The organism is Microcoleus sp. B9-D4 (assembly GCF_036705105.1).
In the GTDB taxonomy this organism is placed as follows: domain Bacteria; phylum Cyanobacteriota; class Cyanobacteriia; order Cyanobacteriales; family Microcoleaceae; genus Microcoleus.
Genome location: NZ_JAUBTS010000004.1, coordinates 57,672 through 115,342, shown reverse-complemented (window position 1 = coordinate 115,342; position 57,671 = coordinate 57,672). Strand labels below are relative to the sequence as shown.

Annotated in this window: 46 protein-coding genes (2 of these 46 cut by a window edge); 19 read left to right on the top strand and 27 right to left on the bottom strand. The window is 45.0% G+C overall.

Annotated elements, in window-relative coordinates:
* Together QUB24_RS03720 and QUB24_RS03715 are read right to left on the bottom strand one after the other, a co-directional pair.
* Positions 1-35, bottom strand: partial view of a hypothetical protein gene (locus tag QUB24_RS03720; RefSeq protein ID WP_333150765.1) — the 5' end (the start) only. Its footprint begins 565 nt before the window's first position; the window shows 35 of its 600 coding nt (coding positions 1-35); the start codon lies at positions 33-35; its stop codon lies off the left edge, out of view.
* Positions 36-145: 110 nt separating this feature from the next.
* Positions 146-820, bottom strand: coding sequence for a HEAT repeat domain-containing protein (locus tag QUB24_RS03715; RefSeq protein ID WP_333150763.1), 675 nt, complete (start codon positions 818-820; stop codon positions 146-148).
* A gap of 288 nt (positions 821-1,108) precedes the next feature.
* Between QUB24_RS03715 and QUB24_RS03710 the strand changes: the two genes are divergently transcribed.
* Entirely contained in the window at positions 1,109-2,362 is a 1,254-nt protein-coding gene (locus QUB24_RS03710; RefSeq protein WP_333150761.1) for a transposase, read from the top strand.
* Between the two features lie 94 nt (positions 2,363-2,456).
* Positions 2,457-4,916: a CBS domain-containing protein gene (locus QUB24_RS03705; RefSeq protein WP_333150759.1), complete on the top strand. Its 2,460-nt coding sequence runs from the start codon at positions 2,457-2,459 to the stop codon at positions 4,914-4,916.
* A 584-nt stretch (positions 4,917-5,500) separates the two neighbouring features.
* Here QUB24_RS03705 and QUB24_RS03700 read toward each other — a convergent pair.
* The 5 genes from QUB24_RS03700 to QUB24_RS03680 all read right to left on the bottom strand — a co-directional run bounded on the left by QUB24_RS03700 (position 5,501) and on the right by QUB24_RS03680 (position 12,962).
* A complete protein-coding gene (locus tag QUB24_RS03700) occupies positions 5,501-7,861 on the bottom strand; it encodes a polysaccharide biosynthesis tyrosine autokinase (RefSeq protein ID WP_333150756.1) in 2,361 nt (786 codons plus the stop codon).
* Between the two features lie 1,038 nt (positions 7,862-8,899).
* Positions 8,900-10,330 (bottom strand): MFS transporter, encoded by a 1,431-nt coding sequence (locus QUB24_RS03695; RefSeq protein ID WP_333150753.1) that lies wholly within the window; start codon positions 10,328-10,330, stop codon positions 8,900-8,902.
* A 447-nt stretch (positions 10,331-10,777) separates the two neighbouring features.
* The gene (locus QUB24_RS03690) at positions 10,778-11,335 is read right to left on the bottom strand and encodes a Uma2 family endonuclease (protein WP_333150751.1); all 558 of its coding nucleotides are present in this window, start codon (positions 11,333-11,335) and stop codon (positions 10,778-10,780) included.
* Between the two features lie 59 nt (positions 11,336-11,394).
* The gene (locus tag QUB24_RS03685; protein ID WP_333150749.1) at positions 11,395-11,949 is read right to left on the bottom strand and encodes a hypothetical protein; all 555 of its coding nucleotides are present in this window, start codon (positions 11,947-11,949) and stop codon (positions 11,395-11,397) included.
* A gap of 335 nt (positions 11,950-12,284) precedes the next feature.
* Positions 12,285-12,962: an ATP-dependent Zn protease gene (locus QUB24_RS03680; protein ID WP_333150747.1), complete on the bottom strand. Its 678-nt coding sequence runs from the start codon at positions 12,960-12,962 to the stop codon at positions 12,285-12,287.
* A gap of 57 nt (positions 12,963-13,019) precedes the next feature.
* On the opposite strand from QUB24_RS03680, the gene QUB24_RS03675 reads away from it, so the two are divergent.
* From QUB24_RS03675 to rpsN, 4 genes are all read left to right on the top strand, one after another.
* Complete coding sequence (locus QUB24_RS03675; protein ID WP_333096380.1) at positions 13,020-13,181, top strand: hypothetical protein; 162 nt, start codon at positions 13,020-13,022, stop codon at positions 13,179-13,181.
* Between the two features lie 35 nt (positions 13,182-13,216).
* Positions 13,217-14,311 carry an RIP metalloprotease RseP gene (rseP, locus tag QUB24_RS03670; RefSeq protein ID WP_333150745.1) on the top strand — a complete coding sequence of 365 codons (1,095 nt, stop codon included), beginning with the start codon at positions 13,217-13,219 and terminating at the stop codon, positions 14,309-14,311.
* 189 nt (positions 14,312-14,500) lie between these two features.
* Entirely contained in the window at positions 14,501-15,145 is a 645-nt protein-coding gene (gene nth / locus QUB24_RS03665) for an endonuclease III (protein WP_333150742.1), read from the top strand.
* A gap of 364 nt (positions 15,146-15,509) precedes the next feature.
* The gene (gene rpsN / locus QUB24_RS03660) at positions 15,510-15,812 is read left to right on the top strand and encodes a 30S ribosomal protein S14 (protein ID WP_333148712.1); all 303 of its coding nucleotides are present in this window, start codon (positions 15,510-15,512) and stop codon (positions 15,810-15,812) included.
* Between the two features lie 131 nt (positions 15,813-15,943).
* Here rpsN and QUB24_RS03655 read toward each other — a convergent pair whose 3' ends face one another.
* On the bottom strand, positions 15,944-16,273 hold the full coding sequence (locus tag QUB24_RS03655) for a hypothetical protein (protein ID WP_190740107.1): 330 nt from the start codon (positions 16,271-16,273) through the stop codon (positions 15,944-15,946).
* Between the two features lie 46 nt (positions 16,274-16,319).
* Here QUB24_RS03655 and aat point away from each other — a divergent pair, with 46 nt between their 5' ends.
* The 3 genes from aat to leuS all read left to right on the top strand — a co-directional run bounded on the left by aat (position 16,320) and on the right by leuS (position 20,563).
* Positions 16,320-16,916 (top strand): leucyl/phenylalanyl-tRNA--protein transferase, encoded by a 597-nt coding sequence (gene aat, locus QUB24_RS03650; protein WP_445300381.1) that lies wholly within the window; start codon positions 16,320-16,322, stop codon positions 16,914-16,916.
* A 98-nt stretch (positions 16,917-17,014) separates the two neighbouring features.
* Complete coding sequence (locus tag QUB24_RS03645; RefSeq protein ID WP_333150740.1) at positions 17,015-17,758, top strand: Uma2 family endonuclease; 744 nt, start codon at positions 17,015-17,017, stop codon at positions 17,756-17,758.
* Between the two features lie 249 nt (positions 17,759-18,007).
* Positions 18,008-20,563, top strand: coding sequence for a leucine--tRNA ligase (gene leuS / locus QUB24_RS03640; RefSeq protein ID WP_333150737.1), 2,556 nt, complete (start codon positions 18,008-18,010; stop codon positions 20,561-20,563).
* Positions 20,564-20,645: 82 nt separating this feature from the next.
* Here the strand turns inward: leuS and QUB24_RS03635 are convergent, their stop codons facing one another.
* Entirely contained in the window at positions 20,646-21,449 is an 804-nt protein-coding gene (locus tag QUB24_RS03635; RefSeq protein WP_333150735.1) for a helix-turn-helix domain-containing protein, read from the bottom strand.
* A 279-nt stretch (positions 21,450-21,728) separates the two neighbouring features.
* Here QUB24_RS03635 and QUB24_RS03630 point away from each other — a divergent pair, with 279 nt between their 5' ends.
* On the top strand, positions 21,729-22,625 hold the full coding sequence (locus QUB24_RS03630; protein WP_333150940.1) for a site-specific DNA-methyltransferase: 897 nt from the start codon (positions 21,729-21,731) through the stop codon (positions 22,623-22,625).
* Positions 22,626-22,727: 102 nt separating this feature from the next.
* Here QUB24_RS03630 and QUB24_RS03625 read toward each other — a convergent pair whose 3' ends face one another.
* Positions 22,728-23,537, bottom strand: coding sequence for an SAM-dependent chlorinase/fluorinase (locus tag QUB24_RS03625; protein WP_333150733.1), 810 nt, complete (start codon positions 23,535-23,537; stop codon positions 22,728-22,730).
* An 18-nt stretch (positions 23,538-23,555) separates the two neighbouring features.
* On the opposite strand from QUB24_RS03625, the gene QUB24_RS03620 reads away from it, so the two are divergent.
* Positions 23,556-24,404 (top strand): DUF3598 family protein, encoded by an 849-nt coding sequence (locus QUB24_RS03620; protein ID WP_333150732.1) that lies wholly within the window; start codon positions 23,556-23,558, stop codon positions 24,402-24,404.
* A 153-nt stretch (positions 24,405-24,557) separates the two neighbouring features.
* Here QUB24_RS03620 and QUB24_RS03615 read toward each other — a convergent pair whose 3' ends face one another.
* From QUB24_RS03615 to QUB24_RS03605, 3 genes are all read right to left on the bottom strand, one after another.
* On the bottom strand, positions 24,558-25,235 hold the full coding sequence (locus QUB24_RS03615; RefSeq protein ID WP_333150730.1) for a GIY-YIG nuclease family protein: 678 nt from the start codon (positions 25,233-25,235) through the stop codon (positions 24,558-24,560).
* Positions 25,236-25,387: 152 nt separating this feature from the next.
* Positions 25,388-26,251 (bottom strand): aldo/keto reductase, encoded by an 864-nt coding sequence (locus QUB24_RS03610; RefSeq protein WP_333150728.1) that lies wholly within the window; start codon positions 26,249-26,251, stop codon positions 25,388-25,390.
* 225 nt (positions 26,252-26,476) lie between these two features.
* Positions 26,477-27,271, bottom strand: a complete 795-nt coding sequence (locus tag QUB24_RS03605) for an ABC transporter permease (RefSeq protein ID WP_333150726.1) — start codon at positions 27,269-27,271, stop codon at positions 26,477-26,479.
* 447 nt (positions 27,272-27,718) lie between these two features.
* Here QUB24_RS03605 and QUB24_RS03600 point away from each other — a divergent pair, with 447 nt between their 5' ends.
* Positions 27,719-28,792 carry a radical SAM protein gene (locus QUB24_RS03600; RefSeq protein WP_333150725.1) on the top strand — a complete coding sequence of 358 codons (1,074 nt, stop codon included), beginning with the start codon at positions 27,719-27,721 and terminating at the stop codon, positions 28,790-28,792.
* 9 nt (positions 28,793-28,801) lie between these two features.
* Positions 28,802-28,945 (top strand): hypothetical protein, encoded by a 144-nt coding sequence (locus QUB24_RS03595; RefSeq protein ID WP_333150723.1) that lies wholly within the window; start codon positions 28,802-28,804, stop codon positions 28,943-28,945.
* 292 nt (positions 28,946-29,237) lie between these two features.
* Here the strand turns inward: QUB24_RS03595 and QUB24_RS03590 are convergent, their stop codons facing one another.
* From QUB24_RS03590 to QUB24_RS03580, 3 genes are read right to left on the bottom strand one after another with little or no spacing between them, the layout of a single operon-like run.
* Complete coding sequence (locus QUB24_RS03590; protein ID WP_333150721.1) at positions 29,238-29,450, bottom strand: hypothetical protein; 213 nt, start codon at positions 29,448-29,450, stop codon at positions 29,238-29,240.
* Between the two features lie 9 nt (positions 29,451-29,459).
* A complete protein-coding gene (locus QUB24_RS03585) occupies positions 29,460-29,756 on the bottom strand; it encodes a type II toxin-antitoxin system RelE/ParE family toxin (protein WP_333150719.1) in 297 nt (98 codons plus the stop codon).
* Positions 29,753-30,043: a hypothetical protein gene (locus QUB24_RS03580; protein WP_333150717.1), complete on the bottom strand. Its 291-nt coding sequence runs from the start codon at positions 30,041-30,043 to the stop codon at positions 29,753-29,755. The genes QUB24_RS03585 and QUB24_RS03580 overlap by 4 nt, the downstream gene beginning before the upstream one ends.
* Before the next feature lie 648 nt (positions 30,044-30,691).
* Between QUB24_RS03580 and QUB24_RS03575 the strand changes: the two genes are divergently transcribed.
* Entirely contained in the window at positions 30,692-30,886 is a 195-nt protein-coding gene (locus QUB24_RS03575) for a hypothetical protein (protein WP_333150715.1), read from the top strand.
* 530 nt (positions 30,887-31,416) lie between these two features.
* Here the strand turns inward: QUB24_RS03575 and iscB are convergent.
* From iscB to QUB24_RS03555, 4 genes are all read right to left on the bottom strand, one after another.
* On the bottom strand, positions 31,417-32,691 hold the full coding sequence (gene iscB / locus QUB24_RS03570) for an RNA-guided endonuclease IscB (protein ID WP_333150713.1): 1,275 nt from the start codon (positions 32,689-32,691) through the stop codon (positions 31,417-31,419).
* Between the two features lie 387 nt (positions 32,692-33,078).
* Positions 33,079-34,668: a glycoside hydrolase family 57 protein gene (locus QUB24_RS03565; RefSeq protein WP_333150938.1), complete on the bottom strand. Its 1,590-nt coding sequence runs from the start codon at positions 34,666-34,668 to the stop codon at positions 33,079-33,081.
* 103 nt (positions 34,669-34,771) lie between these two features.
* The gene (locus QUB24_RS03560; protein WP_333150711.1) at positions 34,772-37,948 is read right to left on the bottom strand and encodes an EAL domain-containing protein; all 3,177 of its coding nucleotides are present in this window, start codon (positions 37,946-37,948) and stop codon (positions 34,772-34,774) included.
* 407 nt (positions 37,949-38,355) lie between these two features.
* Positions 38,356-41,631, bottom strand: a complete 3,276-nt coding sequence (locus tag QUB24_RS03555) for a PAS domain S-box protein (protein WP_333150709.1) — start codon at positions 41,629-41,631, stop codon at positions 38,356-38,358.
* Between the two features lie 544 nt (positions 41,632-42,175).
* Here QUB24_RS03555 and gatB point away from each other — a divergent pair.
* The 5 genes from gatB (at position 42,176) to QUB24_RS03530 (ending at position 48,237) form a co-directional block, all read left to right on the top strand.
* Positions 42,176-43,678, top strand: coding sequence for an Asp-tRNA(Asn)/Glu-tRNA(Gln) amidotransferase subunit GatB (gatB, locus tag QUB24_RS03550; RefSeq protein ID WP_333150707.1), 1,503 nt, complete (start codon positions 42,176-42,178; stop codon positions 43,676-43,678).
* A gap of 520 nt (positions 43,679-44,198) precedes the next feature.
* Positions 44,199-45,365 carry a pentapeptide repeat-containing protein gene (locus tag QUB24_RS03545; RefSeq protein WP_333150705.1) on the top strand — a complete coding sequence of 389 codons (1,167 nt, stop codon included), beginning with the start codon at positions 44,199-44,201 and terminating at the stop codon, positions 45,363-45,365.
* A gap of 39 nt (positions 45,366-45,404) precedes the next feature.
* A complete protein-coding gene (locus QUB24_RS03540; RefSeq protein ID WP_333150701.1) occupies positions 45,405-45,992 on the top strand; it encodes a Uma2 family endonuclease in 588 nt (195 codons plus the stop codon).
* 266 nt (positions 45,993-46,258) lie between these two features.
* Positions 46,259-46,897 carry a Uma2 family endonuclease gene (locus tag QUB24_RS03535; protein WP_333150699.1) on the top strand — a complete coding sequence of 213 codons (639 nt, stop codon included), beginning with the start codon at positions 46,259-46,261 and terminating at the stop codon, positions 46,895-46,897.
* Positions 46,898-47,004: 107 nt separating this feature from the next.
* Positions 47,005-48,237 carry a pentapeptide repeat-containing protein gene (locus QUB24_RS03530; RefSeq protein ID WP_333150697.1) on the top strand — a complete coding sequence of 411 codons (1,233 nt, stop codon included), beginning with the start codon at positions 47,005-47,007 and terminating at the stop codon, positions 48,235-48,237.
* A 94-nt stretch (positions 48,238-48,331) separates the two neighbouring features.
* On the opposite strand, the gene QUB24_RS03525 is transcribed toward QUB24_RS03530, so the two are convergent.
* The 7 genes from QUB24_RS03525 to dpdE all read right to left on the bottom strand — a co-directional run.
* The gene (locus QUB24_RS03525) at positions 48,332-48,508 is read right to left on the bottom strand and encodes a hypothetical protein (RefSeq protein WP_333150696.1); all 177 of its coding nucleotides are present in this window, start codon (positions 48,506-48,508) and stop codon (positions 48,332-48,334) included.
* Between the two features lie 132 nt (positions 48,509-48,640).
* Positions 48,641-49,021: a response regulator gene (locus QUB24_RS03520; protein WP_333150936.1), complete on the bottom strand. Its 381-nt coding sequence runs from the start codon at positions 49,019-49,021 to the stop codon at positions 48,641-48,643.
* 550 nt (positions 49,022-49,571) lie between these two features.
* Positions 49,572-49,712 carry a hypothetical protein gene (locus QUB24_RS03515; RefSeq protein WP_333150694.1) on the bottom strand — a complete coding sequence of 47 codons (141 nt, stop codon included), beginning with the start codon at positions 49,710-49,712 and terminating at the stop codon, positions 49,572-49,574.
* A 116-nt stretch (positions 49,713-49,828) separates the two neighbouring features.
* Entirely contained in the window at positions 49,829-50,209 is a 381-nt protein-coding gene (locus QUB24_RS03510; RefSeq protein ID WP_333150691.1) for a response regulator, read from the bottom strand.
* A gap of 57 nt (positions 50,210-50,266) precedes the next feature.
* Entirely contained in the window at positions 50,267-53,701 is a 3,435-nt protein-coding gene (locus QUB24_RS03505) for a PAS domain S-box protein (RefSeq protein ID WP_333150689.1), read from the bottom strand.
* Positions 53,702-53,849: 148 nt separating this feature from the next.
* Complete coding sequence (locus tag QUB24_RS03500) at positions 53,850-55,778, bottom strand: response regulator (RefSeq protein WP_333150687.1); 1,929 nt, start codon at positions 55,776-55,778, stop codon at positions 53,850-53,852.
* Between the two features lie 481 nt (positions 55,779-56,259).
* Positions 56,260-57,671, bottom strand: the end of a protein-coding gene (dpdE, locus tag QUB24_RS03495) for a protein DpdE (protein ID WP_333150685.1). It continues 1,927 nt past the right edge of the window; only the last 1,412 of its 3,339 coding nucleotides appear in the window; the start codon falls outside the window, past its right edge — the gene reads right to left on this strand; the stop codon is at positions 56,260-56,262.

Here is a 57,671-nt window from a genome sequence, read left to right as displayed (position 1 = left end):
TTAATTTGTTCTATGCTAAATTGGCTGTAGGGCATTTCACTGCCTCTCTCAAAACAATAATTTTTTCAAACATCGCAGCCGGGGCGGGTTGCTCTGATTTTACTACTTAAATTACAGATTTTAGTGAACCCGCCTCTACAAATTTTTACACTTCTGCTTTTGACAGGCGATCGAGAGAAATTGTTGCCGCCTTAGATACTTGAGAATTACTATCTTTTTCTAAGTATTTCAAAGCCGAAACGCTCTTAACACTCGGCAAATTGCCCAAAGCTTCAGCCAGCCTCTGGCGGATCAGCCAATCTTCCGACTGAGCAAAGTTGAGGATGCGATCGATCGCCCCAATATCTTTAATTTCCCCCAAAGCCGAAATTGCCGCCTGTTGGATCACCACTTGATCGCTGTCGAGAGCTTTCAGCAGCACATCGCGGGCCCGGGGATCTTTGAGATTCCCCAGAGAAACAGCAGCGCTGAAGCGCACCAGCCATTGAGTATCTTCGTAAAAAGCGCGCACCAAAGCATCAAAAGCTCTGATATCTTCGAGATAGCCCAAAGCACCCGCAGCGTCAGCGCGAATGCCGTAATCCGGGTCTGTTTCTAGCAATTTGACTAGAATAGGATAGCACTCTGCTGTCGGTTTGACCCCAAGAGCAAACACAGCCATCGATCGTACTTGCAAACTTTCGTCGTTCAACACCTTTTTAATCAAAGGCACCGCCTCTGCAGCAGGCACATTCCGCAAGTTGGCCAAAGCCACCATTCGATCGGCGGAATTTTGGCTTTCTAACTTGGCTGCAATTTGCTCTAAGCTTAAAGTTGTCATTATGCCTAATTTTTGTAGTAAAACTTTACATTCTGGTTATTTTGATTATAGGGGAGTCTCAGGATAAAAGCAGGTCGTAAAAACCGCCCAAGGATTTGAAATGAATGAGATTGCGGATTATTTCCATTAATCTGAAGCTCAGATTAATGGAAATAATCAATTAGAAAGTCTATTATTTAAGTCGCAAGCACAGGCGAGGTGTTACACTATATCGGATAATCCCTGGACTTTATTGTACATTGCTTAACAAAGCAACAAAAAACTTTTCGTTTCTCCCCACAAAAAATTATGATTGTCGTTGAAAGGCATTACATAGACCGGCAGCATCAGTTTTTTAAAGAGTTTGATGACTTATCTTTCCTGTCCAAAAAACTCTACAATCATGGTAACTATTACATGAGGCAACACTTTTTTAACTCTGGGTCAAAAGTTGGCGCAGCCTGGAGTATAAAACAGTTATATGCCATCCTAAAACCCACAGCCGACTATAAATCATTACCTGCTAAAATTAGCAATCAAGTTCTCAAACAAGTTATTCACGATTGGGAGGCTTGGAAAAAGTCAATCAAGGCTTATTACCGAGATATCCATCAATTTTCATCCCCCCCCCGAATTCCCAAATACAAACATAAAACCTGTGGACGTAACTTGTTAATTTATGATAACCAATCGATAGGACAAAGGGGAAAACAGAAAAATAATGGGCTACTTCATTTATCTCAAAGTGACATAATAATTGCTACAAAAGCCCAAGATGTCATAGAGGTAAGGATAGTTCCTGCCACAGCGACCTACGTTGTTGAGGTTGTTTATGAAAAGCCTGTAACATTGGTGGATTTAAACCCCCAACTCATAGCCGGTATAGATTTAGGGATTGATAACCTCGTCGATTTAGCATCAAATAAGCCAACAGTTACTCCAACTATCTATGATGGAAAACATCTCAAATCAATCAATCAAGGTTTCAATAAGCGTCGAGCATTTTTACAGTCAAAACTTGAGAAAGGGAAATATACCACACATCAAATCCAGCAAATCACCTTTAAGCGAAACAAGCGAGTTGAAAACTATCTTCATCAAACCAGCAGTTTGATAGTCAAGCGGTTGGTGGACGCTCAAATCGGGCAGTTAGTTATGGGCAAAAATGTGGGGTGGAAACAAAATTTACAATTAGGAAAAAAAACGAATCAGACGTTTGTAGCAATTGCTCACGCCAAGCTCATAGAAATGATTACTTACAAAGCTGAGTTAGTGGGGATAAAGGTAACAGTTACAGAAGAATCTTATACAAGTAAGTGCAGCTTTTTGGATTTAGAGCCTGTCGGTAAGCAAGAGTCTTACCAGGGTAAGAGAGTTAAACGTGGGTTGTTTCGGTCGGGGAATGAAACGCTGATTAATGCTGATGTGAATGCAGCATTAAATATGATTATAAAAGTAAACGGAAACTCACCCTTTGAGGAGTGCAGCAACCGTATAGAGGTGTTTGCAGTTTCACCTGTACGGGTTTCACCTGTACGAAAAGAGCCACAAAAAATCCGGTAATGTCAAGTATTGCCCGGTTTTTTGTGAACTGTTTCTGCCGTTCCCTAAGGCTTTGCCCGATCGTTAGCCGCCCTCTGACAACCTGCAATCCACTATGCCGTTCTACCACCCACCCTTTTACTCCTCAGCCTTAGAACAAGCGATCGATCGCTACCCCCTCACTGCCGGGCCAGAAACTTCCTTAGCAGTGGCGATCGCCCTGATGAGTCAGTTGCAAAACAGTTGTCCCCTCGTCAAAACACCTGTACCCTCAGACCGGGGGGGGATGACCGAAACATCCACGCCGGAAAAGGTGCGGGCCCGCTGCGTGTTCGTCGTGCAGAACCAGCAGACTATTACCACAGGCAACTTATCCGACAACCCCAGCCGCGGACTGTTAATCGGCATATTAACTCCCGCCGACCTAGTGAGGCTGATAGCTTCTGGCACAATAGACAACCAGCACAAAGTAGCCCTGCACAAAATACCAATTTCCGAAGTGATGTCCCCGGTGTCGGTCTCCCTCACAGAATCCGATGACCAAGACGTGTTTACCGCCTTATCCTTATTTCGCCAGCACAAGATTCGCTATTTGCCGATCGTCAATCAATTTCGCCACTTGGTAGGAGTGCTGACGCGGGAAAGAATTCGCCAAGTATTGCAACCTTCAAACATTCTTAAATTGCGGCGGGTAGCAGAATTAATGACTACGCCAATTACAGCGCCTCACACCGCCTCGCTGCTGACCATAACCGAACTGATGTCAGAGCATCAAGTCAGTTGCGTAGTGATTACAAAAAACAAAGAATTAACAATGGAGAAGCCCAAAGATGAGTATACCTCCATTTTTCACTATTCCTTTCACCAACCCCTGGGAATAATTACCGAATATGACCTTGTGCAGGCACAGTTTCTCGAACTAAATTTCAAGCAAACCCCAGCTCAAAAAGTCATGAGAACTCCCCTGCAATTTCTTCAACCTTCCGATTCCCTATGGACGGCGCACAAAGAAATGCAGCAGCAACAAGTGCAGCGGTTGGTCGTGTGCGGGGGGCGCGGAGAACTGTTGGGAATTATTACTCAGACCAGCTTGCTCAGAGTCCTCGACCCCACCGAAATGTACCGAGTTGTCAAACAGTTGCAGCAGTCGGTTTATCAATTGCAAGCCGAAAAAGTGGAACTGTTGCAAAGCCGCAATGCCAAACTGGAACAGCAGGTGCGGGAACGGACTGCAAAACTCCACGAACAATTGCAGCGCGATCGGCTGTTAACTCACATTTCCTTGCGGATTCACCAATCCTTAAACCTCGAAGAAATTCTCAACGCCAGCGTCGATGAAGTCCGCCAAGTTTTGCAAGCTGATCGAGTAGCAATCCTGCATTTAGAGTCCAGCAATTACGGCATTGTAGTGGCAGAATCCGTTGCCGAAAATTGGCCTTCAATCTTAGGAGAAATCCTGCCAGATAATATTTGGCAAGAATCTGCTTCGGTGATAGAACAGGAAATTTATGCCGTCCCCGACATCGACCAAGCCCGTTTGAGCGCCGAAAAATATGCCTGGTTCCAGCAAGCGCAAATCAAAGCTTATTTGATTGTACCAATTTTGCAAGACGGCAATTTGTGGGGGATGATGTGTGTTCATCAGTGTTCCCAATCCCGTCAGTGGCAGCCTTCGGAAGTGGATTTGCTGCTGCAACTGGCAACTCAAATCGCGATCGCCATTCAGCAAGCCCAACTCTATCAGCAAGTCCAAAATCTCAACACCGACCTCGAACGCCAAGTCCAAGAACGCACCGCCGAATTGCAGCAAAAAGTTCACGAACTCCAGCATTTAAACGTCCTCAAAGATGAATTTCTCAGCACAGTTTCTCACGAACTGCGGACGCCTTTAGCTAATATAAAAATGGCTATTCATATGCTGAGAATTTCTCCCACACCAGAGCGACGGCAGATTTATCTAGAAATTTTAGAAACAGAATGTACTAGAGAAACAGATTTGATTAATGCTTTGCTAGATTTGCAGCGGCTAGAAGCTGCAACTTGTCCGATCGACCTCGAACCAGTAAACTTAGAAGTCTGGCTGCCTACAATTATCGACCCGTTTTACACCCGGGCCCACGACCGCCACCAGGATTTGCGAGTAGAGTGCTCACGCCACCTCCCCACGATCAGTTCCAACCGCGCTAGTTTGGGACGAATTTTAGCCGAGCTCCTCAACAATGCCTGCAAATATACTGCCAATGACGGAGAAATTTTTCTGAAAGTAGAGTGCAAAAACGGAGACTGGGAACCAGGAGGACAAAGGACAAATTCGCGACAAGCAAGTGCTGTGGCTTCAGAAATCCAATTTACACTCAGCAATCAATCGTCCATTTCCATAGAGGAATTGCCTCGAATTTTTGAGAAATTTTATCGAGTTCCCAACGCCGATCCTTGGAAACAAGGAGGTACAGGTTTGGGCTTAGCTTTGGTTCAAAAACTTGTGGAACAGTTGCAGGGAAAAATTGAGGTTGACAGCAGGAATGGCTGGACTAATTTTATCGTCACATTTCCTACCAACCCGGATGGAAATTAGTCCGCCATCAGTCAATTGTAGATTGTAGATTGTAGATTGTAGACTTCGGCATAAGGGGTTCGGCTCGCGCGAGCGTCGAACGATTTTAGATTTTCGATTTACTCCACAGACGAATCTAGGAGACTGAACAAGAGTCTAAAATTTTGGGAGTTCCATGACCACGAATTTCAAAGGTAGTACCCGCCACGTGATTTATCCGTGGAATCAATCCAAAATCGAAAATCAAAAATCCTCAAGAAAGAGCATTTATCTCGCGCAAGTAAATCTAAAATCTAAAATCGAAAATTTAAAATCGATTGACTCCTGTCGGGGGCTGGTATCCTTTTTTTGGGGGTCATCTTTGTTGGGTCTCATATCAAATCTACTCTTCATCGGAATAGTAAATTCGAGTTGACTGTTGACTGTTGACTGTTGACTGTTCACGGCGTCAACAGTCAACAGTCAACAGTCAACATCATGTATGAGTGTTACCGGAAATGATATAGCCATCCTCGCATCATTTGTGAATTTCTTACCCCCTCCCCTTGATAAGGGGAGGGTTGGGGTGGGGTCAAAAATTTACGACTCCTGCAAGGATTGCTATATCACTCTTTTTTGGGAGCTAGTTTGCGGATACGAGACGGTGCTGGTGTCAAATTCAAATATTCATTTTTATCTTCAACAACTGATGATCTTGATGCTGGATACTTCTTGCGTTTAGGGGCATGATTCGCAACTGTGCCCAAGCATGGTATGCCAAAATTTTCTAATTGACTGAAAACTTTTTGAACTAAAGAAAAGGGAACCTGGCGAATTGCTACAACCATCAGTATGCCATCGGTGCGCGCCGCTAAAAAATTCGTATCTTTACTGTCCGCCAGCGGCGGCGTATCGTAGATAACTAAGTCAAATTTTGCCTGAAGTTCTTCCATTAAATACTGCATCTGAGATGATGCCAACCGTCGGGCAGTACCAGGATTCGGGAGACCAGCAGTTAATACAAAAAGATTATCTGCTAGATGCGATCGTTGGATAATTTCATTCGGTTCGTTTTTATGGTCGAGCAAGTTGCTCAATCCCTTGACATTAGGCAGTTCCAACAGCAAGTGCAGGCTGGGCGAATGCAAATTCGCGTCTACTAACAGAACTCGCTGACCCGCCAGCGCTGCCACGTGAGCTAAGTTTAAAGCAACGGTAGATTTCCCTTCACCAACTGTAGCCGAACCAATTGCCACAGAGCTAATCGTTCGATTAGAAGAAAGAAAGCGGATATTAGTATAAAGAGAGTCAAAAGCTTCTATAAATTCCGCAGCAATTTTCTTATTACCCTCTTTTCCTTCAAGATAAGCATAGGCATTAGCAATAGAAGGCTGCAACTTTCTAGCATTTTTGTCCAGAGGAATTGCTCCCAATAAAGGCGCTTCAACCGCATCTTTAACGTCATCAGCACAGTAGAAAATATTGCGGAACTTTTCAATGAGGATAGCAGATCCCAGACCCAAAACAAGCGCTCCAACAACTGCCATCAAAAATTTGTTTTTAGCTTTCGAGGCAACGGGAACGAATTCGCCTGTTTTAATATCTTTCGGTATCCGGGGCTCAGAAATTATTTCCCAAGGTACTTGGCTTTGAGCTGCTTGGACGCGCAGAGTTTCCCGCTGGCTTAAAAGTTGATCGCGGGTGCGGGCGGCTACTTCTAATTGCTGTTGCAGTTCGTTGTAGCGGCGGGCTATGGTGGGGAATTCTGTTGCTTGTCGGTTTAAATTGTTTTTAGTTTGGCTGATAGCCTGACGGCGAGCTTCTAAGACTTCAACTTGGTTAGCAGTATCAACCAATTGTTTAATCAAGCCTATGCGAATAGAATTTTGAAAATTCTGAACTTTAGAATTGGCTTGGGTGCCTACTAAATTTTGCCCCAAAATTCGATCAGTTTGCTGGTTGAGCAAAGCTACTAAATTGGCCCGCTTGCGCTCTAAAGCTTCCACTATAGGGTTAGCAGATTTAAAACGAGCTGTTTCTACAGCAATCTGACCTTCTACTTCCTTAACCTTGGTCAGCAACTCTTTATATTGAGGTTCTTCGCTTAAAGCGGAAGCGGCAATAGCTTCATTTGGTGTAAAATCTAATTGTTTTTGCAAGTTAGCGTACAGCGTTTTCTGTTCTTGCAGTAGCCTTTGAGTTTCTAACTCTAAAGTTTCTACGGTGCGAACTTGCTCGATCAATTGCGCGCCTTGTTCTTGAGGGTCGGTAATCTTTTGCTGCTGCTGTATCACCTGTAACTCCGATTTCAGGTCGTTTACGCGCTTATTGAGTCCCGGAAGCTGGTCTTCAATAAATTTAACACCTTCACCAATCCGAGTCTTGCGTTCGTCAAGACTATACTTTAAATATTTCTTTTTAGTTTCTTGTAAAACGAACTCAACAAATTTAGGATCAGCCCCCATGAAGCGAACTTCCAAAATTTTAGTCAGCGTCATCTGATTTTCTCCCAGCCGCAAAACGACTAATCCTTTTTGAAGAATTTCTTCGGTAACTTCTGGATATCGTTTTTGGACTTGTTTAACAATAGCCGACAGCATCTGAGGACTCTGGAGAATTTGAAGTTGAGTTGCGTAGTCCAAACTAAAAAAATCTCGATTAGGCACTGCCCCCCCCTCGCCGCGATTGGCTAGGGCAGAGGGATCAGCAATTCTGGCCTCCGTTGTCACGGGTTCCACTAGCAGCCGAAAATCGCCTAGATATGTTTTCTTGCCTCCCTTGATCTGATAAAAAGCTCCAACGCCTACTAGACCTATAATCCCCAGAATGATTAGGGCTTGTCGCTGAAAAGTCCTCAACAACGGTTTTACATTCAATCCTTTCTGAGGCTGCGCGCTTAACTCTTCTCCCTCGTCAACGGAAAATTGCTGCACCTGTCGGCTCTGGTTGCTAATGGGTACGATATGAGCGTCCTGTTCTCTTTCCATGTTGACCTCTTTGATATTTTGGGGGTAAAATCAGCTTTGTTCTGCGAGCCTTCTAGTGGATACTTTGAGCATTGGCTTAAGGATATCACACGAAATTATTGGTTGGTCGATCCCACTTCCTTCTAATAGTTCTCACTCTTTTCACATAGTATACAAAAATAACTAAATCCCTATGCTGTGCCGGCTGCAAAAGTTATTTTACAACTTCTGGAGAGTTGTATCGGACTGCATTTGGGTCGGCTGCGTTGTGCTTGTATGTATGGTTTCCGGGTGACGAAGCAAACTTTTTCGGGTGTCGCTCAGCTTCGCGGTAGGGGCGCAATAACTTTACCAAACTTTTACAATTGACTGTAACACCTCAGCCGTCGCTTGCGCTGGTATTGGTTTGTAATCTATGACCTTTTTCGGTTCGCAGTCAACGGGAGAAGCATATGTTAACTTACTCGTTAACTGACAGGCTAAAACGTTGGGCATTTTCTATTTAGATATAATTAGTAACATTCAGCGAATTTTTGGAACGGCAACTAATCGAATCAATTTCCGAGAAAAATCTGTCTCTTCTTTTAATTATAAACTTTTTGAGTAGCTGGATGACTAATTAAGTATATAGATTTAGCTTCCGGTGGGAATTATATCACAAACTCATCTCTATAGTGCGCGACTGACATAAAATTTAATAATTTGTTTTTTCAAGCTCGATCGACATCTCGAACAACTCAAACCTTCGCGGTTTTTCTACCGAGGCGGATGGCGCTGGGCGATTTATGTATTTTCGTAAAAAAACTAGGTTTCTGCGTTCCGGGGCTATTACTAAAACTATCGCTTTTATTCGCCCTCCGAGCAAGCTATAGCAATCCTTTCGGTAAACGCGCAACGGGCTTTTTTTGGAATTAACCGATGACATAAGAAGATGACACATTGTTAAATACAAAAAGAGTTCGCACAAGATGGGAGGATTGCTATTGATCTCGCTCGGAGCAGCTATTGGTAGTGGTTATTTTTAGATTTGACTAATTACCAACTACTCCTTATTAAGGCTTACTGATTTTGTGCTTTTCTTTCTCGCAGCTTCAACAATATTTCTGCATGAACTTCGCGGGTTATGGGATAAAAGTATGTAAGAATCATGCCAGCAATTAAAGCAATTGTGGGCAGAGGTCCGATCGCAACTCGAATCGCAAACAGTGCAGACTCTGGCTGTACGGGTGCAGGCTGTCCCGGAACTGTAGATAGAAATCCAGCTCCTTCTAATGCTTGGCCTACCAACCACAAACCCCCTGCCAATCCGATTTTTTGCAGCAGTACCATAAACGAATAGAAAACCCCTTCGCGTCTTTCTCCTGTTTGCAGTTCGTCGAGTTCGATCACATCCGGTATCATCGACCAAGGTATGAGATAAGCCGTGGAAACTCCGACACCTGCCATGACTGCTAATAAGTACATCTGCAATACTTGTCCTGGTTGCAGAAAAAATAGTCCAGCTTGAGCAATAATCCACAGACTCATGCCCATAAAATATACGGCTTTTTTGCCGTATCTCTCGCTGACTTTACTCCAAACAAATAGCATGATTAATGCAGTGCCTTGAACTGCGATCGCCACCAAGCTAAAAACGTACTGTGGCTGTTGCATCCAGTTAACAACAAAGTAGGGAATAATAGTAGCAGTCAACTGCACTCCCAGCCAAGAAAAAAGATAAATTCCAATGACGTACAAAAAAGGACGATTGCTAAATGCAATCTGCAACTGTTCTTTCAGTGGCAAGGATGTAGAATTATCTAGTTCTGCGTTTTCTAATAGTTGGGCTGCCACGTGCTTGCGAGTTCCCAAAACGCACCAGTACAAAGGCAAGACAGAGATAACTGCACAGATTGCACCTAATACTAAATATTGTTGATTCGGGTTCTTTTCAAATACAGCAAAGATAATTAGAGCTAAGATTAAGGAAAAGATGCTGCCGCCAATGGAGAAAGCAAACCGAAAACTATTAAGGCTAGTGCGTTCGTTGTAGTCTTGAGTAAGTTCTGGAGTCAGGGCTGTGTAGGGAAGATTGACAGCGGTGTAGGCGGTGTTGAACAAAATGCTGATCGCAACATAGTACCAAAATAACACTGTGTGATCCGTGCTAGGTACTATCCACTGCAATAAGAAGAATATGCCGAAGGGAATGCCACCATATATTATCCAAGGATATCGGCGGCCCCAAGGGTGAGAAGTGCGATCGCTCAAAACGCCCACAATCGGGTCATTTATGGCATCCCAAACCTTGCCAACTACCAAAATATTACTGGCTAAGCCTGCCGGTAAACCAGCGACATTGGTAAAGAAAACTAGGAGGTAAAAGGCCAAAACATTAGCGGTAATTGCCGGGCCGAGGTCGCCGGCACCGTAAGCTAATTTTGTCGAGAAACTGAGTTTTTTTGTTGCGGGGTTGTTGGCGGCTGGTTGAGGCCCGGAAGTGTTGCTCATAAACTTTGATTTCGAGATTTTTTGGCAGTCACAGTCTTTCCAGTAGGAGTATAACTCGCGCTACGCCCTAATACTAAGTTTTTTGTAGCGATCGGGATTATTCTGAATAATTGGTAATTGATAATTGGTAATTGATAGATTTGTTGGGGCGGGTTCACCAACAATAATCGCCCCAAAACAAACAATCTCAAAAACCCGCCCCCACCCAACTTTCCAAGCCAAATGTACGTTCAGATTTACGGTGGGGTGGGGGCGGGTTTATATGAATTGTCGGTCATTGTTATGTATGGTTTGCGAACCCGCCCCACAACGTTGTGGTAATTCGAGCGATATCAATATACACAATACCCGTAGATACCGTAGCAGCTACGCACCATACAAGGGGCGGGTTTTAGCCGAAATATCGATCCCTAGCTAAAGATATCGATAAACCCGCAGCCCACAGACTTAAGGAAACAGTTGCGAAATCTGAACTTCTATTTCTGGAAAGGCCAGCATTGACAAAACATCATCTTCATTAAATACTGTTTCTTGTCGGTAGTTGGCCTCGCCCGGTTCGCGAAAAACATAAACTTGCCGCGTGTTAACATCAAGTATCCAATAATCACTAATTCCCGCCTTAGCATAAGCCGGTGTTTTCCGCTTGCGGTCTGTTTCTAAAGTCGTGTCAGCTATTTCTATTAATAATAAAATATTGTCGGGTGCGGGATGAAAATCTTGGTACAGCCGAGGGTCGATTTGCACTACAGCAATATCGGGTTCTGGTTCTGAATTTATACTTAGAGTAACCGGGTCTTGAATGCGAATTAAAGCAAGTCCTGCCAGCAGATTTCTCAGATAGTCGGCTGCACAGAGGTTAGTTGCTGCGTGGGGAGGATTTTTTGCACTCATTGAAATAATTTGCCCGTCAATTAATTCGACTCGTTCATCGGGATTGAGAATGCCAGTTTCGGTCATCCGGCGGTATTCGGCTACAGTCCACAAGCGTACATCTGTTACAGTCATGGCACAATTTCCTTTTGCTATATTATCTATTATCGAGTCACATTCTAGTTTTTATTAAATTACTCGGTCAACAATCTAGATTTAGCTGTAATTGCTCCCACACACCACAAAATGGCATTGACAATTTCCGAGCGCTGAATATCTTCTGCGTCTAAAAAACTTGCAAACTCTTCCTCAATATTCAAATGGTCTGCAAAATCATAAAGTATGCGCTTGTATTCAGTTGGCATCGGTATTAAAGTAGCTTTCACTAAATCGAAAAGCGCGTTCAAACAGTTGAGGATAGTAGCTGACTCGTCAAAATCTTCGGCATCGAGCAAGTACAGCGTTTCTGCAATGTCGCAAATAGCGTCTATTTGTGTGGGTGGCTTTCCCAGTTTGCTGACATCGATATTGCACAATTGGAGAGCGTTAATCGCTAATTCTGGACGGGTAAAAAATACAAGTTGACCGCCGGCTACTAAAGGTGGCTCTTGTTCTCCACAGACAATTAGAGTATATAGATTTGGTATTTCGGTGTCGGGGTCGATCCGGAAACCGAACAGCCACAACAATTTTTCTGTATTTGGGCTCGCTGTTTGCAGTGTTGTTGGGAAAATATTTGGTTCTGACATGAATTTTTAATCCCTATAATACGCTGTTAAACTCGGTTTATACGCAAATTTTTTGTCTTTTAGGACTTACGCAATCATTCCAGGTATGGGGGCAACCACGGGGGTTTGCCCCTACAAAACACTATAAGCTGTTGTGCATTTAAATTGTATATTTCGAGTCCCGATCAAAAATCGTCAAATCCTCTCCCCCTCTCCTCTTCTCCCCCTCTCCCTCTCTAATACCATAGGCAATCTAGATGCAACACAGCTTATATTGAGGCGGTGCGTAAGTCCTGTCTTTGTGAGAAATCTAGAGATAAACCGGGTTTATAAGGCAAGAGTGCGTAATCTTTTCCCTATAAGTTTTGCTGGATGATGTCGCAGCATTCGGCAACAGTTGCTCTTTTTTCCATTGCTGCTACTAGGGCTTCGTAAGCTGATTTGTGGCTTTCGATCAGGTTTTTTGCTCGCAGCAAACCCCAGTTTTGTTTAAGTTGAATTTCGGAACTTGGACGGCGCAGTTGTGTTAAAATTGCACTAATTTTGGTGCGGTCTTCTGCTCCTCCTTGTGCGCTGCCGTAAACAAATTTTTCGGCGACAATTCCGGCCATCCACACGGTACAATATTGGTCTAAAAGTTGGGCTGAAAGTGTGCCTGTTTGGAGTTGAGATGCTAATTGTTCGTCTTCAAATCGCACGCCTCCTTGGGCTGTTTGACCTTGTTTAAATGCTTCCCAAGCGTTGAGGGCGTAGCTGGTTACGGGAATTCCCAAGAGGTACGCGACTAGGAAGTGTCCGGCTTCGTGGTGAAGGATACGATCGCGCTTTTGTTTGGAAGTTCCCCCCAGCCAATCTAATAAAATAGTACCGCCTTGACCTTGCCATTGGAAACTGTCGAGGGTGGCTAGCCCCAACAGGCAAAAAGTGGCGATCGCAGGTACGGCTTCTGGCAAGTTGAATAGGGGACCCAACAATATGGAAACGGTGATGGCAAAGATAGAAATAGCGATAATATTCAAAGAAGTGTCTTTCATAATGGCGAATGGCTAACAGGGAATTGGTAATGGGTAATTTGTAATAGGGAATTGGTAATGGGAATGGGTTTTAGAGGTAAACTCAGGTACGATCGCGCGATCGGTTTGGCAGCGTCGGGTCGATCACAGCAGCCGGGACTTCCGACAAAAACACCACCTTCCAGTTTGACTGAAAATTGCCCCTCCGAAGCCACCGATATTAAAAAGATATTAAAATAAATCAAAGTCCAGTAAAAGTGTTAGTGGAATCCTTCATGTCAGTTTTGGCAGCGATCGCAGTTTTAGGTATCTTGATTGTCGTTCACGAACTCGGCCACTTCTTGGCGGCGAGACTTCAACACATCCATGTCAACCGCTTCTCTATCGGTTTCGGGCCCATCCTCTGGAAGTACCAAGGCCCGGAAACTGAATACGCCCTCCGCGCCTTTCCCCTGGGAGGTTTCGTGGGTTTCCCGGACGACGATCCCGACAGTACAATTCCCCCAAATGACCCGAATTTGCTCAAAAATCGCCCCGTACTTGATCGGGCGATCGTCATTAGTGCAGGGGTAATTGCCAACTTAATTTTTGCTTATTTCCTGCTGGTGGTGCAATTGACCACTGTCGGCGCTGCACAAATGAACTACCTACCGGGAGTTAAAGTCCCGGAAGTCGCCGCAGAAGTCAGTTCGGCCGCCAAACAAGCGGGAATTCGATCGGGCGACGTTGTTCTGTCTGTTGACGGCAAGGAATTGGGGGCTTCCGCCGAAGCAAGCAAATTATTGGTCGCAGCAATCGAAAATCATCCCAACCAACCCCTAGCGTTGGAAATTCAGCGCCAAGAACAAAAATTTGTGGTGACAGTCACTCCTGAACTGTCGCCCGAGGGTAAAGGCCGCATTGGGGTGAAGCTAGTTAATAACGGCACTGTCGTGCGGGAGAGGGTCGGAATTGTAGAGGCGTTTAGCAAGGCTGCTACAGAATTTGAGCGGATTGTGGTGCTGACGGTTCAAGGTTTTGGGCAGTTATTTAGCAATTTCAGCCAGACGGCCGACAAGTTGTCCGGGCCTGTGGCGATTGTGGCGATTGGTGCAGGGATTGCCAAATCGGATGCTGCAAGTTTGTTTCAGTATGCTGTGCTAATTAGCATCAATTTGGCGGTGATTAATATCTTGCCTTTACCTGCTTTGGATGGCGGTCAGCTAGCTTTTCTGTTAATAGAAGGACTGCGGGGTTCTCCTCTGCCGAACCGCATTCAGGAAAATTTTATGCAGACTGGTTTGGTGTTGTTGCTGGGTTTGGGAATTTTCTTGATTATTCGCGATACAGCTAATTTGGCTGGGATAGATTTTCGATTTTTGATGCAATAGTAAATGAGGGAAGAGGGAAGAAGGAAGAAGGAAGAATTATGTCGAGTTTTCCGTTTTCCTATTTTCCTATTTTTCCCTCTACTTTTTTTCCTACGCAAGCGAGGCAGAGCCTCTGGTTATGGGTTCCCCGGTCGTGCCTGGAAGTTAAAAACAAATAACAAATAACAAATGACTAATGACTAATGACTAATGACTAAAAAGTTAAGTTTAAAACAACGATCGCTCGAAATTCTGATTCGCCTCAAACGCCTATATCCAGAAGCTCCTTGTACTCTCAACTACGAAACTCCCGTGCAGTTGCTGGTGGCGACGATTCTCTCGGCTCAGTGTACGGACGATCGAGTAAATCTGGTAACGCCGGCTTTGTTTGAGCGTTTTCCCGATGCGGTTGCTTTGGGAAATGCTGATTTAGAAGAATTGGAGCGTCTTGTGCGATCGACTGGTTTCTACCGCAATAAGTCTAAAAATATTAAAGGTGCTTGTCAGGCGATCGTCAATAAATTTAACAATCAAGTGCCGCAGCGGATGGAACTGCTGCTAGAATTGCCCGGAGTTGCCCGCAAAACGGCTAATGTCGTTCTCGCCCACGCTTTTGGTATTAATATGGGCGTGACGGTAGACACTCACGTCAAACGTTTGACTCAGCGGTTGGGATTGACCGAACATACCGATCCTATAAGGATCGAGCGCGATTTGATGGTATTGTTGCCGCAGCCGGATTGGGAAAATTGGTCGATTCGGTTGGTTTATCACGGCAGGGCAGTTTGTAATGCGAGAAATCCGGTTTGCAATATTTGCGAACTTGCAGATTTGTGTCCTTCTGCTAATAGTTAGGTTGTCCACCATTGTTAAGTACAGGCAAGATGCCTGTACCACAAAAAAATTGAGTTATTGCAGATTTTTACCCTTCTGCTAATAATTAGCTATTGCACAGATGTTAAGTACAGGCAAGATGCCTGTACCACAAAAATGTTGAGTTATTGTGGAACAGGCATCTTGCCTGTTGCTAAAAATGTTGAGTTATTGTGGAACAGGCATTTTGCCTGTTGCTAAAAATGTTGAGTTATTGTGGAACAGGCATCTTGCCTGTTGCTAAAAATCTTGTTGACAAAAGAAATAATTAAAATAAAAGCGATCCGAAATCACCAAAATATAGTAAAATAGTAGATTGTGATTTATCTAAGGATATCAACAGATTATGGCTAAAAAGAGCATGGTCGAGCGCGAGAAAAAGCGCCAGAGACTCGTAGACAAGTACGCCGACAAGCGGGAAGACCTGAAAGACCAGTTTGACCAAGCTAGCAATCAGATGGACAAAATGGCGATTCACCGCCAACTACAACAGCTACCCCGCAGCAGTTCGCGGACTCGCTTGCGGAACCGCTGCTGGGCAACTGGACGGCCCAGAGGTTACTATCGTGACTTCGGACTGTCTCGGAACATGATGCGAGAAATGGCTCACGAAGGTCTTTTGCCCGGTGTTGTGAAGTCTAGCTGGTAGCACGAGAAAGAAGGAAGAAGGAAGAAGGAAGAAGGAAGAAGGAAGAAAAAAACTCACAATTAATCGGCAGGATTAGGTTTGGGGTTGATTTTTGTTTCAGACTTATGAGTTAAATTTTCCTCCTTCTTGCTTCACTGGCCGCAGCATTTATCGATGCCGAGACTTTCGAGTAACAAGTCGCTGACGGCATTGGCGATCGCAAATTCGCCGTAGAAGCTTTTAGAAAAATCATAGGCCTGCATTTCGGTGACGATCGCAATTACGAGGCTGCCCACGTCATTTTCGCCTTCCATGCGCTGGCGGACATAGATTTGGGCAGCTCTTTTAGCTATTTGCTGGTTGGCTGCTTCTGGGATAAACTCGGAGTCTAGCCATGCCAGCAGCGTTTGTTGGAGCCATTGGCCTTCTTGTTCGGGGTTTTTGGCGGGCGGTAAGGTAATAGGTTCAATGGTTTCAGACATGATTATTCCTAATTGCTAATGTTGACTTTGAAAAGTTAACTGAGAAATGACAACTGATAAATATATGCAATATGATATACCGACAATTATACAAGGATATGCCCAAGGCTACTTCTTGATGGCAAATGAGGGCGAGGAAAGTTTGGGGTGGTATTCCAGTCGGCAGCGGGCGCTGATTCCCCTGGATGAAAGATTTACCTATCCGAAATCCCTGCGTCGCCAAATCAATCAAAATCGATTTTCCGTGGCTGTGAACCGCGATTTTGGGGCGGTGGTTGAGGGTTGTGCCGATCGCGAAACGACTTGGATTTCTAAGGAGCTCAAGAAGATTTACTGGGGTTTGTATGAGGCCGGTTGGGCTTACAGCTTCGAGACTTGGTGCGGGGACGAATTGGCGGGTGGTATTCTCGGATTGTCGATCGGCGGTGCGTTTATTGGGGAGTCGATGTTTTACCGAATTCCCGAGGGTTCTAAGGTGGCGATGGTGAAGTTGGTGGAGAGATTGCGCGATCGATCTTATCTACTTTTCGATGCTCAAATGAACAATCCGCACTTGGAAAGATTCGGAGCTTATACTGTTAAGGAAAAACTGTATAACACTCTTTTGCAAGCAGCTTTGAAGCGCCGCTGTTCCCTATTTTGAATATTCTGTCATTCGGCAAAAGGCACTACCGTTTGCGACCCGTAGCTGCTTCAAACAATAGTATAATTAAGCTGAGATACTTCTCGGAGACAACAACTATGCAAGTCACAACCGAAGAAATTATTTATCCATGCAGCGACGGTCAGCCGATGGCAGATAGCACAATTCAATACAAATTAATTGTCACAATCAAAGAAGGTTGCGAGTCGCTGTTGAAAGATGACCCAAACGTGTTTGTAGCCGCCGATTTACTGTGGTATCCGGTTGAGGGTAGAACAGATATTTCTCAAGCGCCCGATGTAATGGTGGTATTTGGGAGGCCAAAGGGCGATCGGCGTTCTTACCTACAATTTCGTGAAGATAATATTCCTCCCCAAGTCGTGTTTGAGATTCGCTCTTTCAGCGACAGCCAAATAAAAATGAACAAGAAATTTTCATTTTACAATCGCTACGGAGTTGAGGAGTATTACCTTTATGACCCAGCACAAAATGAGTTGACTGGTTGGCAAAGAATTGAAGGAATGTTAGAAGTAATTGAACCGATGGAGGGCTGGATAAGTCCAAGATTGGGAGTGCGGTTTGAGTTAGAATCGGAAGGGTTAGAAATTTATCGACCTGATGGACAAAAGTTTCTTTCCTATTCCGAATTAGATGAACAGCGAGAAGTAGAGCGACGGCGCGCCGAACAAGAATTTCAGCGTGCCGAACAAGAATTTCAACGGGCAGAAGGACAATTTCAGCGGGCAGAAGAAGCCTCGCAGCGGGCCGAACAAGAAGCTCAAAAAGCCCAACGTTTAGCCGCCAAACTGCGCGAATTGAACATCGATCCAGATAGCATCTAAGCTCGAACTAGGAGAATAAACCCGGTTTGTCAAAGAAATCGGGTTTCTGGGGATTGCAGTTATTTACTTTTTTCAGGGCGAACGGGGATATTTGGTCGATCGCCCCCCACTCAAACCCGATATACTACAATATATAATACAGAGATTAGAGCCAAAATCCTTGGAGCTCAGAAAAATCAGAATCGAAGCCCCTTGAATGTGTAAAAATACTGAAGCAAACATTACTAAACCCTGCACGGAGCAATTGTTGTGGATTCCAGATATAACCCCCAATCCATAGAAGAAAAATGGCAGCAGACATGGGCTGAGCAAAACTTAGACCAGATGCCAGAAGAAACCCAAAAGCCTAAATTTTATGCCTTATCCATGTTCCCCTACCCGTCGGGAAACCTGCACATGGGGCACGTCCGCAACTACACAATCATCGATGTAATTGCCAGACTCAAGCGAATGCAAGGCTATCGCGTACTCAATCCGATGGGGTGGGACGCTTTTGGTTTACCCGCAGAAAATGCCGCCATCGAGCGCGGAATTCCCCCGGCAAAATGGACGTATGAAAATATTGCCCAAATGAAAGGCTTATTTCGCCGTCTCGGCATCTCCTTTGATTGGACAAAAGAAGTTACAACTTGTTCTCCCGATTATTATCGGTGGACTCAATGGATTTTCTTACAATTTTTAGAAGCAGGATTAGCTTATCAAAAAGAAGCCGCAGTTAATTGGGACCCCATCGACCAAACAGTCTTAGCAAACGAACAAGTAGATAACGAAGGACGTTCTTGGCGTTCCGGTGCCAAAGTAGAGCGCAAATTATTGCGGCAGTGGTTCCTCAAAATTACCGATTACGCCGAACAGTTATTAAACGACTTAGACAAATTGCCAGATTGGCCAGAAAGAGTCAAATTAATGCAAGCCAACTGGATCGGCAAATCAGTCGGCGCTTACTTAGAATTTCCGATTGTCGGAATGGATGAAAAAATCGCCGTTTTCACCACACGTCCCGACACAGTTTACGGCGTCAGTTACCTTGTTTTAGCGCCGGAACATCCACTAACTCAGCGCGTGACAACGGAAGATAGAAAAGCGGCCGTAGAAACCTTCATCAAAGAAGTCGCCGCTCAAAGCGAGATCGATCGCACAGCCGAAGACAAACCAAAGCGCGGCATCCCCACAGGCGGCAAAGCAATCAATCCTTTCAACGGCGAAGAAATTCCCATTTGGATTGCCGATTATGTGCTGTACGAATACGGCACCGGCGCAGTCATGGGAGTACCCGCCCACGACACACGAGATTTCAAATTTGCCAATCAATATCAACTGCCAATTAAAGTAGTAATTGTGGATGATGATGAAGTTCCGCTGACGGAAGCTTACACCGAACCAGGAATTATGATTAATTCCGAAAGCTTCAACGGCATGGATTCAATTAAAGGCAAAGCAGCAATAATTAAATATGCCGAAGATGCAGGTTGCGGCAAAGCGCGAGTGCAATACCGCTTGAGAGATTGGTTAATTTCCAGACAGCGTTATTGGGGCGCTCCAATTCCCGTAATTCACTGTCCCACCTGCGGAACAGTCCCCGTACCCGCATCGGATTTACCCGTATTGTTGCCGGAAAATGTACAATTTACGGGCAAAGGTTCGCCCTTGGCAAAGATGGAAGAATGGGTAAACGTTCCTTGTCCGAGTTGCGGCACTCCGGCGAAGCGAGAAACAGATACGATGGATACTTTTATCGATTCTTCGTGGTATTTCTTGCGCTATCCCGATGCTCAAAATCAAGAGCAAGTCTTCGATACGGCGAAGACAAATGATTGGATGCCAGTAGATCAATATGTGGGCGGCATCGAACACGCAATCTTGCACTTGCTGTATTCGCGGTTCTTTACCAAGGTTTTGCGCGATCGGGGTTTGATCAATTGTGACGAACCATTTAAACGCCTGTTAACTCAGGGCATGGTGCAAGCAATGGCCTATAAAAATCCTGTTACTGGCAAATACTTTCCCCCAGCAGATATAGACCCCGCAAATCCCAAAGATCCTCAAACGGGCGAAGCTTTGGAAGTCTTCTACGAGAAGATGTCCAAATCAAAATACAATGGCGTTGACCCCTTGGAAGTTATGGGCAAATATGGGGTAGATACGGCGCGGATGTTTATTTTATTCAAAGCGCCGCCAGAGAAGGATTTGGAGTGGGACGACGCTGATGTGGAAGGGCAATTTCGCTTTTTAAATCGCGTTTGGCGCGTGGTTACAGAGTTTGGTTCACCCCCCCCAGCCCCCCCTTGCGAAGGGGGGGAGAAAGAGGTTTTAAGTAAACCTGAGAAGGATTTGCGGCGGGCGATTCACACTGCAATTAAGGAAGTTAGCGACGATTTGGAGGGCGATTATCAGTTCAATACTGCTGTTTCGGAAATGATGAAACTCAGCAATGCTTTGAATGATGCTAAATGTAAAGATTCGCCAATTTATGCAGAAGGAATTAACACTTTGATTCGCTTGTTAGCGCCTTTTGCGCCGCATATTGCTGATGAATTGTGGCACAATACTGGTAACAGTGAATCGGTGCATACGCAAACGTGGCCGAGTGTGGATGCTTCTGCCTTAATTACCGATGAAATTACGCTGGTAATTCAAATTATGGGCAAAACTCGCGGCACAATTCAAGTGCCTTCGGGTGCTGACAAAGCTGCTTTGGAAAAGTTTGCTCGCGAGTCGGAATTGGCCAAGCGTCACCTGGAAGGTAAGGAGATTAAAAAGGTAATTGTGGTGCCTGGAAAGTTGGTGAATTTCGTGGTAGCTTGAGGGTAAAAGTTGCTACCTGTAGGCAACGTATCGTTTCCACACAAACACAACCTCATCCCCTTTAAACACTATCGGGCAACTATTATTTACTGTAAGAGTAGACAAGTTGCCCTTTTTTTACTAGCTTTAAGGGAATTTTAGGATTGTTTAGCGGCTCGTTTTTTAGCCTTACCTTTTCTTCCCATTCTTTAAATTTAGGTTCCAGCATTTCAGGTGTAAGTTTATAAATCTCTTTGAGAGTTATGCCTTCATACAGTCCAATATACCAAGCTTCTACTCTGCGATATTTGTCAAGTATAATTTCATTCAAATGATGGTGAGTAGTGACCCCACCGCTTCTATTGAGAGCAATATTTATTGTTTTAAGTTCGTATTCTTTTCCTTCAGCATCAATAGCATCGTTTCCTTCACGTCCCGGTGATATCCGCAACCCTAAAAGGATTAATAACTGTAAAGTCTTTCCCCCGTTATCTTGAAAAATATCCGCAATACCATATTCACTAGCCAGATTTTGCAATTCTTGGATGCTTTTCATAGCATTTTCTAGCCGTTTAGCATCTGAAATGCGTTCTGCTTCCGTGGTAACAGCTTCTTCAACAGGCTCTACAACTGACGGAGAAACTGGTTCAGCTATTAGGGTGTTAATGAGAGCTGTACTCTCGCCGCTTTGGCTAAAACTGATTAAATAAGTAGCGGGTACATCAAGCGCTTCAGCTAGAGCGAAAATAACTTCAAAGGATGGCGATCTTTCACCGCGTTCCAATAAGCTGATATAGTCAGTAGTCTTGTCTATGAGTTCTGCTAACTCGTCCTGTGTCATCCTTTTTTCTCTGCGTAACTGACTTACCTTGGCCGCAAATTGTTGTCTGGCTTCTTTGTAATTCATACCCCTCACAATTGATAAAAACGAACTTTCAGTTCGCTTTTTGAATGGTACGAAGAATTTATACAGAACACAACGTACTGAAAGTACGGATTGAGTATAACTAAAAGTACGGATTTAGATATAATGACAGTAGGCTGTGCCTCTTGTACCTTAAACTAATCTCAATTAAACATGAGTAACATTTTGCCCGCCCCAATTTACACCACCCAATACGGTCAATCTTATTTGGGAGATTCTCTTCATCTCCTGAATAGTCTTGCTAGCAATTCTGTAGATTTGGTGATTACATCCCCTCCTTTTGCATTGCAACGCCAAAAGAGTTATGGAAATGAAGATCAAGATTTATATGTTGATTGGCTGCTGGGCTTTGCTCCGGAAATTAAAAGAGTTCTCAAGGATACTGGAAGTTTTGTTATAGACCTTGGAGGTGCTTATCAAAAAGGAATCCCTGTACGATCGCTGTATAATTACCGCGTGCTTATTAGGTTATGCGACGAGTATGGATTTAAACTTGCTCAAGAGTTTTTCTGGTTTAATCCTTCCAAACTTCCATCTCCTATAGAGTGGGTGAATAAAAAGAAAATCCGGGCTAAAGATTCTGTGAATACTGTTTGGTGGCTTTCCAAAACGAATCAGCCTCAAGCGAATATTAGTAAAGTCAAAGTAGAGTATTCTGAGAGAATGAAAAAGCTTTTGAAAAATGCTGATGAATTTTACACGCCCAAAGAACGCCCTTCCGGTCACAATATTAGCGATCGATTTTCCAAAGATAATGGAGGTGCTATTCCATCTAATTTGCTAGAAATTTCTAATTCGGAAAGTAATTCTCAATACTTGCGTTGGTGCAAAGAGTTTAATGTTAAGGCGCATCCGGCACGTTTCCCCCAAAAACTACCGACATTTTTTATAAATTTTCTTACTGAACCGGGAGACTTGGTAGTAGATATTTTTTCTGGTTCTAATACTACGGGTTATGCAGCAGAACAATTATCAAGAAACTGGATAAGCTTTGAAAAAGAAAAACAATATGTTGCTGCCTCAATATTTAGATTTTTGCCTCAAGAATCCTTTGGCGAAGCGGATACAATATACAACCAATTGTTAACTGAGAAAGCATCAGGATTGATTTTACCTCAAAATAGGCTACTTTTTGAAGTTAATAATTATTGTGTTTGATTTGGCTAAATAGTCAAAATTTTATTTCAGAAATGAAACTGTCTCTTGAAAGCGCTTCTACACGAACAAATTTCTAGCAAAGAGGGACTGAAAGAGATGGTTTTAATTGTTAGTTTCAAAAAGCAATTGCACGATCGCTCCGCATTCCAATTTTAATACTGATTGAGCGCTGCCGCCATTAACGGCAATTTCTACCCAACCGTCAGAACCAGTTATGGCAATTAAATCGCCCGGTTCGCTGTCGCTGTAGGTTTTACCGCTGGGGATGCGAATTGCATCAGAACAATTGCTAATTGTCAATGACCAATTGTTACCTATAATGCAATTATTCGGGATATTAGTAATTAGGTTGCCAAAGCGATCGACATATTGAATGCAGCCTGCTGCACCTGTGGCTGTAACGGCACAATTTGGTATATCTAACTCTACTAAACTTGCAGGGTCGAGATCCTCCCCCAACTCTTCCAATGCCACCCCGTTCGCCAAGTGAGCGCCCGCAGCAGCGAAAATATCGCGACCGTGAAAAGTGCTGCTGGGTTGAGGCGATCGCCAGTATTGAGAATTCGTGAGTTCGACAGAGGATCTCGCACTTTCCCGACTCAACACCCCGCTAAACAACCCGTTATCCGGCCCGACAAGAAAGCAATTAGCACATTTAATCGCAACAGGGCGTCTCTTGCTTCCCACCCCCGGATCGACGACAGCAACGTGTACGGTTTCCGGCGGAAAATAAGCAAAAGCAGTCATCAAACAAAACCTCGCCGCCGCAATATTTTGAGATGGTATTTGGTGCGTAATGTCAATGACTTTTAACTGCGGGTTAATTTGGGCGATCGCACCTTTCATCACTCCCACATAAACATCGCTTAATCCAAAATCCGTCAGCAGAGTTATAATTCTATTTTTAGACATATATCAAAAGGTAAAAATATGGTATCACAATGGGAAAACTTTCTGCAAAACTTGGGAGAATGGCACGGTTCCTTTACCCAGTTATCCCCGCGAGGAGAGGTACTTCAAGATACTCCTAGCATTATTTCTCTCGAAAGTTTCAATGACAACAAAAATGTGCGATTAAAACTCCGTCGGTTTTCTCCAAATCCTAGCGGTGTGGGCGAACCGGAAGTGAGCGAACTTGTTCGAGAATATCAAAGTTTGGGACGAGATATCCTATTTTTTGAGAATGGAGCTTTTTCTCAGGGTACTATTCAACTAGCGCCTTATTCTGAGTGCGGTGCCGAGTTGAGTTTTATCTACAATTATCGTCGGTTGCGCTTCCCTCTGACATACAATACCAACGGCAATTTATCAAACCTTACCTTAATTCGGGAAAAGCAGCTTGATAAAAATGTCCCCGAACGTCCGCCTTTAAAAGTTGACGATTTGCTGGGAGAGTGGCAGGGCGAGGCCGTGACAATGTATCCAGATTGGCGTTCTCCTGATACCTATTCTACCAATTTACAATTGCATTTGGATGAAGCAGATCGCCTAGTGCACAAAATCACTTTTGGCAGTAATGCTAGTGTTATCACTTCTAGCGCCACCATAGACGGTTCAGTTCTGCACTTTTACGAAGGTGCTTCGCCGGTGCAAGTTGTGCTGCTTCCTGACGGCGGTTCTTGCACTTTACCTGTCAAGATTGAATCCAGAAAACCTATATTTTTCGAGGCTGGTTGGTTGGTAGAACCTGACTTGCGGTTTCGGATGATTCGCAGTTACAACGATCGGGGTGAATGGGTAAGTTTGACTTTAGTTAAAGAACGAAAAATTAGTCATTAATCCCGATCAGTTGTTGATGATTAAGATTGAGTTTGTTGGGCGGGCTAGAAGCCCAACCCTACTCCCCACAATAAACTTGATGTATTGTGGAACGGGCATCTGGCCCGTTCTAACAATAGTACAAGATATCAGCATGACAAACATTTTTCCGATTTAGGAACTGGATTTTGTTTCCTGGGTTTGCGATTGAATCACGGCACTCCAGTCATCATTGTTAACAGCAGCTTCCAAATCCTTAGCCTGTTCGCCATCACTTTTGGCGGCTGTTTCTAACTCTTTGGTAAGAGTGGAATCTGCCATTGCTTTGCGTAATTTTAGCTTCTTTTCCTCATAAGCTTTTTGTTCCTCAGCCGACATTGCCGATCGCGCTGCTTGACCTACCGTAGCCGCCCACATTTCGCTTTCAGCAGCGTTTCCAGGCGGAATGCTGCCAATTTCTGCTATCCAAGCATCCCGCAAACTTTCCATTTCTTCCCGCTTCGGGAATTTGAAAGTTTGCACGCGCAGGAAAGCGCAATTTTCGACGCCGTTTTGGGCGATGTGACCGTTGATTGAAAGCAGGATATTTCGCGAATAACCGATAAACTGAGTGTTGCGGCAAGTGTCCATTACAGCGTACACGCCGGCGACTTTCGCGTTAGTTGCCAAATCGCGCCACGTATCGATCGACATTACTTGCGTGCCGTCATTTTCTAATTCAGAAATAGCAGCGGCTGCGCTGTGTTCTGAGTCGGAACTGTATAAAAAGTTGTGCAGTCCTTCATGGGCGACAGGTACGTTTTGATGTTCAATTGCTACGTCTCGATCGGCATTCACTTGATTAGCTTCCATAAAACCCAATTCCTCAAAAAATGTCAACTTTACTCATTAAATCCCCCTTTCAGGGGCGGGCTCTCCGGCCCAACCCCTACTCCCCACAATAAAGTTCTCTTTGTGGAACAGGCCGGAAAGCCTGTTCTACTGTTTTTGTGGCCCTTATATACTTAACTTACGGCAATTTGTTGCAATTCCTCGTCAGTCAATTTAACTTCGAGCGCCTGCACAGAGTCCTCAATACTCGATACTTTGGTCGCACCGGGAATCGGAACGACGCAGGGCGATTGGGCCATCAACCAAGCTAATACTATACAGTAAACTGAAACGTTTTTTTCTGCTGCTAATTTGGCGATCGCGGGCATATCTTGCAAGCTGGTGACGCGGCGGCTTCCTCCCAAAGGACTCCAAGGAAAAAATGTCAGTTTTTCGGTTTCGCAATATTCCAGAACGCCGTCTGATTCCGGCTGTCTGTGCCACGGATTGTACTGATTCTGCACGGAGACAATTTCTACTGTATCGCGGGCACGTTTGATCTGCTCTACAGAAAAGTTGGAAACTCCAATAAATCGAATCATTCCTGCTTCTACTGCTTCTTTTGCGGGTGCTAGGGCTGCTTCGATGGTATAAGCGGGATCGGGCGAGTGGTACTGCCAAAGGTCGATCGGTTCCTTGCCGCCCAAGGCTTCAAAACTTTCGCGAATTGTCTGGCGCAAATGGTGGGGATTGCCGTTGCGCGTCCATGCACCTTGAGGCCGCATTAAGCCGCCTTTAGTGGCAACAGTAACGGCACGAGTATCTCCGGTGTACTGTTCCAAAGCTTTGGCAATCAGTTGCTCATTGTGGTGTTTGTCGGATTCATCTTGGCAGTAGGAATCTGCGGTGTCAATTAGGGTGACACCCAAATCGAGGGCGCGGTGAATTACCGCAATTGATTGATCTTCGGGCGGCCGGCCGCTTAAGGACATTGGCATACCTCCCAGACCGATCGCGCTGATAGTAAAATTACTGTTACCCAGTTTTTTTCTTTTCATTAGTTTGCCTTCCTTTGCGTGGTTGATTTCCAGTTTACATTTCAAGGATAAGTTGAAATCTTACATTTATTTAACTATCTAAGTAAATAGACCTAAATATTTTTTAGATAAGCTGTTTTGCCTTGAAAATGTATATTTCACTTACCTATTCCGCCCGTGTCAAATCCTCTCCCTCTCAAACATAATAGACAATCTAGATGTGCAGCACCTTACCTACCTAGTTAACTAGCTGGAAGCGCTGGTGTAAAAGCGGAGTGCAAATTGCCAGAAGTAGCGGGAGAACAATAACAGCCCGATCGCCAATATTCCCGCCCCTGCGATCCAAACGATTTCACCTCTCCCCAGCATGGCTTCTGCAGGCACAGTCGTCAAGAAGGCAACGGGAACTACGAAAGTGAAGAAAAATCGATAAGCGGCCGGATAAGCTGCCATTGGAAATCTACCCGCTTCTAACAATCCTTCGAGGACTTCGGTAACATTATAAATTTTGACAAACCAAATGCTGGTTGCCCCTAACATAAACCATATACTGTAAAGAGTAATAGTTCCGAATAACAGCGGTATTGCTGTTAAAAAATAGTTGCCGATTGCTACTCCCAATTTGTTAGCAGCATACAGCAGCAATACTGTGCCCAAGATTAAATCTGGGATTCCCCAAGGCGAAACTGTGTTTGCAGATAGCCAGAATTGGGAACTGATTGGTTTGAGGAGTACGAAATCGAGAGTACCTTGCTGGACTCGATCGACAATACGGCTGAGATTAGGTGCTAGAAACGTTGACGAAAAACCCTGCAAAATCGTGAAAATACCGAGTACAACTAAGGCTTCTTCCCATTTCCAGCCCGAAAACGTGTAACCAGTACGGTAGAACAAAAACAGCCCAAACAAGCTGCCTGTAAGATTTCCGAGGCTGCTGATGGCCGCGAGGACAAAGTTGATTCGGTATTCTAGTTCCGCTGCGATCGACGCACCCCAGAACAATTTCAGTACGTGCAAATATCGTCTCATGTTTGTCGCCATTTTTTGCCGTGTAAATACTTAAATTCCCATATTGTAAAGCTTGTGTGAAGTTAGCTGCTGTACTGGCTGCTCATTTCACTATAAAAATAAATTATAGATACCGCTTACTTAAGTAGTTTTTCTGAGGCATCGTATTAAGTTATTTAACAGAATTTAAACAAAAACTACAATTATGAATTTAAGTCAATCTTAAACCTCTATATTTTGGCAATTATTAAGGCAGCTTCATGTTTTGAGACAAAAATTCGTTTGATTAATTGGAAATACTAATATGTTACAACTTTTAATATTATAAATATTTCAAAAACATCTAGCCATACCCAAACGGAACACTTAGGATAGGGCATACGTACTCAAAAGGAATAGGTAATCAGAAATACGTAATGATACGTACCAAAAAGGGATCGAGAAATTGACTTAAGTAACAACACGTAAGGAAAAAAAGACATGGATGCTTTAACATTATCGAGACTGGGCGTCAAGCACACCAAGAGTGCAGTAGCCGAATCGCTGCGGATCAATACAGGATACGACGTGACAAGCCCAGTCACTTTTTACGGGATTGTCAACGAGCGCTGCAATGTTAAATGCCGCCAGTGCGAGTATTGGCGACTCAAAGAATATAAAGACGAAATGACGATCGAAGAATGGCAAAATGCCCTCTTGAGCGTCAAAGAATTTGTGGGCGAATTTTCAATCAACTTTAGCGGCGGCGAACCTTATATCAAAAAAGGTTTTCTAGACTTGCTGGCCTTCGCGAATAAAAATGGCATTCACGCGGGCGTCACCACCAACGGCTATTGCATGACCAGGGAAAACGCAGCCAAAACTGTAGCAGCCCGTCCTTTTAATGTGAATATGTCCGTTGACGGGCCGAATGCAGAACTGCACGATTATTTGCGGGGTCAACCGGGATTGTTCGATCGGCTTTCTAAAGGAATCGGTTATCTGCGCGAAGAACAAGAAAAACAGAACGTCCTGTTTCCGATCAACATCAAACCGACAATGAACCGACTCAATTTCCGCCACCTCCCGGAAATAGTCACCTGGGCTCAGGGAATTGGGGCGACGACGGTGAACTTCCAACCAGTCAACCGCTGGACGCCAGAAACATACGAGGAATTGTGGATTGAAAAAGAAGACATGGAGGAATTTTCACAAGTAATCGAGCGCCTAATTGAAATGAAGAAGAACGGCGCTCCGATTATGAACAGCGATGAAGTGTTGCGATTGATGATTCCTCACTTTGCCGAAGAAAAAGCTCCTGATTCAACTCGTCCTTGTCGCGTTGGACTGCGAAATTACTGGATTGATACGCGCGGCGATGTGAAATTGTGCGATGAGTTTCCGGTGATTGGTAATGTGAAAAACGCCAGCGCCCGCGAGATTTGGTACGGCGAAAAAGCTCAAAAAGTCCGCCGCGATACTTTGAATTGCGGCAAGCTTTGTCTGATTACTTGTGTCTCGCAAAAAACGATTTTGGACAAGGTAAAAATGGGGGTAAAATTATTAAAAAATTGAGGTTGAGCAGTGTTAATATTGCTTGTGCTTATGGTGGCCGGGTTTTATCAGAAACCCGGTTTTTTGTTTAATGAATTGTATTCCAGTTCGGTTTTGCTAAAGGAAATGGCAATGCCGTTTCCCTACGAATACAATGTTTTGTATCAGTCGTAGGGTGCGTGACGGTGAAAAATCATTGCACCGCAGCCCTTTACTATGGACTGTCACGCACCGCTTTACCTGGGCAATATTTTTCTTACCAGCGGCAGGATTCTGGGGCATATTTTTCTCGCCAGTGGCAGGATACTCAGTATCGGCGTTCCGACAAAAAGATGATATTCTCAAGTGGGCGATATCGCTTTTTCTCTTTGCCTTCCTTCTTCCGGCCGATTTCCATTTGTTCTCGATCGCGCTCTTTCTGCTCTTGTTCCTTTTCCTTGTATAATTCTAGTTGTTGGCGATCGCGCTAACATTCCCTCTCTTCCTGTTCCCGGTTCAATTCCACCTGTTCGATTGCCACCCTCCAGCGAATTGTGGATATTGCCTGCTGGAAAAAATCTTGATTAGCAATCAGGTAGTTTAAGTATTTTTCAATATCCCTTTCCATTCCCAAAAGAGCGCTAGACCTTTCTATGCCAAAAAGAGCGATCAACCTTCCCAGACACAAGAGCGATCGCATTGCTTTTACTCAATCAGTATTGAAAACATCCTGCAAGTTACGATAACCACTAATAACGCCCAAAATCTCAATACCATAACCAACTATTTGATAAAAAATGATGTATCCCATCAATGGTACACCATGTAAACTGGGAGAAAATTGTGAATACGATCGCCCCAAATATGGAAACTGTGCAATCTGCTGACATTTTTTACCAAATCCTTCCACAAAGCGATCGCCCGCATCTACACTTGGCGCCAAAAAGTAATCGGAAATTTCGGATAAATCTCGACTCGCTTCGATCGTAATAAGCAAGCGATTCATGCTCTTAATTCTCTGGCTTTTTTCACTTTATCTCTAAGTTGAGCTAATACATCGTCTGGATTGAGCAACTCACCCCGTTGTGCTTGTTCTCGTGCTATATCGATTTTCTTCGCAGTTTCTTGTACCCACGCTAAATAGTTTGGGCTGTTGCCGTCATCGGATAAAGTAACATCATCGATTAATAACAGCAAGGCCGTATTAATTGCTTCTTCAAGGGAGGGATATTGACCGTGCTTTACTAAAGCTTCAAGGACTTGGGTTTGCTCTTGGCTCAAGGTGATTTGCATTGTTACCTCGGAGGGGGGCAAGGGTTGGACAATACTTCTACTGTATCGTATTTTATTACAAAAATGCGTGAAGCAAAGCTATCCCGTAGGGAATCGCTCTTGACTGTGGCAGATAGAAAAAGGCGATTGCCTGCGCGTTGAGAAAAAGAGATAAAGTGCGATCGACCTTTCCATATCAAAAAGAGCGATCGCTTGGGCGTTGAATTAGTAGGTTAGTCGATCGCACTAGCTCTACTTTTTGCCCAAAAAATGCCATTACCAACTAAAAGTTAAAATCTGTCTCGATCGGCAACTACTTACCGCGCCCTGGCTTACAGTCTGCAAAGCCCAACGCTAAGCGAGTCGATCGAGACAACTGGCGATCGCCATTTCCACGACAGCTTCGATGGGATACTCAATAGCAGCCGCGCGGGTAATGAGGGCGATGCGGATGCGATCGGGTAGGTAAGCGAGGATGGATTGAGCGTCAGCAGCAGATAATTGCTCCTTGTTAGTGGTCTGGATGGATCTACCTCTCGGTCGGAATTTGGCGGGCTGCTTGCGGTTGTCCGTCGGTCATGAAGATTGGGAGCGATCGCAACTGAGCGCTGCTAATCTCAAGGATGCTATCATAGATTAACAGTTACTATGTCTTTATAGGTAAATGACATGAACGCTAAAGAATTGCTCCTTAAAGAAGTGGATAATATCCCCGAATTTATATTAGAAGAAGTTTGGGAGTTTCTGCAATTCCTCAAAGCAAAGTATGATAAAGATAATTTAGAAGCAAGCCTGCTCAGTGAATCTTCTTTGCAAAAAGACTGGTTAACATTAGAGGAGGATGAAGCATGGCAGAATTTGTAAAAGGTGATGTGATAGTTGTTCCTTTCCCATTTTCCGATTTAACACAAGCCAAGCGCCGACCCGCTAAGCGTAATAGCAACTTTGGCAGGAGACGATCTAATTCTTTGTCAAATTACTAGCCAGACGCTCGCCGAGCGCTATGCTATTACCCTTGAAAGTAGTGATTTTAGCGAGGGCGGACTTAACCAAACGAGCAACATTAGACCTAATCGCTTGTTTACCGCTGACCAATAAATTATACTTTATAAAGCTGGTAAGCTGAAACCTGAGAAGTTGAACGAGGAGATCGCTAAGATAGTTGAAATTCTTCACCAGTAATTCTTTATTGTCAACCGTTCCTCAGATCAAAATGCTGTTTGACTACATTGTGTTGTGCGATCGCCTGCGCGTGGAGAAAAAGAGATAAAGTGCGATCGACCTTTCCAGACCAAAAATGCGATCACACTCACCAAAAAACGAGCGAGAAGCCCCTGGCGACCGACTTGGGTAGGAAAGCGGTAGCGACTTCAGTCGCCTTGAAGTTACTTTCTTCAAAATGCGTAGCTATAGCCATCTTTTTTGTGAATTGGACTGCAATATTTATAACCAATACCTGCCACTCTTTCAGACTTGGTTGCGATATCAAAACTACCTGAAGCACGGCAGAGAACCCGCCCTACATAGCAGCCGATTTTCTTCCCTGCGGTAACGGTTGCACTGACAATATCGCCAGTCTGAAACCCTTTGTGGATTTGCACTCTGGATTTGTGCCGAGTAGGAAAGCCATAGCTATTTGTACCGCACATCTGTCGTGTCCCATGCCCTTTTGCTGTAATCAGTAACGGCTTTGAGGTTAAGACTTCGAGTGTGTCAAAGTTAGCTACACACGCAGCATCAAGCCAGTGCGATTTGGGCAACCCTAATCGATTGCGATTGAACTTAGTTTGCCCGCCCGTACCAGTAGTGACAGGTAATCCCGTCTCTTTAAGTGCATTGAACAACGCCCATCGGGTTGAGTTGACTGCTGCTGCATCTTTGAGTGGTAGTTTTGCCTGTTTGAGGATGCGGTTTAGCACGTCGGGTTTAGTCGCTAGAAATGCCCGAACATCCTGATTACCTTTCTTTTGATTGCAATCGTGACAAGCAAGCGTCAAATTGGAAACTCTGTCAGAACCACCTCTTGACTTAGCTTGAATGTGTTCAATCTCAAACGGTACATTGTCAACCGAGCAATAAGCGCACTGCCGATTCCATTTTGCCAAGAGATACTCGCGGACTTCGTAACCGTGCAATTCTCCTTGCGGATACATAACACCTGAGATTTCAGGGTTTTGCATTAGTTGCAAATCGAATCGCACTAGCTCTTGAACAATGCTGGCAATGGGTGCAAATCGAATCAACTTGCGAACCCATGTGAGTGTTGTTTCGACCCGATGCTGTAAGGATGGAGCTAGCCAACCATCAGGACGGGTGCGATTGAGGAATCGCGCCTGACGATACCGAGTTTTGCGATTGCGTCTTCCTCGCCTGAGTTGGCGACGAGACAGCAATGCTTCTTTAATTTGTTGTCCTCGATGTTGTAGTTCGGCTCCAAAGATTATCTTGTCGCTCTGCTTGAGGGCAATACCAGTAGTTTTAGAACCTGGATCGAGTTTGAGTTCTAACGGCTTAGGACTTGCGTCAACCTCTTTGTTCAAAATTATCGTAAAGGGAAATCGCCTGAAAACAGATGCTTTACCTGCGTTAAGTAATGAGCGCCCTACTCCTGGTTGACAGGGTGATAGCGGTCGCCCTTTAGTGTCTCTAACAAAAATAAAATTAGACATTTTTGCGTCTCTTCTACTTGCGTGTAATGTTAGCCTCGGCAATGTTTAATGAGCTTGTTCGGCTAAAAGCACTGTCTTAACCCGTTAGAACTGTTTAACTTTTAGCGACAGGGCAACGAACTGGCTACGCATTCGTTGGTGTCATGACTCACAAAACGGAGTCCTCAAAGGACTTAGCCTGGTCAGGTTTGGCTTGTTCCATCCCGCTCGAAGAGCCGGACAGTCTATAAGCCCCTAGCTTTAGCTATGGGGTTCCTGACACTCTCAACCAAAGATTGCCCCTCTCATTCCACTCATGGCGATCGCCCCATCACCTATAATTTTAATTAACATCCTGTCCCTCCCTTAAGCAGGGGTGGGGGGACAGGATGGGAGGGGAAACGAGACTTAAAGCGATCGATAAACGCGATAGTTAATTTCAGGGAAAATATTATCAATCTCCTCAACCTTCTCCAACCAACCCGAATCAACTTTCCCTTCTTTCACTTCATCGTACAGCTTGTGAAAGCGCATTAAGTGCGATCGAGTCCGGCGCACTGCATAGGGCACCATCGTTCCTGTACGCATGATAAACGCCCAGTCAGAAGATTGAGCTAGCAGCACTTCCCGCGCGGCTTGGTTCAAAGCGCGCCACTGCAACTCATCCGCAGGTTCCATGCTTCCCAACTCAATCATCCGTTCCGCAGCTTTGTGCAAGTGCGGGTAAATCCAAGCATTGGTATCGTTGAGCCAATATTCGTGGAAACCCCGGAAACCCCAGCTAGACTGAGACGGGCGGCACACTTGCTGAGTCCGATTTCCCCGCAAATAATCGGCTAAGTGCGTCATCTCGTAGGTATTTTGGTCGTACCAACTCTTGCGGAACAGGTAATCTAAGAACCAAGGCCCTTCGTACCACCAGTGACCGAAAAGTTCGGCGTCGTAAGGCGAAACAATAATCGGCGGACGCTGCATAATGCCGTTGAGGTGTTCGACTTGGCGTTCCCGGTTAAAAGCAAAGTTGCTGGCGTGTTCCGCTGCTTTTTCCCTTGCCCAGTACGGATCGTACAACTGTTTATCGCCTAAACCCAATCCGCGACCGGTGATTTTGTGATATTTAATCCCGGTATTTTTCCGCTGGCCGTTGGGCATGATGTAGGGCTTAATGTAATCGTAGTCAGCTTCCCAGCCCAAATCTTTGTAGAATTCGCGGTATTCGGCGGCGCCGGGATAGCCGACTTCGGAAGACCAAACCTGCTGCGAGGATTCGTGATCCCGGCCGAAGGCTGCGACTCCGCATTCGGTGAAAATTGGGGCGTAGCTGCCGTAGCGGGGACGCGGGCGGGCGTAGAGGATGCCGTGACCGTCTGTGAGAAAGTAGCGGAGGCCTGCGTCGGCTAACATCCGCTCTAAGCCTTCATAGTAGGCGCATTCGGGCAGCCAAATGCCTTTTGGTCGGCGGCCGAAGTTTGCTTCGTAGTTGTCGCAAGCTACTTGAATTTGTGCCCAAACGGCTTCGGGGTACATTTTCATCAGCGGTAGGTAGCCGTGGGTGGCACCGCAGGTGATGATTTCGAGGTTGTTGGTATCTTGGTGTTCTTTGAAGGCTTTGACTAAATCTCGATCGTACTTTTCCCAAAAGTTGCGGACTTGAGAGAAATGGGCGGCGTAATGTTCTGCCAAATAGCGGAGGTGGCCGTTTCCGCTGTTGTGTTCGATTTCGAGATCGGCTAATTCTTCGAGTTTGGCCAAGTGGTCGTCGAAGCGGTCTTGCAGCAAGGGGTCGCGCAGCATTGCCACCAAGGGCGGCGTCATGCTCATGGTAATTTTAAAGTCGATGCCGTCGCGCTTGAGCCCTTCAAAGACTTGCAGCAGGGGAATGTAGGTTTCCGCGATCGCCTCAAACAGCCATTCTTCTTCTAAAACGTAGTCGCTTTCCGGGTGGCGGACAAAAGGCAAGTGGGCGTGGAGAACGAGGGCGAGGTAGCCAATAGTCATAGTGATTTGGATGCCGTAGTTATTAACTGACGCCATTTAGGGACAGCTTTAAAATATTTTAAGATTTTATGCTGAAACGGGACTCACAAAATGCCGTGTTTTTTTAATGGCCTTTCTCTAACAAACTAAATGTCAGCAATTTCTGATTTTCTGCTTGCTGTCGGATTAGGGCTGCTGCTGTTTGAGAGTCTACTGCCTTTGAGAAAAAGAATCCCTGGGCGTACTCACATTTTAACCCTTTTAGTATAGATAGTTGCGAGGCTTCTTCGACTCCTTCGGCTACTACATCCATGCCTAAATTGTGGGACAAAGTAACTATCGACCGCACAATTTCTGTCGGGTCAATCCCTCCTTTACTGAAATCGAACTCACCTCCCATCCTGCTAACAAAAGAGCGGTCTATTTTTAAGGTATTGGTGGGGAAGCGGTGCAGGTAGGAGAGCGAGGAATAGCCGGTGCCGAAGTCGTCAATGCACAAGTCTATGTTTCGGGTTCTGAGCTGCACCAGCATTGCTGTTACTGATTCGGAATTTTCTATGAGTACGCTTTCGGTAATTTCTAGTTTTAAACTGCTGCCGTCGAGGTGAGTTTCTGCGAGAACTTGGTCGATGTATTCGATTAAATCTGGCTGAGAAAACTGTTTGACAGAAATGTTGACGCTAACGCTTAAGGGGGGATTGCTGGGAAATAGCTGCTGCCACTGGCGGATTTGGTGGCAAGCTGTGCGAAGTACCCAGCGGCCGAGGGGTACGATCAAGCCGGTTTCTTCGGCGATGGTGATGAATTCACCGGGGGAAACTAAGCCCCGTTCTGGATGCTGCCAGCGCACTAGGGCCTCAAAACTGGTAATTGTGTTATTGGCGATCGACACGATCGGCTGGTAGTGAATAATAAACTGGGGCGCTGCGGATAAGGGAGGTAAGGCTGATTCGGGGAATGGGGGAAAGTCTTCTTCTGTGGCAGGCTCTCTAATTGATTCGATCGCCCGCCGCAGGTCGTTTTCTAGCTGCAACAGCCGCAAAGCGTGGGCGTGCATGGAACTGTTGAAAACTTCGTGTCGGGCTCTGCCGAGTTCTTTGGCGCGGTACATTGCTGTGTCGGCATCGCGCAGCAGGGTTGTCGGTTCCAGGTATTCGCCAGAACTCAAAGCTATGCCGATGCTGGCGGTGATAAATACTTCGTGTCCGTCTAGAAGGAGAGGGGAGGTGATTTTCTTTTGCAGGCGGTTGACAATGGTGGTAGCTTCATTGATGCCCTCGATGTCTTCTAGCAACAGCACAAACTCGTCTCCTCCGATGCGGGCCACTGTATCTCCGGGCCTCAGACAAGCTTCCAGACGCCGCGCGATCGATACTAGCAGTTGATCCCCGATGGCGTGGCCGAGGGAATCGTTGACTACTTTAAATCTATCTAAATCGAGAAACAGCACGGCAAACAAGTAGTCTTTGCGCCGTTTTGCCAGCCTCAGAGCGTGTTCGAGCCGATCGGTAAATAGCGATCGGTTGGGCAATCCGGTGAGGGCGTCGTGAAAAGCATCGTGCAGCAGTTGTTCTTCGGCGAGTTTGCGCTGAGTGATGTCGTGACAGTTAATCACGATTCCATTGACTGCCGGATCATACAGCAAGTTGGTGGCTACAGCTTCTACATAACACCAGGAACCGTTGCGGTGGCGGACTCGGTACTCAACTGGGCACTGGCTTCTTTTGGGGTTTTCAATGGCTTTGTGGAGGGTTTCGGCGATCGTGGCGCTGTCGTCGGGGTGAACTATTTCTAAGGCGCTGCGGCCGATCGCCTGGTGGGGCGCGTACCCTAAAATTCGCTTGACGGAAGGGCTGATGTAGCGGAAGATTCCTTCGGCGTCGAGTATGATCGTGATGTCTGTGGCGTTTTCAATCAGCGAGCGAAATCGCTGTTCGCTTTGGCGCAGGGCTGATTCTGCTTGTTTGCGATCGCTGATGTCGAGGGCTACTCCGTCTATAATTACGTCGCCGTTTTCGTTTTTGGAAAATTTAGCGCTGTCTTGCACCCACTTGACCTCCCCAGATCTCAGAACGATGCGGTACTGGCGATCGCACGGCAAAAGACTCGCTCTCGATGCTGCTACGCGGCTGTCGCACGAGCTTTTGTCCTCTGGATGGATGATTTCGGTCAACAGTTCCGGGTGCGAAATCACTTCTTCGGCGCCGATCCCAGTAACTTCGCGCACGCCCGGACTGATGTAGGGCAGGGAGATTGTGCCATCTGGATGCAGCACGGTGCGGTACACTGAGCCGGGAATGTTGGCTGCCATTGTGGCTAGCTGCTGCTGGATGCCGCAGACTGCTGCTTCGGCGCGCTTGCGTTCTGCAAGTTCGGTTTGGGCTTGTTGGTAGAGTTCGGCTTGGTGGATCGCGATCGCGCACTGATCGGATATGGCTTTGACTAGCGATAGTTCTTCTGTAGTCCAAGAGCGGGCTCGATCGCACTGGTAGAGGCAAATTCCTCCCAAAAATGATTGCTGGTAGAGCAGCGGTGCGATCGCGATCGAGTGAAACCCTAAAAATTCCGCTGATGCTTGCAGTTCCGGGCCCAGAGTCGATAACTCGGCGAGGGCGATCGTTTCTCCGCGGGCGAGGGAGAAGCGATAGTGTTGGGCAAAGTCGCAATTTAGACCGATCGCCCGTTCTCTGTCGGCTGCCTTTAAGCTCATGTAGCGAATCCCGATCCTGCCCTCAGCATCTGGCTGCAATATCGCGCAGCCGCTGATTTCGAGAGCTTCGTGCAGTTGATCTGCGGTGGTTTGCAGCACTTCGTCGAGTACAAGGGTGAAGCGCATGGCTTGAACGATGCGGTTGACGATCGCTTCACGAGTCGCTTGCCGCTGAATTTGGGCGATCGCTTCTTGTTGCTGGCGCCGCATTTTGTATTCTTGGAGCGATCGTTCTAAGACTGTTGGCAACCTAAACAGCCGCCCTTTTAATACATAATCGGTCATTCCGGCTTTTATGCACTCAACGGCAGCTTCTTCTCCCAAACTTCCCGTTACTAAAATTAAGGGTATGTCTTGCCCTAATTCCTGCATTAATTTCAATACTTCTAAACCGTTGAAGCCGGGGAGGCGGTAATCTGAGAGTACAGCATCGTACTGGCAATTCTCAAGCAGTTTTCTGCACTCTGTTGCTGTTTCTGCCGTGTCGCACTTAAAATTTACCCCCCCCGCTTCTAAGGCGAGCACTATTAATTCCATATCTTCTGCCATGTCTTCGATAATCAACAATTTTAATGTTGATTCCGCTACCATTTTTAGTAGATAGTTGGTCTGATTTATATCTAACATAAGGTATTGGGGATCTTTTTAATTGGTTATTCGTGTTTGTGATAGTAATTTTTTAGACTAAGTTTGGTTGTTAATTTTATCTCTATATTTTTAGTTATTTTTAGCCAAATCAATTATATACTCTACTCGCAAGACCTTTATTTAGCATCGGCAGTCGAGGGCTGGCAGAACCGATTGGGGATTATCCCAATTTTTAAAAGAGCGTTTTTTAGGAGTACGAGCATCTTGCACAGCCCAGCCTAGATTTTTCGCTTCCATCCCTGACAGTGAATACTCCGGTAACACCAAAATTCGGATGCTCTCACCGATTGTGACTTATTTAAGTGTATAAGAGTTTTAAATTCAGAATTTAAAACTCTTATACACTTAACTTATGAATCTATATTACCGTTTGAGATTGTTTGCCCTAGTTTAAAGTAAAACGTGGCTCCTTGACTAGGTAGGCTTTCGGCCCAAAGCGTGCCGCCGTGGCGGTGAATAATCCGCTGGACGATCGCCAAACCGATGCCCGTACCTTCAAATTCTCTCTGGGAGTGCAGCCTCTGAAAGGCTCCAAACAGGCGATCGGCATATTCCATCGGAAAACCCACGCCGTTATCCTTGACAAAAATCGTCCCATCAGGTAAACCCTCAATAACTATTGTAGCCGGAGTGCGTCCGCGGCTGAACTTGACGGCGTTGCTAATCAAGTTGCTGAACACCTGTTGCAGCAAGGTTGGATCTCCCATTACTGTCGGCAAATCTCCGACGGCAAATTCAACGCTGTGGGGAGTTTGGGCCGGATCTGCGACAGTTGGTGGTCTAGTCAATTTAATCGCATTTTGTACCAAACGGCTCAGATCGATCGGAATTTGCCTCAACTCGCTGCGAGTCACCCGCGACAGGGCGAGCAAACCGTCAATCAACAGGCTCATTTTTTGGCTGCTGTCTTCAATTACTTCCATATAGTGAACTATTTTGGGATCGCTCAAAGCCTCAGTTAATTCTAGCCGCTGTTTCAACGCTTCTACAAAACCTGAAATGTGTCGCAAAGGTGCGCGCAAGTCGTGGGAAACTGAGTAAGAAAAAGATTCTAATTCTTGATTGGCAGCTTCTAATTGCTCTGTGCGTTCTGACAAAGCTTGTTTTGTCTCTACCAACTCAGTGATATCGCGAGAAGTGCCAATTAAAGCATAAACCTCGCCGTCGAGATTTCTGAGGGGAATTTTAAAAGTATCGTAGTAAATAGTCTCGCCAGCAATCACAAATTTATCCTGCAAGTGCATAGTTTTACCTGTTTCAAATACCTCCAGATTTTCTCTACAAAATTTTGCAGCAATTTCGGGAGAAAAACATTCAACAACCGTCTTGCCCTCCATCTCTTTTCTGCTATTTAATCCAGCAGTTATGACCACCGATTGGTTAACAAAAGACAGGCGCATATTCTCGCTATCTACCACAAAAATGTGATCGGGCAAAGCATCAAAAAAAGTTTCTAATTCTGCGGTACGCTGCGCGACTTGAGCTTCTAAAGTTTCGTTGAGTTCTTTAAGTTCAGCTTCTACTCGTTTGCGTTCGGTAATATCTTGACCAATGCTGATACACCTGCCATCGGAAAGACGAACATTTGCCCAAGAAGTGTCGATAATGCGCCCGTCTCTAACTTTTGTTTTGAAGTCGCTCCAGTTCTGATTTGCTGCTTTGATTCCATCCCAAACATATTGACGGTATTCTGGCTGCGGATAAAATTCTGCCCAGATATCCCGGTTTTTGATTTCTGCCAAACTCCAGCCTAGCACTTCTTCCCAGTGGCTGTTTACCCAGTTTATTTGACTGTTTTTGTCTAAGAAGGCGAGCATAATCGGCACGTTGTCGAAGATAGTTTGCAGCAGTTCTTTTTGCTGTTTTAATGATTCTTCGGCTTGTTTGCGATCGCTGATGTCGAGTACGGAACCGATAAATTGTAAAATTTGTCCGTCAGCGGTTCTTTTGAAAAGTTTGGAGCGATCGTGCACCCAGCGCCATTCCCCATTTTTGTGTTTGATTCTGTAGTCTCTGTCATCCGTTTCATCGGGATTTCTGCTGTGTTTTAGTCGCTCCATATCTGTAATTAGCTTTAACAGATCATCGGGATGAACTAAGTTGGCTACAGCGTCTTTACCCAAATCTTGCAATTCTTGGGGAGTGTATCCCAGTATGGCTGTGACCGATTCATTTGCATAAATATTTGTGTTTTCAACTGCATCGTAAATGTAGAGAAAGTTAGGTATAGTTGTAACAATACTCTCTAAAAGTTGCTGATGTTTTTGCAGTTCCAATTCTGCCTGCTTGCGCTCGCTCAAGTCCAGCACAAAACTGACGCCTAACTGCTTTGTTCCTTCTAAAAATGTGCTACCCAGCAGCACAGGAACGCGGCTACCATCGGAGCATATAAATTCTTTTTCAAAGGGAACAACCGTATTTCTAGCCTTCAGTTCGGCAACTTTTTCTGTGTCTAAACGCACGTATTCTGGTGGTGTCATTTCTTGCCAGTTAACTCTTCCGGCAAGCAGCTCGTCCCGCGTATAATTTACCGTGTTTAAAAAAGCGGCGTTGGCATCTGTAATGCTGCCGTTAAGATCCCAAAAAATTAGGCCGATCATGTTAGAATCAACTATGGCTTTAAATTTGGATTCGCTTTGCCGCAACTGGGATTCGACTTGTTTGAGTTCTGTAATGTCGCGGGAGATGGATAAAACTGTTTCTACTGAATTGTCTTCAGCAAATTCGGGAATGACTCGACAGTGGTAATGTTTTATGCCATCGGGAGTGAGAAACTCAAATTCTATGGTTTCTTGTTTGCCGATACCCAAAACTTTCATAAAAGCCTCATCCCACAGGTCGCACAAGTGCGGCGGCATTCCTGATTCTTGGTTGGTTTTGCCAATCAATTTTGCGGGGGCTTTTCCGGTTGCTGATTCTACTGCGTGGTTGATGTAAAGGATGCGTAGTTTGCGATCGAACCGGGCGATAATATCGGTCGCATTTTCGGCGATGGCGCTGAAAGCTTGTTCGCGCCGATGCAGTTCTTCTTGAGCGCGGTGGAAATCGGTTATGTCTCTGGCAAAAGAGAGAATTGAAACTACTCTTCCCGATTCATCGATTAGTGCAGAATTGTACCATTCGCAGTAAATTACTGCGCCATCTTTGGTATAGTTGCGGTTGCGGCAAACGTTGCGGGTTTCTCTGCTTTCTAACAGTTGATTTGTGACGGCGCAGACTTCCTCGAAGTCTTCTTGATAAACTATTGACCATTCGTGCCAGTATTTGCCCATTACTTCTGCTGCACTCCAGCCAAATATTTGTTCGGCCATTGGCGACCACCGCATTACCCGAAATTCGCTGTCCCACTCTACAACTGCCATTGGTGAGTTTTCTAGGTGAAATTCCCGCCGCGAGTTGGCTTTTTTTATTTGAGTTTGAAGTTGCTGCCGGAGTTGCTTCGCCCTGGCCAAGCGATCGCTAAGTTCCTGTGTATTTGCTGAGCCGGCGTTGGCAATGTCAGCAATGGTTTCTGCTGTTTGTTTTTCGAGTTCGTTCCAAGCGAGTTCGAGGGCTGATTCCGCCTCTTCTAGCTCAGTGATGCTGTTCTGAAACAGTGTGGCACTTTTAACTGGAATTTCACGCATAGTTTTGACACTTAGGCAAGTGTTACTTTTAGAATTCAAAATTAAAGCTTAAAAATTAAAAATATGTAATTTCCTGTTAAATTATACATTTTTAATTTTTAGTCTGTGCGTGGAGCAGATCGTTGGAGGCGGCGGGCGTTATTAAATACAGCCAGTCAAAGGATTTGGGGTGCAGATCGATCGGCAATTGTGGTGGATCGATCTAAAACTCTCCTGGGTAAGGGAAGGGTGCGGGCAGGAGCAGGCGCTAAGTATATTTTTGCACAGAGTTGTTGTTTGGGGGCGATCCAAAGGAGATCGGCGTGGATCGGGGCGTCGATCGCATCGCAACTCTGTAGCAGGGCATTGTGTGTGCCGAACGCTGTCTCTACTAAACGAAAGGCGCTTTTCCCGATTCCGGCAGGGGTTTAAACCAGCCCGAATGCGGGTGTGAGGGGCTTGTTGGCACAAATGAAACCGCCCCTACCTACAAATACTCTCCAATCACTTTGGTCAATAAAAAGCTAAAATAAAATCTAAAGTTATTCAGTCTTTTAAATTGCTTATGACTGCTGCTGCACCCTCTTCGATAAAAAACCAAACTCAGTACGAAGCCATTATCGGTCTAGAAACTCATTGTCAATTGAGTACGAATACTAAAATTTTCTCCAGTTCTTCTACCGAATTTGGCAATGCCCCAAATACTAACATTGACCCAATTTGTATGGGAATGCCGGGAGTATTGCCAGTATTAAATCAAAAAGTGCTGGAGTATGCGGTGAAAGCAGGGCTGGCTCTCAACTGCTCCATCGCACCTTACAGTAAGTTTGACCGCAAGCAATATTTCTATCCCGATTTGCCGAAAAATTATCAAATTTCTCAGTTCGATTTGCCGATCGCTACTAACGGTTGGCTAGAAATTGAACTCGTGGATGAGACGGGAAATTCTACTAGAAAAAAAATCGGGATCACTCGCTTGCACATGGAGGAAGATGCCGGAAAATTGGTTCACGGCGGCAGCGATCGGTTGAGCGGTTCAACTTATTCAATGGTGGATTACAACCGCGCCGGTGTGCCTCTAATCGAAATTGTTTCGGAACCGGATTTGCGATCGGGCGCGGAAGCTGCCGAATACGGTCAAGAATTGCGCCGGATCGTGCGCTACATCGGTGTTGGCGACGGGAATATGCAGGAAGGTTCGCTCCGGTGCGACGTGAATATTTCCGTGCGCCCGGTTGGCCAAAAAGAGTTCGGCACGAAGGTGGAAATTAAAAATATGAACTCTTTTAATGCGATCGAACGGGCGATCGATTACGAGATCGAGCGACAAATTCAAGCTGTGGAAAATGGCGAAACCATCGTCCAAGAAACGCGGCTTTGGGATGAAAACAAGCAGTGTACTTTCAGTATGCGGATTAAGGAAGGTGCAAGCGATTATCGGTATTTCCCGGAACCGGATTTACCTCCGATCAAAGTTTCGGCAGAGCAATTGCAGGATTGGCAAGCTCAACTGCCGGAATTGCCGGCCATGAAGCGCCATCGCTACGAAACTGAGCTCGGTCTTTCTCCCTACGACGCGCGGGTGCTGACTGACGACAAAGCGGTGGCGGAGTATTTTGAAAAATCGATCGCCGCCGGCGCTGTGGCTAAACAAGCAGCGAATTGGGTGATGGGCGATATTACTGCTTATCTGAAAAATGAAAAGCTGGCGATCACAGAAATTCCTTTCCAACCGCAGGATTTAGCCGAACTGCTGGCGCTAATTGATGCCGGTACGATCAGTGGCAAAATCGCTAAGGATATTTTGCCGGAGTTGCTGGCCAACGGTGGTTCGCCTCAGAAGTTCGTAGAGAGCAAGGGTTTGATTCAAATTTCGGATACGGGGGCGATCGACCAAGCGATCGATGCCGTGTTAGCCGCCAATCCCAAGGAGCTCGAACAGTACCGAGCTGGTAAAACTAAGCTGCTGGGCTTTTTTGTCGGCAAGGTGATGAAGGAAACGGGCGGCCGGGCTGATCCCAAACTGACCAATGAGCTGCTGGCGGCGAAGCTTAACGCCCCAGGTTAAGCAAGTCCTTAAGGGGCAGGGCTGTTTAATTCTCACCAAAAACATGAATTTTGACTCTTGTAGTGCCAAGAGTGCCTACCCCCGACCTAGAGGATTCGATCGGCAGATCAGACCAAGAGGGCCGGCACTCTTGGCACGGCCCCTACTGAGAATGAAACCGCCCTGGTTAAGGGGATCGTGTAGCGGATACAGCGGCGGGCGATCGGTTTTTCCTGAGCTCGCCCTTCTCGCGGGATCGTAACTTTATAATTAATCTACATTTCTTTACAACATCTTCACGTTTGGGGGTAACACCCCTCATCCCGGTTGTGTTATGTTGTGTTATGTAGATGCACCCTGATGGCAGAGGGAGTTACTTAGGTAGCTCTCTCTTTTTTTGTCTTTTTTTTTCCACGGACGTGAAAATACGGATGGGGAGAGGGGGATTGGCCATACCGATTCCCGATTACTGATTACCGATTAGCAATTACCGCTTTGAGTCGATTAATATCAACTTTAGTTATTAACTAATTTTGACATTATGAGCGAACAAGCTAGCGAGCTAATCAAGCAGGGGATTTCGCAATATCAGGCGCGTCAATTTGAGGCGGCGCTGGATTCTTGGCAGGAAGCGCTGGCGCTGTATCGCTCAATGGACGATAAGCGCCGATCGGGTGCGGCGCTGGGTAATATGGGCGTAGCTTACGAAGCGCTGGGAAATTATGCTCAGGCGATCGACTGCTACCAGCAGCATTTGGTGTTAGCGCAGGAAATTGGCGATCGCCGGGGCGAGGCAAATGCTTTGGGAAATCTGGGCAATGCTTGTTGTGCTCTTGAGGATTTTTCTGGTGCTATTGATTACCAGCAACAGCGTTTGGCGATCGCGCGGGACACTGGCGACGGGCGTTCTGAGTTGGAAACTTTGGGCAATTTGGCGCTAGCTTACGATGCTAATGGAGATTTGCCTGGTGCGATCGAATGTTATCACCAGCAGTTGTCGATCGCGCGCGCCAGCAAGGACGATCGCATTGAGCGCAATGCTCTCAAGAATTTGAAGCTTGCTTACAAGTATTTAGCAGATTACGAGAAGGCTAACCAGTACCGACAGCAGCAATTGGCGATCGTCCGGCAACTGTTTTTAACTGATAAAAATAAGAGTTTTGTACAACTTGTAGAAACAGTTGGTTTGAATCCGATTGAGGATTTTGCTGGGGCTAATTTAAGCGGTTTTGACTTGCACTACGCTGATTTTAACGGTGCAGATTTGCGCGAAACCAACCTCCGGGGAGCAGATTTGACTTTGGCCGATCTCAGCGGTGCTTTGCTGAGCGCTGCTATTTTAATTGATGCTAATTTGTGTAATGCTAATTTGCGGGATGCTGAACTCAGCAGCGCCAATTTGAGCGGTGCTGATTTACGGACAAAGCTGCCTAGGGCGAATTTGAGCGGTGCAAATTTAACCGGCGCCAATTTGAGCAGTGCTTATTTACCGAATGCGATTTTAGTAAATGCAAATTTGACAAATACTGATTTCAAGAATGCTGATTTAAGCGGTGTTAATTTGAGTAGTGCGAATTTAAACGGTGCTGATTTGAGCCGCGCTGATTTGAAAAATACGGTGGTTAAAAATGCGAACTTTTCGGGTTGTCTGGGAATTTCGGAAGCCCTGAAGGTTGAATTGAGGGCACGGGGCGGGATTTTTGAGTAGAATGGGAAATGTTGGTAATTGTAGAGGGTAACAAAAGCTATGACTGCCGTAACTGCAAAACGATTCTCGATCGCCGAATATCACCGTTTGGGAGAACTGGGATTTTTCGCCCCCGATGACCGAGTTGAATTGATTCGCGGAGAAATTATTATCATGGCTGCTAAAGGTAGGCTGCACTCTTTTTGTAACAGTCTTTTAGTTCAGGAGTTAATCATTTTACTGGCAAGACGCGCTCTTGTGCGCGCACAAGAGCCAATTATTTTGTCTGATGATAGCGAACCAGAGCCTGATGTTGTGATTGCCCGCAATCGAGCTGATCGTTATTTCTCTTCTCACCCGCAGCCTGCTGAGATTTTGTTGGTAATTGAGGTTTCGGATTCTACGTTGAAGTACGATCGCACAACCAAGTTGTCTCTTTATGCTGAGACGGGGATTTCTAATTATTGGATATTTAATTTGGTAGATATTCAACTGGAAATGCACAGCGAACCTTATCGGAAACAAAACGGTAGTTATAGTTATCAATTGCAACGAGTTTTTTTGCCAAATCAGACGGTGGTAATTCCGGGTTTTCCCGATTTGTCTCTGGATTTGTCTTCGGTATTTCCGGCGCAGAGGGGTGACTAAACATTCTGGCTCGATAGCACATATTTTAACTCAATAATTAAAGAGCGATCGAGCTTTTTTCGATGATATAATGTAAAAGTGCAAAGAAATGATATTATGTCCGGTCGATTACCCCTAATACGGTAGGGGCGGGTTCACGAAAAATATCTGCCAATAATTGACAATCTCAAAAACCCGCCCTTTTAATCGCTATCATCCAAAACAATTTGGTTTCTGACCCCGGATTTATTCGCGGGAAAAATCTAAAATCTAAAATCTAAAATAAGATGACTGCTCAAACTCTCGCTCGGCCAGAACAAAGCGTCCAGCTATCGGGTATCAGTTGGCAAACCTACGAAAATTTGCTTGCCGAAATCGGCGATCGGCAAATTCGACTGACATATAATCGCGGCAATCTTGAAATTATGGTACCTTCTCCAGAACACGAACGCTTCAAAGAAGTATTGGGTCGATTTGTGGAAACCTTAGCTGAAGAATTAGATGTGAAAATTGAACCTCTTGGTTCTACCACATTTAAACGTCCTGAACTTAGCGGTAAAGAACCAGATAAATGTTTTTACATTCAGAATCTGAGTGCAGTTAAAGGCAAAAAAAGAATCGACATGACTCAAGATCCGCCGCCGGATTTAGTGGTGGAAATTGATATTACCAGCCGTTCGGAAAATAGCTTGCAGGTTTATGCGGATCTGGGAGTGCCGGAAGTTTGGATTTATAATGGCTCGCGACTCAGAATCAACAGATTAGAGAATGGAGAATACGTGGAGGGCGAACTCAGTTTAGCATTTCCCAGCTTACCGATATTAGAGATTGTCAGATTTTTGGAACAAGCAGAAACAATGGACTATTTGGAATTAGTGAAAGCATTTCGGAATTGGGTAAAAAGCCAAATTCAGCAAAACCAATGAAGGGCGGATAAAATTAAACAAAATTTACAAGTTTAACCAGAAAAAAAAGCTGTGTTGTGATAAAATAAAGATGATAAACTAATTTAAATATCAATTACAGGCTGGTAGTGCCAGCAATTCTACCCGATATGCGCTCGCTAGAGTCTCACAACAAATACCCAGATTGCTTGTGGATGCAATTAGAAGCCATTCCAGTTCCATCGGTTGCACCCCAAACCCAGCAGCTCGACATTCACTTGAGCCTGAATTTTAACGAGCATTGGGAACCACTGCTAGGTGGTCGCGTCAAATTTGGTCTGCAAGGCGGAACGCTCAAACTCCATCTAGAAAACTGCGAAATACCCGTAGCATCACGTCAGTTAGTCGGTTCTTTCAAGCTTTTGCCAATAGGAGAAACCCTGCCCATTCAAAGCAGTACAGAAAATTTAGCAACCGAAAGCCAGCGGGGAGTTCCGGGCGGGGAGAATGCTGAAAAAACTAAGGAAATAGAGAGCATATTTTGTCACGTTTCCACAATCAGCGATGATACAACGCCAGCTTGGATTTTTGCAGTAGAACAGGGCAAATCAGTATTAAAAGGTTTGCTAAAAAGTGCTAAGCTGGGAGAAATTACTGCCAAAGAATTTCGGCTGGCGGCGGCTTTTGAAGTGGCTAAAGAAGATATTTATCTCACAGATGCTGAGGGTTTGTGGCCGCACGAAATCACGCCCAATCAACATTCGGTTTTAGAAAGAATTCTGACTGCATACCTGCAAGCAAATAAACTCAAACCTGCTCTCAGTTGGGCGCTATTATCCTACAATTTGCCTCCGGTTGAACCGCGCGAAGAGGAAATTGTCCCGGAAGCTGAATCGGAATTGCAGGAAATGGTCGATCGCATTATCTCCGCTGAAACCGACAACTTTGTGGAGTTGGCAAAAATCGCGAATCTCAACCCAGCACTAGATTTCGCGGGTAGCAGCTTGCGCGGAACGACTTTAAGTGCAGTGGATTTTAGCAGCGCAAATCTCGATCGGGCAAATTTCCGGGGTGCAACCTTAAACGATGCCGATTTCAGCGACGCCAACCTGCAAAATGCCAAATTCGGTGGTGCAGATTTGAGTGGTGCTTTCTTAGGAAATGCTGATTTAAGCGGTGCAGATTTGCACAAAGCAAGTCTAGCTTTAGCTAACCTCAGCGGTGCCAATTTGAGCGGCGCAAATCTGTTGGAAGTTAACTTAACAAATACTAATTTCAGCGGTGCGAATGTCGAGTCAGCCCGATTCGGGAATAATTCAGGAATCGATGAGGAGATGCAGGTGAATCTACAGCAGCGGGGAGCGATTTTTGAGGAGGTTTAGTCGGTAAGTGCGAGAGCCCTTTTATTCGTCCGCCTCCATTGTGCCACGGGCATCATGCCTGTGCGATGGAATTTAACCTTTAAACTATCGCCTCTTAAAAAAGTTGCTTCTTAATCCTTAACTCTCTAACTAAATTTATAGAGGGCGATGAACCGTAGTTGTTAAGACTGTAAACAGGCATTTCTTGCCAACACTGACGGCAAAACCAGTATACTTGACTGTGGCGAAGGTGACGCAGCATTTGATTCGTGCAGCAAGGACAGCTTGTCATAAAAACCTCTTTTTTATCGATGAAAGTGTATTTTTCTCTTGTTGCCAAGTGCTGTAAGCTGGGTTGAAGCAGCAACTCTATGAATGTAGAGGTAAAGTCTTAAGAATCCTGCGTCTGCCATACCGGGGAGTGTCAATCATTCCATCCCAAAATCTCTGCCACTTTTCCCGGCAGGGTGGTGGCTTCAAATGGTTTGCGAATTACCCCAGCAACACCCATTTCGGCAAATTCAGCTATATCGCTTGACATAACTCTTGCTGTCAGCAGAATCACTGGAATCGATCGAGTTATGGGATCTGATTGGAGACGATCGTACACAGCAAACCCATCCATTCCCGGCATTGATATATCCAGCAAAATAACGTTAGGTCGTTCTGTTTGCAGGATTTGTAAACATTCTTGTCCTGATTCGGCCACCAGGGTATTCCATCCCGCGAGGTCTTCCAGGCACAACTGTATCAGTTCGCGGAGGTGTTCTTGGTCATCAACAATGAGAATTTGTTTCCCTATCATCTTGTTTTTGGGCAGGAGACTGCAATCATAATTAGCTACTTGCAAAGCGTTCATTTTTTTTGTTGAGTATAAATCAATTTTTTGGTTACCAATTGGCTCTCAAATACACATCTTTAAGCAATCGCTCAAAGATGTATATTTGAGAGTTGAATCCAAACTTGGGATGGCGGAACTTTCAATTCTTTAGCAAGCTGAATTGTTAAACCATCCGAGTGTATTTCAGTCCCATAAATTTCAGGATGTACCCGGTGGGGCAATGGGATGAGACTTTGAAATCCACTAGGAAGGAAATAACTCACATCTTGCACCATTCTCAAGAACGGGCTCTCCGGCCCGTTCCACAAAGAGTAGATTTTCTTGTGGAACAGGCCGAAAAGCCTGTTCCTAAAAGGCTAATTGAGAATGGTGCAAGATATAAGAAATAACTTTCTACTCCAGCCGATTCGGTAGGTTGACCTTGGATTAAAACAGTTTCTGGAGTGATTTGGAGATTCAATTTGACAAGATGAATGTCAGAGATGTGAACTTTAACGATAAGTGTCGCATCCTTTTATTGAATTTTTATACCTGTGATCGGTGTTTCCTCTGTATGAGCAATCCAAAGTGTGGATTGCTGACAACCAGTGGGCCAACCGGAAAATGAATCTGCGAGATCCTGATTTACATCATTCAAAGCCTGAAAAGCATTCATCGAGTCTCCTCCTAATGCAAAGAACTGTTAGCTGAATAACAGGAGACTAAATAGCAACGGTAAGGAATTGGTAAAGATTCTGTTATTGTTACAAAAATTTACAAAACAGGTAAAATTTATTCATTCCATCCCAAAATCTCTGCTACTTCTTCCGTCAAGGTGATGGGTTGGATCGGTTTGGCAATTACCCCAGCTACCGCCATTTGGGCAAATTTAGCCCGATCGCTGGGCAAAACTTTTGCTGTCAGCAGAATCACTGGAATCGATCGGGTAATCGGATCGGACTTGAGGATATCGTACACGGCAAACCCATCCATTCCCGGCATTGATATATCCAGCAAAATAGCGTTGGGTTGTTGTATTTGCAGTATTTGTAAACATTCCTCTCCCGATCCTGCCGCCACTGTTTTCCATCCGCCTAAATCTTCTAAGCAGGCTTGCACAAGTTCCCGAAGGTGTTCTTCATCGTCCACAACTAGAATTTGTCTGTTTGTCATGGCATTTTGGATTGGAGATTTTGGATTTGGGATTGATGCTACAGATTAATCTAAGGGTTATTCCATCATGGGTAAGGGTAAGGTAAAGCAAAATGTGCTGCCTTCACCTAAGATACTTTCCGCCCAGATTTTTCCGCCATGCCGCTCAACTATACTGTGACAGATTGCTAAACCTAAACCGGTGCCTCCTTTTTCACGGGAGTCGGAGGCATCAACTTGCTGAAATCGACCAAAAATGAGTTCTAGTTTATCGGCAGGAATGCCTCGTCCGCGATCGCTAACTTGGAACAACACAAAGTCTGTCTGGTTTTCGGCACTCAGATGAATTGTGGAATCGGCAGGTGAGAATTTAATCGCATTACTGAGCAAATTTGTTAAGGTTTGGACGATCGCATCTCCTGTTGCCCAGACTTCTGCATCCGTGGGGGTAACGATTAAGGAGATCTGCTGTTGAGTAGCGATCGCCTCGATGCTATCTACTGCTTGCTGCATCAAATCGGCAGCTTTGCAAACGGTTTTCTCCACAATTGCCCGCCCGGAGTCTAGGCGCTCCAAATCTAAAATATCATTAACCAGGTTTACTAATCGATTGGTATCGAGGAGGGCAATTTCAATCATACGTCTAGATTTTTCGGGCTTTTTATCATAAACCCCACTTTTTATTAGTCCCAATGACATTTGAATTCCTGTCAAAGGAGTGCGAAGTTCATGGCTGACAATGCCAATAAACTCATCTTTAATGTGTTCAAGCTTTTGTCGTTCGGTAATATCTTCCCCAATGCTGATCGTGCCAATGATGTTTCCCTCTGAATCTTGAAGCATGGTATTGTTCCAAGCAATGAACCGTTCTTCACCGGATTTTGTCAAGATAGGATTTTGATAATAGGGACGATAGTTATGGGCTAAAACTTCCGAAAAAACAACTTGAGTCGATTCCTGAATAGAATGGGGTAAGAAGTTTTCAAACCAATTTTTTCCGAAAATTTCTGGGTTAGTATATCCTGTGAGTTTTAAGAAAAAAGGATTAACGTAATTGACATTTCCCCCTAGATCAAGTCCGACAACAATCAACTGCACGTTATCCAAGAGCGATCGCCAGCGTCGTTCGGCTTCTCGGATCGTGGCTTCGGCTTGCTTACGTTCTTGCAGTTCTAGCTGAAGTTGTCGGTAGAGTTTGGATTGCTGAATGGCGATCGACAATTGGCTGGCAATCTGTTCAAGTAATTCTATTTCCCACGATTGCCATTGACGAGGTGCAGTATTTTGGTAGATAGCTAACAAACCCCAGAGAGTTTCTCTCAAAAATATCGGGAAAACTGCATAACTTTTTGCTTGGAATTGTTCCACTAGCTCGATATGACAGGCTTGAATTTCATCTGTGTAAAGATTATTAACGACAAAGTTTTCATGATTGCGGAATCGACCGCCTTGAGTTTCTTGCAGATAGGTATCTGCACAATTTTTTTGAAGATCGCTTCCTATCAGTTGTACCCAATCCTCACCAACTGACTCCACAACAAAATCACCACTCCAATCAGGATTAAAGCGGTAAATGGCAGTGCGATCGGTTTGTAATGTCTGCCTGATTTCAGTAACAGCAGTATTTAGAACGGCATTCAGATCCAAAGATTGGCGAATCCCTTGAGTAATCCTCCATAGCAAATGTTCCTTTCGGGATTTCTGTAGTAAGGCTGCTTCCGCCTCTTGTCGAACTTCTTCGAGGTGCTTCGCTACTGTGATATCTTGATGAACGGCCACCAGAACATCGCCATAGTCGGAATTATTGAATACAGAGCAAGTGGCACTACACCAAAATGGAGTTCCATCTTTCTTGACATTCTGAACTTCATAGCTAAATTCACCCCTTTGTAAAACGGCAGACCGAATGGCTTGATTTACATCTTCAGGACTAACCGATTCATTGCCATAGTTGAGAATCGAAACGTGCTGACCGTTGAGTTCGCCAAAGTCATAGCCAAACATCTGCTCAAATTTAGGATTGGCATAGACAATTACTGCATTCTCGGTTCTTACTAAGCAAATGCCTTCCGCCATGTTGCGGGTAATGACAGCCTGAAGCTCCAGCATTTGTTCGGCTTGTTTAAGTTTAGTCAGATCGCGCAGAATAACGATTATCCCTACAATATTTTCGCCTGCATCACGTAAAGGTGTATAAGTAACGCTCAAAAATTGCCTGACTAAATTGGGAGAATCAAACCAGTTTTCATACTGAATTGTTTCGCCCTCCAAACATTTGTCTAACCGAGGTTTGATCATGTTATCGAACACGTCTGCCTCCAGGATATTTCTAACAGAATTTCCGATAACTTCGCTTTCCGATTTGTTGCACCAGGTCAAATAAGCTTGATTGACTATTTGATAAATATAGTTGCGATCCATCAACACAATCCCATCTGTTGTATTGAAGACGATGCGTTCATATTGGCGGAATGCTTCTTCAGTACGTTTGCGATCGGTGATATCAAATACGCTAGAACGACTCATCATGAAGTTACCTGCTTCATCATAAATTGCTGTAGCATTTAAGTTTATCCAAATGGGTTTTCCGCTTTTATTCACCAACTGAAACTCTACATTCTCGATCCAGCCTTTTTTTTTAAATACGGGAAACTTTTGATGAAAAATATTTTTACTTTCAAGTGTCATTAAATCGACATATTTATTTTTGTATACAATTTCCTCGCGGGTATAGCCTAACCACTTCAGTTCCGTATCATTAATCATAATTATTGTTCCTGCAGCATCTAGGGAATGATAGCCACAGGGAGCATTATTATAGAGGTCTTCAACTTGATTGATATATTGTTGCCAGCTATCCTTGACTTCAGTGAGTTCTGCAGTCCGTTCTATGACTCGTTGTTCGAGTTCAGTATGGAGTTGTTGTAGGGCAATTTCTGCTTGTTGGCGCTCTCTCACTTCCGTTTGTATTTGCTCAAATAAATCAGCTTGCTGAATGGCAATTCCAGCTTGAGTTGCTAGCTGTCGCATGAGTTCAATTTCTGATGGTTGCCATTCGCGAGGTTTGGCACACTGATGGGCAATCAATAATCCCCAAAGTTCTTCTCCCTCAAGGATAGGAATAACCAGGTTAGCTCTAACTTGAAAATATGCCAGGAAGTCCGGGTGACAAGTATCAATTTCGGCAGTATAAATATCTGATTTAGAGGTAAATAAGCCTTGTTTGAAAGGTTCAATATAGCTTTCAACCAAGCAAGGATTGTGTATCTGAGTGGATAAGATTGGTGTCCATTCTGAACCAACTGACTCTACCACCACTTTTGGGCTCCTGTCGGGAGCAAATTGGAAGATAATTACGCGATCGCATTGCAGAATGTTTCTGAGCTCCGTTACCGTAGTGTTGAGAATATCTTCTAGTTTGAGGGATTCGGAGAGAGAAAGTGCTGTTTTAGCAAGGATTTGCTGTGGCTGTTCTTGCCATTTCCCATAATTTTCATCAGTATGTTCTATCATTGATCTACTTAATTAATTACATTTTTTAGATTGAGGCAGAAACCGGGTTTTTAGCCCTCGTGCGTAAGTTCTATTTAAGTATTTGAGGACTTACGCAATCATCCCAGGTATGGGGGCAACCGGGCGTGGGGAGAGCCCCTACAAAACACTATATATTCAGGCTATGCGTAAGTCCTATATTTCTCGGCTTAAGTAAAGGACGAGCGCGCCTGATTCGGCTGAGTACCCGCGTGACTAATTCAGGCTCTAGTACCGGCTTGGTAATAAAATCATCGGCTCCCGCTGCAAAGGCTTGTTGCAGAGATTCTGGCTCGGTATGGGCTGTCACCACCAAAATCGGTAAATTTTCCCATTGGATATCTTGTCGGACGACTTGACACAATTCTAAGCCGCTGACGATCGGCATTTCTAGATCCAGCACTATTAAATCGGGTTCTGTGCTAATTAACACATCCCAAAATTGCTGTGGTTCTTTGAGGGTTGTCACCTCAATTCCCCAAGGAGTCAGTAACGCTGATAATGTAACCAGGATCACAGGGTCATCATCTACGATTAAGACTTTGGCTTCAGAAGTTTTGGGACTGGGTAAAACACGGGAAATTGCTCGAAAAATTTGCTCGGTGGTTGCAGGTTTGTGGAGAAATTGCTTAGCACCTAAGCGCGATACAGCCAAGCGATCGGCAAGACTATCTCGTCCGGTAAAGACAATTATAGGCAGGTTAGGCGAGCGCTCGGTCAGTTCTGGCAGTAGCGTCAATCCATCTTCCTCTGTCTCTGCAAAACTTAAATCTAGTAACATCACATCGGGCATTGACAGAGCAAGATGCGATCGGGCCGCAGTAATATTCGGCGCAATTTTCATCCGAAATCCCCAAGCTTCGGATTCTACTTTCAATCGCTCCGTTAATGCAGGATCATCATCAACTACCAAAACCCGATAGTTAAAAATTGAAATATTAGAAACTGGTACAGCCGTTGATGTAATCGGTGTTTTGGCAAATTCCTGCTGTAATCCTGTCACCAATTCCGAGAATCGAGTAATTTCCTCAGCAGTCAAAGAGCGATCGTTTATGAGCAAATGCTCTGCAGAGCGTGCCAATTTCGAGCCTTCGGGATAACCAAAATATCCCAGAGAGCCTGCCAATTTATGAGCTTCATGTTTTGCCACTTGCTGTAATTCTGTTTCTAAATTTCCTGCTAATAGAGCAGTTTTTGCCTGATCCAATACAGCAATTTGTTGGTTGAAGCCTCCCCGAAACCGCTCTAACACTTTGTCGCTCTCAGACTTATCTATCCCGCGAGATTGATTTTTTTCGGTACTCTTTGTGACCAACTTGTTGAAGTTACAGGGCCCAGATTGGGGGTACGGTTTCAGTCGATAGCCCATGCCATAAACTGTTTCAATGATTTCTTCAGTTAAGCCGCCTGCCTTCAGTTTCTTTCTGACATCCTTAATATGAGTGATAATGGCCCGATCGGTTGGTGCGTCATCAAATCCCCACAGACGATCCAAAATAGCATTGCGACTAAAGATGCGATCGGGATTTCGCAGCAATAATTCCAGCAGATTATATTCAGTCGGTGTCAATGAAATTATTTGTTCGCAAAATGTCACTCTACCAGACTCTAAATCTAAACAAAGATCTCCCCAAGTCAATGTATTAGCCGCTGAATTCTGAGTAGAACCTCCTGGGGAAAGTGCTTTACTGCGTCGCAATAAAGTTCGTATCCTGGCCAGTAATACTTCCGTAGCAAAAGGCTTGCTGATGTAATCATCGGCTCCCGCATCGAAAAGAGCCACCACCTCCGCATCTGAATCCTTTGCCGTCATTAACAGGATCGGTTTGTGGTAGCCTTGCGATCGCAATTGCCGACATAGACTAATTCCATCTAGTTTAGGAACCTGCACGTCTAACAAAATCAGGTCATACTCAATTGCTGCTGCCAAATCTAGGCCCACTTGTCCATCATTTGCCCGATCGAACCCGTAATGATTTGCTTCCAACACATTTGCCAGTGTTGCACTCAGCCCTCCATCGTCCTCTACGAGCAGAATTTTTATCGGAGACTTCTTCATTTTGGCTGTGCGGTTCAATTCCCATGCGATCGACGCGCTTTAATGTCAGGCCGAAGCGTGGCTTTTCACTAAATAACTGCTACTTATTACTACTCCTTTTATCTTACCATTTTTGCAGTCCCATCACCTAAAAATTGCTGTCACTTCCGCAGTTTATACCAATTTAATGTGAAGTTGCACATATCTCGATCCCCCTAAATCCCCCTGATTGTTGGGGAGTAGGGGTTGACTTTGAGAAGAATCTTGTCCACCCCCTACTCCCCCTTTGTAGGGGCGGGCACGGGGGCACCGCCCCTACAAAGGGGGGATCGAGATATGTGCAGCCTCATACAAAATTGGTATTAGATAAAACCGATCGCCCCTTCCTTCATCTGCGTCCATCCGCGTTTATCCGCCTGCATCTGCGGTTCAAAAAAAGCGTGAAGCGAAGCTATCCCGTAGGGAATCGCCCTCACAAAGAGCGATCGCCCTCCCAAACAAATTATCTTTCATCCTCCGACTTTACAGCAGGAGGACGCCCAGAAATCACAATAAATCCCACAGACTCAAGAGTCATGTGCGGGCGGCGAATACCAGCTAAAACCGCTTGACTCAACAAACTTTCCGTATTGATTTCATCAGCTAAAACCGATTCTAAAAGTTGTTCGGACTTAGAAAGTCGATTCAAGCGCAATTGCAATTGATTCACCCGGTTTTCGAGTTGGATTGCAGCAGTGACAGCAAAACTATTGCACATTTCCACAAAAGCCGATCGCCCGCGCAGCAACTCCTCAGATACCACCCGTCCCTTTTGACAAAAATCATCCCATTCTAGCGGATCGACAAAACTGTCAATCAACGACGTGCGATTTTTTGACAAATTATAATCCCGATTCGGCCCGCCTTTTCCCTTATAATCACGCTGCAAAATAGCCAGAATTTCCGCATCTTCCACCAGAGACATCGGCTCGCTGCGAGCATCTACAAACACAGTTTCAAAAATAGGGAGAAACAGAGCATCAGCGCGGCGCTGCAAAGCTTTAAAGTTGTAATTTTCGATGTTTTGTGCTTGCAAAACTTGCTCAGCCGGCTGCACATCAGTCTGGATTGAATAATTAAACTGAAAGCCGAACCACTCCTTCCCAGGCTCCGCATCCCAACTTTCATCATGCCGCCACATGGCAAAAGCTTGACCGCGATCGTCCCAGCGAATATAAGAGCCAAGTGCATCGATCAATCCCTCACCAATGCGGTAAAGAGCGACATCCGCATTCTGATAAGCAATACGGCGATTGTAACTACCATATTGCTGGCAATAAGGAATCAATCTGGTTCTCAAATCGTTCGAGGGAATCAAAGTTTTTTGAGTAGGTTGATAGCGCAGCAACCCCGATACACTCGGATGTTCGATTTGTTTGAAGTGAAGAGCTTGGCACAACCAACCTTCAGTAGCCCGCTGCATTTCTTTATGCTTAGCATCGCAGTTATCGAGAGATTCAAAATACTGAGAGGCGCTGTCATCAAGAGTATCAATTTCATCGAGAACGTACTGTTCGTCAATTTTGATTTTCTCTTGTTCGATTTCAGTTTTAATCGCTTCAATTTCGCTGGATAAGCCCTTGCCTCCCTCAGCAAACAACTTTTCTTCCAGTTTGAGAATTTTTTCCTCAGCATAAAACTGAAGGCTGGCAATAGATTTGTTGAAGATATCAAACCCATCTTTTAAAACTTGAAACCAAGCTTCGTGGGGACTCTCCGGCAAATCCGGGCCTGGAAACAAACAAAATTGCACTCCCATTTTGCTGCCAATGCGATCAACTCTGCCGAGTCTTTGTTCTAACTGATGGGGAAACCACGGCAAATCGAAGTGAACTAACCAATCTGTCAATTGCAGATTTACCCCTGCTTCAGCCG

What these genes read in the sequence shown, in the direction of transcription:
- QUB24_RS03715 (WP_333150763.1), bottom strand. Translation starts at nt 820, where the DNA reads ATGACAACTTTAAGCTTAGAGCAAATTGCAGCCAAGTTAGAAAGCCAA.
- QUB24_RS03710 (WP_333150761.1), top strand. Translation starts at nt 1,109, where the DNA reads ATGATTGTCGTTGAAAGGCATTACATAGACCGGCAGCATCAGTTTTTT.
- QUB24_RS03705 (WP_333150759.1), top strand. Translation starts at nt 2,457, where the DNA reads ATGCCGTTCTACCACCCACCCTTTTACTCCTCAGCCTTAGAACAAGCG.
- QUB24_RS03700 (WP_333150756.1), bottom strand. Translation starts at nt 7,861, where the DNA reads ATGGAAAGAGAACAGGACGCTCATATCGTACCCATTAGCAACCAGAGC.
- QUB24_RS03695 (WP_333150753.1), bottom strand. Translation starts at nt 10,330, where the DNA reads ATGAGCAACACTTCCGGGCCTCAACCAGCCGCCAACAACCCCGCAACA.
- QUB24_RS03690 (WP_333150751.1), bottom strand. Translation starts at nt 11,335, where the DNA reads ATGACTGTAACAGATGTACGCTTGTGGACTGTAGCCGAATACCGCCGG.
- QUB24_RS03685 (WP_333150749.1), bottom strand. Translation starts at nt 11,949, where the DNA reads ATGTCAGAACCAAATATTTTCCCAACAACACTGCAAACAGCGAGCCCA.
- QUB24_RS03680 (WP_333150747.1), bottom strand. Translation starts at nt 12,962, where the DNA reads ATGAAAGACACTTCTTTGAATATTATCGCTATTTCTATCTTTGCCATC.
- QUB24_RS03675 (WP_333096380.1), top strand. Translation starts at nt 13,020, where the DNA reads ATGGGAATGGGTTTTAGAGGTAAACTCAGGTACGATCGCGCGATCGGT.
- rseP (WP_333150745.1), top strand. Translation starts at nt 13,217, where the DNA reads ATGTCAGTTTTGGCAGCGATCGCAGTTTTAGGTATCTTGATTGTCGTT.
- nth (WP_333150742.1), top strand. Translation starts at nt 14,501, where the DNA reads ATGACTAAAAAGTTAAGTTTAAAACAACGATCGCTCGAAATTCTGATT.
- rpsN (WP_333148712.1), top strand. Translation starts at nt 15,510, where the DNA reads ATGGCTAAAAAGAGCATGGTCGAGCGCGAGAAAAAGCGCCAGAGACTC.
- QUB24_RS03655 (WP_190740107.1), bottom strand. Translation starts at nt 16,273, where the DNA reads ATGTCTGAAACCATTGAACCTATTACCTTACCGCCCGCCAAAAACCCC.
- aat (WP_445300381.1), top strand. Translation starts at nt 16,320, where the DNA reads ATGACAACTGATAAATATATGCAATATGATATACCGACAATTATACAA.
- QUB24_RS03645 (WP_333150740.1), top strand. Translation starts at nt 17,015, where the DNA reads ATGCAAGTCACAACCGAAGAAATTATTTATCCATGCAGCGACGGTCAG.
- QUB24_RS03635 (WP_333150735.1), bottom strand. Translation starts at nt 21,449, where the DNA reads ATGAATTACAAAGAAGCCAGACAACAATTTGCGGCCAAGGTAAGTCAG.
- QUB24_RS03625 (WP_333150733.1), bottom strand. Translation starts at nt 23,537, where the DNA reads ATGTCTAAAAATAGAATTATAACTCTGCTGACGGATTTTGGATTAAGC.
- QUB24_RS03620 (WP_333150732.1), top strand. Translation starts at nt 23,556, where the DNA reads ATGGTATCACAATGGGAAAACTTTCTGCAAAACTTGGGAGAATGGCAC.
- QUB24_RS03615 (WP_333150730.1), bottom strand. Translation starts at nt 25,235, where the DNA reads ATGGAAGCTAATCAAGTGAATGCCGATCGAGACGTAGCAATTGAACAT.
- QUB24_RS03610 (WP_333150728.1), bottom strand. Translation starts at nt 26,251, where the DNA reads ATGAAAAGAAAAAAACTGGGTAACAGTAATTTTACTATCAGCGCGATC.
- QUB24_RS03605 (WP_333150726.1), bottom strand. Translation starts at nt 27,271, where the DNA reads ATGGCGACAAACATGAGACGATATTTGCACGTACTGAAATTGTTCTGG.
- QUB24_RS03600 (WP_333150725.1), top strand. Translation starts at nt 27,719, where the DNA reads ATGGATGCTTTAACATTATCGAGACTGGGCGTCAAGCACACCAAGAGT.
- QUB24_RS03590 (WP_333150721.1), bottom strand. Translation starts at nt 29,450, where the DNA reads ATGCGATCGCTCTTGTGTCTGGGAAGGTTGATCGCTCTTTTTGGCATA.
- QUB24_RS03585 (WP_333150719.1), bottom strand. Translation starts at nt 29,756, where the DNA reads ATGAATCGCTTGCTTATTACGATCGAAGCGAGTCGAGATTTATCCGAA.
- QUB24_RS03580 (WP_333150717.1), bottom strand. Translation starts at nt 30,043, where the DNA reads ATGCAAATCACCTTGAGCCAAGAGCAAACCCAAGTCCTTGAAGCTTTA.
- QUB24_RS03575 (WP_333150715.1), top strand. Translation starts at nt 30,692, where the DNA reads ATGAACGCTAAAGAATTGCTCCTTAAAGAAGTGGATAATATCCCCGAA.
- iscB (WP_333150713.1), bottom strand. Translation starts at nt 32,691, where the DNA reads ATGTCTAATTTTATTTTTGTTAGAGACACTAAAGGGCGACCGCTATCA.
- QUB24_RS03565 (WP_333150938.1), bottom strand. Translation starts at nt 34,668, where the DNA reads ATGACTATTGGCTACCTCGCCCTCGTTCTCCACGCCCACTTGCCTTTT.
- QUB24_RS03560 (WP_333150711.1), bottom strand. Translation starts at nt 37,948, where the DNA reads ATGGTAGCGGAATCAACATTAAAATTGTTGATTATCGAAGACATGGCA.
- QUB24_RS03555 (WP_333150709.1), bottom strand. Translation starts at nt 41,631, where the DNA reads ATGCGTGAAATTCCAGTTAAAAGTGCCACACTGTTTCAGAACAGCATC.
- gatB (WP_333150707.1), top strand. Translation starts at nt 42,176, where the DNA reads ATGACTGCTGCTGCACCCTCTTCGATAAAAAACCAAACTCAGTACGAA.
- QUB24_RS03545 (WP_333150705.1), top strand. Translation starts at nt 44,199, where the DNA reads ATGAGCGAACAAGCTAGCGAGCTAATCAAGCAGGGGATTTCGCAATAT.
- QUB24_RS03540 (WP_333150701.1), top strand. Translation starts at nt 45,405, where the DNA reads ATGACTGCCGTAACTGCAAAACGATTCTCGATCGCCGAATATCACCGT.
- QUB24_RS03535 (WP_333150699.1), top strand. Translation starts at nt 46,259, where the DNA reads ATGACTGCTCAAACTCTCGCTCGGCCAGAACAAAGCGTCCAGCTATCG.
- QUB24_RS03525 (WP_333150696.1), bottom strand. Translation starts at nt 48,508, where the DNA reads ATGACAAGCTGTCCTTGCTGCACGAATCAAATGCTGCGTCACCTTCGC.
- QUB24_RS03520 (WP_333150936.1), bottom strand. Translation starts at nt 49,021, where the DNA reads ATGATAGGGAAACAAATTCTCATTGTTGATGACCAAGAACACCTCCGC.
- QUB24_RS03515 (WP_333150694.1), bottom strand. Translation starts at nt 49,712, where the DNA reads ATGAATGCTTTTCAGGCTTTGAATGATGTAAATCAGGATCTCGCAGAT.
- QUB24_RS03510 (WP_333150691.1), bottom strand. Translation starts at nt 50,209, where the DNA reads ATGACAAACAGACAAATTCTAGTTGTGGACGATGAAGAACACCTTCGG.
- QUB24_RS03505 (WP_333150689.1), bottom strand. Translation starts at nt 53,701, where the DNA reads ATGATAGAACATACTGATGAAAATTATGGGAAATGGCAAGAACAGCCA.
- QUB24_RS03500 (WP_333150687.1), bottom strand. Translation starts at nt 55,778, where the DNA reads ATGAAGAAGTCTCCGATAAAAATTCTGCTCGTAGAGGACGATGGAGGG.